We start from the raw sequence: 49,144 nt of genomic DNA on the forward strand, positions 1-49,144 counted from the left end.
CTGGCCATCGCGCGCAGCGCGCGGGAGTCCTTCGGAAAGCACGAGCCTCCGTACCCGAGCCCCGCCTTCAAAAAGTGCGGACCGAGACGGGGGTCCATGCCGATTCCCTTGGCCACAGTCTCGACATCGGCACCGGTCGCCTCACACACGGTCGCGATCTCATTGATGAAGGTGATCTTCGTCGCCAGGAGCGCGTTCGAGGCCAGCTTGACCATCTCGGCGGACGGGATGTCCATCACTTCCACCGGCCCGTCCACGCCCTCATGCAGAGCCGTCACGAGTCGGGCTGTCCTATCGTCCGCCGCGCCGATCACCACCCGGTCCGGATGCAGGAAGGTGCTCACGGCCCGGCCCTCAGCGGTGAACTCCGGGTTCGCCGCGTAACCGACGTGGGCAAGCCCGGCATCGTGCAGCACGGCGCGGACGCGCTCCCCCGTGCCGACCGGCACCGTGCTCTTCATGACCAGCGCGGCCAGGTGATCCGAGCGCACCTCCTTGAGCGCGTCGATGACCGCCCAGAGGTGGGACAGGTCCGCATCACCGGACGCCGTCGGAGGCGTGTCGACGCAGACGTACACGACCTCGGCGTCACGTACCGCCTCCTGAGCCTCCAGCGTGAACGACAGCCGCTCCTTGTTGCCGGCAAGGAGGTCGCCCAAGCCAGGCTCGAAGATCGGAACTTCACCGGCCTGCAACAGCCGGATCCTGTCTGGCTGGATGTCACACAAGACGACCCGGTGACCCAGCTCCGCGAAGCAGGCCCCTGCTACCAGACCGACGTAACCCGCGCCAAAGACCGCGACGCGACGTGGTTGGGGAGTCTTGCCCGGGAAACCGGCAATCTTCCTACGGGCCCTGGTGTAGGACTCGCCGGTCACGGCGACGCGGGCGCGGATCGCCTTCTTGCGGGCCTTGTCCTGTGTCATGACGTCATCCTGTTCAGCCGATGACCCACGCCCACCGGCTCAGATGACGGAGACAATCCCATGCGGCGCGCAGCACGCGAGTCGGTGACCCTTGTCCTCGTCACCGCAACCCAGCGTGGGTGGGGTGCGGCTCGGAGTCCGGCCAGCGTGATCGGCCGCGCAGCCACGATAGGGCACGCGACGCCGAACAGGGAACAGTGACGCTCTCTCGTCACGTACCCCTGCACAAGGTCGCGAGCGAACTGACCGTGGTTGGGACGCTAGCCTCGAGCCGTGGGATCAGAGCACGTCGACGACCTCGACCGACGAACAGCTCTGGCCAGGGCTGTCCGCGACCTGCTACTCCAGTCGCCACACGTGGTTGAGGTGCGTCCGTACGGAAGTCTCGGAGCCGGCAGCGACCATTCGGACCGGTACTCCGACATCGATCTCGTCGCTGTCGTCAACGGTCTGTCGGACCGTGCCTTCGCCACGAAACTTCCCGATCTACTCATCCCGCTCGGACGCCCTTTGATCGCAGGGTGGGGACTCGACAGGCTTCCCGACACCTACGTCCGGACCCTCTACCTGGAGAGCTACCCGCTCTTCTGGCACATCGACATCGGTTGTGAGAGCTCGAACCATGAACCCGGCGCGGACATCGCGCAGCACTATCACTGGCCCCAGATCTTCAAGATGTGGATCGCGGCGGTCAAACAACTGATCCGCCACCGGGACGACGGATCGGCATTCCTGCAACACATCTCCCGCTGGGCAGACATCTCATCGTTGCGAGGCTCGGCAGCCGACCGCCTCGGCCAGAGCCTCGAACTCTGCGTCGCACGCGCTCGCCGACGCGGCGCACCCTGCGAAGAGGTCTACCGCCGATGCGCTGCGCTTCGCTCCATCTACCTGACATCCCGACCAGCAGGGCCACGGCGGCCCGCGGGGGGGTCGGCGGGGTCTTCATGATCACGTCACTCGTGCCATGCTGGTGGCCGTTCCTGTGGAGAGGACGCCAGACCCCGATGCCCGGACGAATGACGCTGCTCGACCGCACCGTCGAGGCGATCCGCCCGCTCGACAGTGACGCCATGGCCGCCGCACAGATCCGCCAGGACGGGCTCGTCAAACCCCGTGGTGCGCTCGGCGACCTCGAACAGCTCGGCCGTCAGCTCGCCGGTCTCGCCGGCCAGTGTCCGCCGCCTGTGCCCGAACCCGCCGGGCTCGCACTCTTCGCCGGCGACCACGGCGTCCATGCCCAAGGCGTGTCGCCATGGCCGCAGGACATCACCGCAGCGATGGTGTCGACGTTCCTGTCCGGGCGCGCCGTCGTCAACACGCTCGCGCGCCAGGCCGGCGTCCGCGTCCAGGTCGTCGACGTCGGTATCGCGACTGACCTTCCCCCGGCGCCCGGGTTGGCGCAACGCCGGATCCGCGCCGGTACGCACGACCTCACCACCGGGCCCGCGATGACTCGGGACGAAGCCTCCCAGGCGATCGAGGTCGGCATCCACACCGCGACCGATCTCGTCGCCGAAGGGTGCCGCTGCCTGCTCACCGGCGACATGGGCATCGCCAACACGACGCCGGCCGCCGCGCTGATCGCGGCCTTCACCGGAGCTGCGCACGAGGACGTGACCGGACGCGGGACCGGAATCGACGATGCCACCTGGGCAGTCAAGGTCGATGTCGTACGCCGTGCACTTGACCGGCACCGCCTTGATCCCGCCGACCCGCTGGGGATCCTGGCGGCCGTGGGCGGGTTCGAGCACGCGGCGACAGTCGGGTTCCTGCTGGGCGCCGCGGCGGCACGCGTTCCGGTCGTTCTCGACGGGGTCGTCGCGGGAGCGGCGGCCTTGGCGGCTGCGGCGTTCGCTCCTGAGGTGACGGGGGCATTCGTCGCGGGCCACGTCTCGGCCGAGCCTGGCGCCCGCCTTGCCCTGTCGACGCTGGGGCTACGAGCCGTCCTCGATCTGGAGATGCGCCTGGGTGAGGGATCCGGTGCGGTTCTCGCGCTGCCGGTCGTCCAGGCCTCGGCCCGGGTACTGCACGAGGTCGCGACGCTGGCGGACCTGCAGGGCGGCGCCGACTCCGTGGCGCCCGGCATCCGGCGTCGGATCCTCGTCCTGGGCGGCGCGCGCTCAGGCAAGTCGGCGACCGCTGAACGCATGGTGGAGTCGGCTGCCGCGGTCACCTACGTCGCCACCGGACCGGCGCCCTCAGCGGACGACCCGGAATGGCGGGAACGCGTCCAGCTCCACCGCGACCGCCGGCCGGCCCACTGGACGACGGTCGAGGGCCGTGACCTGGTGGGATTGCTGGCCACCCGTACGAACGAACCGCTCGTCGTCGACTGCCTGGGCACCTGGCTCGCCGCCACGATGGATGACCACGACATGTGGCGAGATGACAGTGCTGACTCCGACCCGGACACGGCCGCGGCCGACGGTGCGGCGGACATGGCCGCCGACGATGCCGCGGCCAAGGTGACGGCAGAGGTCGATGCCCTGGTCGAGGCCTGGCGCAGCACCTCCCGGACGGCCGTCGCGATCAGCAACGAGGTCGGGTCGGGGATCGTCCCGGCGACCCGTTCGGGCCGGTTGTTCCGCGACCAGCTCGGCCTGCTCAACTCCAGGATCGCGGCAGAGTCCGACGAGGTGTGGCTGGTGACGGCCGGCATTCCCCAGCGGCTGCGATGACCGTCGACCAGCCAGCGGGCGGTACACCCACTGACCAACCAACGGCCGGCGCACCCAGGGACCAGTCTGAACGGCGGGATGGCTGGGGTTTTCGCACCGCGGTCGGCCTGTTCACGGCCATTCCAGTTCCCCGACATGCGGCGCGGCACCTTGACCGGCAGCTGGCCGCACGGGCGCTCCGCTGGTTGCCTGTCGTCGGCGCGGGGCTCGGCCTGGTCGCCGGCGTACCCCTGTTCGCGAGCACGGTCCTCGCCCCGTACGCAACCGGGGCGGTCCTGGGGTCCGCACTCGCCGTTGCTGTCCTGGCGCTCGCCACCCGTGGCCTTCACCTCGACGGTCTCGCCGACACCGTGGACGGACTCGGCAGTGCGGCTCCGCCGGCGCAGGCGCTGGCGATCATGCGCAAGCCCGACATCGGCGCGTTCGGTGTCCTGGCCATCGTCCTGGTCGTCCTGATCAAGGTGGCGGCACTTGCCACGGTCTCGACGGCGTACGGGGCGGGTGTCGGCGTACTCGCCCTGGTCGCCGCCGAGCACTCCGGACGAGTCGCTGTCGTCCTGGCCGCCCGCACCGGTGTTCCCTCGGCCAGACCCTCCGGCTTCGGCGCCCTCGTTGCCGGATCAGCCGACCGCACGGCGCTCCTCGGTGTCGCCGTGACGACCGCGCTGCTCGCCGCTGTCCCGCTCGTGTGGGGTGCGCCCGCGACATCCCTCCGCCTGCTGGCCGGGGCCGCCGTCGGGCTCGCCGTCGCGGAGGTGTGGCGGCACCGCGTCGTACGCCGGATCGGCGGCGTCACCGGCGACGTCTTCGGCTCGATCGTCGAACTCGCCTCCGTCGCCGTACTCCTCACGATCGCTCTGAGCGCAGGAGGCCGATAGATGACGACCCGAAACAGCACGGCTGTCATCACCCTGCGTCCGCGCTCGGTCCTGGCTCTCGCACTGGCGAGCGTGGTCGGGCTCATCGGCTTCGGCTGGCCGTTCGTGGTCGACGCCTCCAGTGCCATGGGTGAGCACAGCGACGATGCGCCGTACCTGTTCATCGGCGTACTCCTGCTGGTCGTCGCGATCGTCTACGCCGAACTCGCCGACGGTGGGATGGACGTCAAGGCGGTGGCGATGCTCGGGGTTCTCGCCGCCGTGGGCGCCGCCCTGCAGACCCTCAATCCCGGGGCGGGTGGGTTCGATCCGGCGTTCTTCCTCCTGATCCTCGCCGGACGGGTGTTCGGGCCGGGGTTCGGTTTCGCGCTGGGGGTCGTGGTCATGCTGGCGACCGCGCTCATCACCGGTGGCGTCGGTCCATGGATGCCGTTCCAGATGTTCGGGCTCGCGTGGGTGGGGTTGGGCGCCGGCTGCCTGCCCCGGGCGTCGGGATGGGCCGAGCGCTGGCTGCTCATGGTGTACGCCGGCGTGTGCGGGTTCGGCTACGGCGCCCTGCTCAACCTGTGGTTCTGGCCGGTCGCGAGCTTCCTGCCGGCCGGTGCGTCGTTCGTACCCGGCGGGGCGATCCTCACCAACCTCAGCCACTACGCCGTGTTCTACGCGACGACGTCGCTCGGCTGGGACGCCGCTCGCGCTGTCCTCAACGTCCTGCTGGTGCTGGTGGCCGCGCGGCCACTGCTCGTGTCGCTTCGTCGTGCGGCTCGCCGCGCCGCTCTCGACGCGCCCGTCACGCTGGAGGCAGAAGTCCGCTGACGGAGCCGGACGGTCCGATCCTGCGCGGGCGCTGGCGTTGGGATGAAGGTGGCCCTCACCCAACCGGCGTCCGCCGGTAGACAGCGCCCGATGTCACTGATCACGCAGGCGTGATCATTCCGGCGAGTGCGGCTGGTCGAGGGTTTCGTCAGACGGCAAGTGTCGCGGCTCGGCCGGTACCTGCGCGGCGAACTCCCAGCGCGACTTCTCCAAGCTCGTGAGTACGCCGAGGACGATGGTCTGGCTCACCGGGTCGATCGCTGCGAGCGGCCCCAGTGCGTTACGGGCTCGTGCGATGGCGGCGTCGGTCTGGTCGATGAGCGCACCCATGGTCTTGTCCTCGCCGACGAAACCGGGCGGGAAGTCCGGAAGGCCTGTCGTCGTCGCCACCGTCGCAGGGCGCACGTCCACGCAGGCGCCGAACACGACCATGCGCAGCGCCACGTCGTCGCTTCGCACCCGTATATCGGCAATGAGCCGCTCCAGAGGTTCCCGGATCGCGGGCACATGCCGGCCGTGGAGGTGCCACTGTGCCTGCTTGCCATACAACACAAGGGCGATCAGGTCGACCAGCAGCGGCTGGAGAAACGAGGTGACGACCTTGCCTGCCACGCTGCCCGACAGTCGGCCCGCCAGCGCGAGCGGAAATCGGTCGGGCGCCGCGGGAGACGATCGACGGGAGTGCATCATGACCTCCCCTCGCACGCTGCCCGTACCCCTACCCGCGCACCCCGATGACAACACCAGGAAGAGTGGGTCGGTGGTCGCGAACCTTCAACCAGGACGGGCGAAACGCACCGTTGGTCACTGCTGTCAAGCTAGCCTTGACAGCAGCGCCGGACGATGGTCGACGCTGGCTGTGACCGCGGGTCAGACGCCGATCCGTCGGCCGGTCAGACGGCAGCGAGGGCGGCCAGACAGGTGCCCGACACCTGGGGCGACGGCGCGCCGTTCGGGTACGCAGGGTCCGGGACCGCTGCCCGCGTCGCCCGCCCCAGGGTTGCTCTATAGCCTGTCCTCGGGTCTTACGCAGATGGTGGCAATGGAGGGAGAACCCGAACTCATGGTTCCGGCCGGGGGAACCACGGGGCGCCTGATCCGACACGCATGCCGCTGGACAGGGAGCGGAACGTGTCGGGGCCGATGAAGCCGCGCCCTTCCGCGCTTTCCGACATATCCGAACTGCTGATCCGGGCCCAGTCCGGAGAAGCCAGCCAGGTCCTGGACGACCTCGAGGTCCTCCTCGGGCAGGCCCAGGTCCAGCATGCCCACGACCGCGCCCAGTGGCTGAGATTCGTCCGGTTCGCGGCGTTCCACGAGCTGCGCCGCTACGACCGCGCCGACGAGGTGGCGGTCGAGATGATCCGGCTCGCCGAACCGTTCGACGACCGGATCTGGGAGTCGTTCGGCCACGGACTCCGGGCGATGGCGCTGCTGCTCCGCGGCAGCTTCGAGCCGGCCTACGACGAACTCGCCCGCTCGGTTGTTCTCCTCGAAGAGCTGACGACGCCGAGCTACGCGGTCGGACACGCCATCAACGCGGTCGTCCTCGTCCTGGTCCGCCTCGACCTCTACGAACTGGCCACCCAGTGGCTCGAACGACTGCACGACGTGGCGACAGCGCTCTCCGACGCCGTACTCCAGACGTTGTACGCCTACAACTCCGGCTGGCTCCAGCTCAACTGGGCAGCCGAGCTCGAACTCATCGGCCAGCTCGACGAGGCGCGCGAGCACTACCGGAGGACCTTGACGGCTTTCGAAGCGGCACCGGCGGGCGTCGACGTCATCGAACGTTCGTACTGGCCTCGTGAGGTCATCGTCCAGGCCTGCGCAGCGCGGGCGATGCTCGGCGAAGGCGAGTCTGTCCTCCCGGAGCTCCGCGCCAACATCGGCGCGGTCGCCGCCACGCAGCGCCAGGAAGCGATGCTGATCGGCTATCTCGCGATGGCGCGCGCGTACGCCAACGAAGGCGACTCGCGGCAGGCACTCGAGCAGGCGGAGATGGCCTGCGCGGTCGGCGACACCCTCCCCCGGCTGCAGGTGATGGCCGCCCGTGCCTACTGGGAGTACGCCCACCTGCTCCGCTCCCGCGACGGCACGACACCCACCGTCGACGCGTTCGCCCAGCTGACCTGGCGCCTCGTGCACGACCGCTGGGAGGAACGTCGGGCGCGGATGCAGTCGTTCTCCGAACGCCTCGACTCCGAACGGACCCGCGACGAGCTGCGTCGCCGGGCCGCGGCGTACCTCAGTGATCCGCTGACCGGCCTCGGCAACCGCCGGCTGATCGAGATCCGGCTTCCCGAACTCCTGGTGGAGTCGGCGGCGACGGGTCGACCGCTCGCGGTGGCATTCGTCGACATCGACGACTTCAAGAGCGTGAACGACGAGCTTTCCCATCTCGTGGGCGACGATCTGCTGCGTGAGCTCTCCCAGGAGATGCGGTCCACGCTGTCCTCCGACGACGCCATCGCCCGCTTCGGTGGCGAGGAGTTCGTGGTCGTGCTGCCCAACCGCACCGCCAGGCAGGCGTACGACCTGATCGACGGCCTGCGCCAGCGGATCGAACAACGGGTGTGGAACTGCCTGCCCGCCGGGCGACGGATCAGGATCACGGCGGGGCTCGCCCAGTCGTGGCACGGCGCCACCCGGACACAACTGCTGGCGGCCGCCGACGAGGCGTTGCTGCGCGCCAAACGCCAGGGGAAGAACCGCGTCGAGATCCGCGCTCACCCGCTGCCTGACGAGCCGTAGGCCCAGTCCTCGAATCTTGTCCTCGCGACCCATGGCGTCGGCCGGGCGCGGGTGAGTAGGGTGGCGCCCGCGTGGCTGCCGTTTTGTCGCAGAAAGACTCCTACGTCCGACTTGAGGCACCCCGCGTACCTTTCCACCGGCATGTCGTGCCTTCAGGAGCAGAGTTGGCCCTCGCATTCGTCGTCGCCGTGATCGTCGCCCTGGTCGTCGCGGCGCTCATCGGTGGGATTGTGCTGATCATCAGCAAGCGCAAGCAGGCGTCCGGGTCATCGGCGGTGACGTGGAACTACGGACAACCCGTCCGGCCGCCCGGCTGGGGGTTCTCGCAAGGACCACCCCAGAGCAACGCTTGGGGCGCACCAGCGCCCGCCCATCCAGGTCCCTCACCGGCCGGGCACACCACGCCCAAGGGGACGCTTGGCTGGGGCCCGCCTCCCAGCCAACCACTGGGCCAATCGCCGAGCCCTCCCATCGGCCCACCTCCCGGCCAACCCCAGGGCGGTCCAGGCTGGGGCCCACGAGGGGGCCAACCCCAGGGCCCTCCCACCGGCCGGCCGCCGGGGCCGCCACAGGCTTCGCCGGGACCCGGCGCGCCGCAGGGCTCGTTCTCCGGGCACTCGTCCTCCGGGCCACAGCAGGTCCCACCGAACGGACCCGTCTGGGGCTCACCGGCGGCCTACCCGGCGCCACCGCACAGCGGTCACCCGGTGCCACCGCACAGCACTCACCACCCGGCAGGGGATCCGTCGCCGGGCGCACCACCAGGACGGTCACCCCACGGTCAACCACTGCGCCCGCCCGGCTCCGACCCACAACCTGCACCTCACCAGCAGGGAAACGCGCACCCGCCGGAGTGGCAGAACCACCAGCAGGGGCAGACACCACCACCACGCCAGGCGCAGTACGACGGCCGGACCTCCTGACGCTGCTGATCATCGGTGGCCGAGAGCGGCGGTCGCACACCTGTCCGACCCGTTCCGACGGTCGCGAATTCCCGCGCCCGGAAATGGTTTACATGACAAGGCTCCCCCAAACCGCCTCCTCCGACGTACGGTCGATGGCGTGACTCGACCCTCGACGCTCGGTGGACTCCGTGCCACCGACCACGTTCAGCGCACTGTCAAGGAAGAGATCCGCGCCAATCTCACCGCCGCGCTCGCGGACGGGAGCAATGCGTTCCCCGGCATCGTCGGGTTCGACGACACGGTGTTGCCGCAGCTGGAGCGGGCCCTGCTCGCCGGACACGACCTCGTGCTCCTCGGCGAACGCGGCCAGGGCAAGACCCGGCTGATGCGCACGCTCGTCGGCCTGCTCGACGAGTGGACACCGGTGATCGACGGCTGCGAGATCAACGACCATCCGTACTCCCCCAGCTGTGTCCGGTGCCGCCGGCTCACCGCGGAAGCCGGTGACGACCTGCCGTTGGCCTGGAAGCACCGCGAGGACAGGTACGGCGAAAAGCTGGCGACGCCCGACACCAGCGTCGGCGACCTGGTGGGTGACGTCGACCCGGTACGCGTGGCGGAGGGTCGCACACTCGGTGACCCGGAGACGATCCACTACGGACTCGTCCCGCGCACCAACCGCGGCATCTTCGCCCTCAACGAGCTGCCCGACCTCGCCGAACGGATCCAGGTCGCGCTCTTCAACGTCCTGGAGGAGCGCGACATCCAGGTCCGTGGCTACACGCTGCGGCTGCCGCTCGACCTGTTGCTGGTCGCGTCGGCCAACCCCGAGGACTACACCAACCGGGGCAGGATCATCACGCCTTTGAAGGACCGGTTCGGCGCGGAGATCCGTACGCACTACCCGCTCGAGGTGGACGAGGAGATCGGCCTCATCGCCCAGGAGGCCCACCTCGCCGCGCCGGTTCCGGAGCACCTGATCGAGGTCGTGGCGCGGCTCGCCCGCGGACTGCGCGAGTCTCCGTCGATCGACCAGCGGTCGGGTGTCTCCGCACGCTTCGCCATCACCGCTGCCGAGACCGTCGCCGCTTCCGCGTTGCGGCGTTCGGCTCTCACCGGTGAGTCCACGGCGATCGCCCGGATCTGCGACCTGCCCGGCGTACTCCCCACCCTGCACGGCAAGGTGGAGTTCGAGATGGGTGAGGAGGGACGCGAGCACGAGATCTTCGCTCATCAGCTGCGTGTCGCCACGGCCGAAACCTTCCGCGACCGGCTGCGTGGCCTCGATCTCGCGGGCTTCACGGCGCGGTTCGAGGAGGGTACGACGGTCGAGACCGGCGAGCTGACCCGTGGCGACGAGCTGCTCGACCAGATGGGTACCGTCCCCGGCCTGGCGAAGGTCCTGGACCGGCTCGGACTCGGCGACGCCGCGTCACCGGGTGAGGTCGCGTCGGCAGTGGAGTTCGTCCTCGAGGGCCTGCACCTCACCCGCCGGCTTGCGAAGGAGACCGTCGACGGCATGACGGTGTATGGAGCGTGAAGTGACGACTGAGCGAAGTGGTCGGCCCAGCGAGGTACGAGCGACGCCGTCCGCGCAGCGAACGAGGAACCCGAACGCGACCATCGAGCATGGAGCTTGATGATGCCTGACCGGAGGTTCCGTTACGGGCCGTGGGACGGCGGGCCGGATCCGCTGACCTCGCCGTACGACGTCCGCGAGGCGCTCGACGAGCTCGGCCGCGAGGTGCTCTCCGGCGCAAGCCTGCGCGAGGCGCTGCGCGAACTGCTCCGCCGTGGGCCGGAAGGTCGACGCGGTCTCGACGACCTGCTCGCCCGTGCGCGCCAGCGCCGCGAGGAGGTACGCCGACGCGGTGACCTCGCTGGCACCCTCGACCGCGTACGCCAGATGCTCGACCAGGCCCTCGCCGCCGAGAAGGACACCCTCGCCCGTGACCCGGGTGACGACGCCCGGATGCACGAGATGGAGCTCGACACACTCCCCGACGACACGGCGCGGGCGGTGCGGGAGCTCTCGTCGTACGACTGGCAGTCCGACGAGGCGCGGCAGACGTACGAACAGATACAGCAGATGCTGCGCAGGGACGTCCTCGACGCCCAGTTCGCCGGGATGAAGCAGGCGCTCTCCGGCCAGGACCCGGCAGTCAGCGAGGCCGTCCGCGACATGCTGGCCGACCTCAACCACCTGCTCGCGGCGCACGCGCGGGGCGAGGACACGACCGACAAGTTCGCCGAGTTCATGGACAAGCACGGCGAGTTCTTCCCGGAGAACCCGCGCAACACCGACGAGCTCATCGACCTGCTCGCCCGCCGGGCGGCCGCTGCCGAACGCATGATGCGGTCGCTGTCGCCGCAGCAACGCGACGAACTGGCCCGGCTCATGCAGGAAGCGCTGGGTGATCCCAACCTGGCCTCGCAGCTGGGACAGCTCCGCGACAACCTTCGCGCCCTGCGTCCCGGACTCGAGTGGGACGCACGCGCCAGGATGCGCGGGCAGGAACCGCTTGGTTACGGCGAGGCGGTCGAGGCCGTCGCCGACCTCGCCGACGTCGAGGCCCTGATCGAGCAGCTCGCCCAGGAACACCCCGGTGCGACCCTGGACGACGTCGACGTCGAGGCGCTCGAACGCCAGCTCGGCCCGGGAGCCACGGTCGACATGCGGGCGTTGCGGCAGCTTGAGCAGGAGCTGGAACGCCAGGGCTACGTCGCCCGCGGACCCGACGGCCTGCGCCTCACCCCGAAGGCGCTGCGCCGGCTCGGTGAGGCCGCTCTCCGCCGGGTGTTCCAGCAGCTCGAGTCCACCGGCCGCGGCGACCACGACGACCACCGCACCGGTGCCGCCGACGAGCCGGTCGGGACCAGCCGCGAGTGGCGGTTCGGCGACGAGCATCCCATCGACGCGACACGTACGGTCCACAACGCCGTGCTGCGTTCGGCCGGCACCCGCTCGGGACCACCGGTGCACCTGAGTGTCGAGGACTTCGCGATCGCCGAGACCGAACGCCGTTCGTCCGCGGCCGTCGCGCTCTGCGTCGACCTGTCGTACTCCATGGTCCAGGAGGGCCGCTGGGGTCCGATGAAGCAGACCGCGCTCGCGCTGTCGCATCTCGTCGCGACGCGGTTCCGGCAGGACGCGCTGGAGATCATCGGCTTCGACCGGGTGGCGCGGCGGCTGTCTCCCGTCCAGCTCGCCGAGATCGAGCCGGACTGGATCCAGGGCACGAACCTCCAGCATGCGTTGATGCTCGCCGGCCGCCACGTACGCCGGCACCCCGACGCCGAGCCCGTCATCCTCGTCGTCACCGACGGCGAACCCACCGCGCACCTGCTGGCTGACGGCGAACCGTTCTTCTCCTGGCCGACCACGCACGAGACGCTGCGGGCGACGATCAACGAGGTCGACGCGGTCACCCGCTACGGCGCGACGCTGAACTTCTTCATGCTCGGCGAGGACCCGGGGCTGGCGCGCTTCGTCGACGCGGTGGCCCGGCGCAACGGTGGCCGAGTCTTCACCCCCGACCTCGACCGGCTCGGCGACTTCGTGGTGGCCGACTACCTCCGGGCCCGCCGCGGCTTCCGCCGGTCGGCCTGACTGCGCGCTGGCCTGACTGCGCGCTGGCCTGACTGCGCGCTGGCCTGACTGCGCGCTGGCCTGACTGCCGGCTCGACACGCCGGGGCCACCGCATAGGGTGGAGCGCTATGTATGACCGTCTGGTGTGGATCGACTGCGAGATGACCGGGCTCGACTTGCGGGCCGACGCTCTCGTCGAGGTGGCCGCGCTGGTCACCGACGGCAACCTCAACGTACTGGGTGAGGGTGTCGACCTGGTGGTCAAGCCGCCACAGCAGGCGGTCGACCAGATGCGCGACATCGTACGCACGATGCACACAGCGTCCGGCCTGCTCGACGAGCTCGCGGGCGGGGTCTCGCTCGCGGAGGCCGAGGAGCGCGTCCTGTCCTATGTCCGTACGTACGCGCCGGAATCCAACAAAGCTCCCCTCGCGGGCAACACGGTCGCCACCGACCGGGCGTTTCTCGCCCGGGACATGCCGGCACTGGAGAGCCATCTGCACTACCGGATCGTCGACGTCTCCTCGATCAAGGAACTTGTCCGCCGTTGGTATCCGCGGGTCTACTTCGCCAGCCCCGACAAGACGGGAAACCACCGGGCGCTCGCCGACATCCGCGAGTCGATCGACGAGCTGCGCTACTACCGCGCGGCGGTCTTCGTCCCGGCGCCTGGCCCCGACTCCGCCGCGGCCAAGACGATCGCCGAGGAGATCCTCGGCAAGCCGACCGGCGGTACCCAGCCCGCGCCGCCGGTGTCCGCCGCGACCGAACCCGTGCCCGCCGAGGCGCCGGACGAGCCGTCCACGGCGACCCCGGCGCGGCCGGACTCTCCTGGTCCGGAGACACGCGCCGAGGGCACCTGATCTCGGTGCGGGAGCCGGCGGGCGCCCGGCTACACTTGGCGGGTCGCGAAGCGCTGCTTCGCGGCAGTCGTCCGTACGGACCCCGGTTCGGTGTTGCTCGATCGGTGTGCATACGGCCGTGGTGGGTGTAGCTCAGTTGGTAGAGCACTGGGTTGTGGTCCCAGTTGTCGCGGGTTCGATCCCCGTCACTCACCCCAGAGGAAAGCCCAGGTCAGAGCCATGATGACCTGGGCTTTCCGGTCTTCCGGGGTGCTGAGGGGCGCCCTGCCGGCCGGTTTTGGGGGCGAAATGGGAGTGATCTTGAGCGGGAACCCGCTCAGGGCCGGGCGTTCGCGCTTCTCCAGCCTTGCCGGTTTGCGTCAGACCGACCTTCGAAGCAGGTATCTGTGGCCGCCTGTGATGGGCTTCGGCGTGCCGAACAGGTTGGTCGCGGACCACACGTCCTTACGCACGTAATGGAGCCCGAAGACGGGCGAACGAGGAGGACGGGACCCCGGCAGGGTCGGCTCGTGGTGGCCTGGCTGTGCTGAGTCGGCGTAGAGTGCCGCGCCTCCAACTGATCAGGTGGTGGTGACGATGTACCGACTCAGCACAGTCATACTCAACGTGCCAGACGTCGACCGGGCGGCCGAGTTCTGGAGCAAGGCCCTTGAGCCCACTGACAATCTGCGGTTCGCTTGGCGTACCGCCAACTCAGTGGCATTCCAGCCATCAGGTCCTGGTGGCGTAGGGCTGACGTTCAATGCCAATGATCAAACGCACTTCGACCTCAACACGCTGGGACCGGACGGCGACACCGAGGAGCGCGACGCTGACGTAGCTCGACTCCTCGGGCTCGGGGCCAGGCGCGTCGAGTGGCCCCACCGTGACGGCATCGTCGTCCTAGAAGACCCCAACGGGCTCAAGTTCTGCGTGATCTGCTGACCTGGGTGCAAAGTCGAACGTCGCTCGGCCGTGCCCGCACGAGGACGGCGCCCCGGCGCCGCCCGCTAGGTGCGCCGTAGGGAGCCCAACCGGGCGGTCCCAGGGTGATTGGACCCACCTCCGCAGACGGGTTGTGGTCCCAGTTGTCGCGGGTTCGATCCCCGTCACCCACCCCAGCAGACAGGGCGGCCGATCTCCGGATCGGCCGCCCTGTCGCGTGGAGTAGAGCAAAGATGTCGCGTCACCCAAGCTCGATTTCGATCATTGGTGAACTCTGAATAAGCTCCTCGAGTGGGGCTTGGCTGAGATACCACGAGGTCTGCACGTCGATGAAGACCTGGTGGCGCAGTCGGCGATCAGTGATCGGCCGCGCAGTGCCAGGCAGATCCCGATCTTCGATGTGGACGATCACCGCAGGGTTCGCGAGCACATTGGCGTACCAGTGCCGAGGGCCCGGTGTACCCGTGACGACGAGCCGCCCGTCCACATGGAACCACCAGATTTCGATGCGCACAGGTCGACCCGACCGGCGTCCCCAGGTCGTGAGGTCGATGGTCCGATTGGCCGCGAGCGCCGCGATGTCGATCACGTCCGTCAACCTAGGACCTCCACCGCGGTTCAGGTCAAGCGGCTGGCAGCCTGGCAGACAGTGGCCGCGTGCCGAGGAAGACCTCGTGAGGAGGATGTACGCAGGACAAGCACCTTCACAGCCGGAGGACCCATGAAGCCCTGGTATGCCGCGAGCCTCGTCCTCCTTGTGCTCGGCGTGCTCTTCGCGGGAGTGTCGTTCGTACGACTGCGCACGCTGGAACGGTTGCGCCGTCAGGGCGTCACGGCGACCGGCGTCGTGGTCGGGCAGGATGCGAGCTTCCAGTCCTCGTCGGCCGACTCGAGCGGCGGCTTGGTACACGCTCCGGTCGTGCGATTCACCACCCGGACCGGCCAGGTCGTCCAGGTGAGACCTCCGGCGCAGGCGACCCACACGAGCTACATCCCGGGGCGGCCGGTGGTCGTCCACTACGACCCGGCGGCGCCGGAGCGCGCGGTGGTCGCGGGCTTCGAACGCGGCATCTACCGGATCTTCCTCGCGATCGGGGTGACCGCGCTGGTGGTGGCCGCGGCGCTCGCGGTGCTGCCGGCGTCGGGTCGGGCGGCGGTGGTGGGACTGCTGCCGGTGCTTGCTCCGCTGGGTGTGGGGCTGGTCTTCGGCGGGATCGGGTGGGGCAGAGTCCGCAGGGTGGTCCGGATCCAGCGTTCCGGCGTGGAGGCGTCCGGCGTCGTCGTGGGAGAGACCACGAGTCGGACCCGCGACGGCATCGCCGTCCACCACCCTGTCGTCCGCTACGTACTGCCGGACGGCCAATGGGTGGACGTCCCGTCCTTCCGCGGCACTGTCTCCCGGCGGGCGCAGCAGGGCCAACAGGTGGTCGTCCGGTACGACCCCGCCGATCCCGGCAAGATGCTGCTTCGCGGCGACGGGCCGGAGCCGGTCTTCGTGATCTTCGCGATCGTCGGCGCCGTCGCGCTGGCCGCGAGCGTGGCGATCGCGTTCGTCCTCACCGGCCTGGGCGGCAGCACCTGAACTTGGGGCCTGGGGCCTGGGCCGTCAGCCCCAACAGCCCCGGATGCCCCGCTTCCGTCCCGTGATCATGATCGTGATCATGAGGGTTTTTGGGGCTTATCGTCCGCTTTTCCTTCATGATCATGGAACGGTGCCTCGACACCGCGTCGCTCAGGCACCGCCTAGGCTGCTGGCCGTGGAGCACTTCGATGTCGTCGTGGTCGGCGGCGGGCACAACGGCCTGGTGGCCGCCGCCTACCTTGCCCGGGCGGGCCGGTCGGTCCTGGTCCTCGAACGCCTGGACCACCTGGGCGGCGCCGCCGTGAGCGAACGAGCTTTCCCCGGCGTCGACGCCAGGCTGTCGCGCTACTCGTACCTGGTCAGCCTGCTGCCGGACCAGATCGCCAGCGATCTCGGGCTCGACGTACGTCTCGCCTCACGCGCGGTCGCGTCGTACACCCCGGTCGTCCGTGACGGCACGCCCACCGGCCTGCTGGTCGAGCGCGAGCCTGGTCCCGCGACCGCCGACTCGTTCCGGCGTCTCACCGGTGATGACAAGGAGTTCGACGCCTGGCAGAGCTTCTACGCCGACCTCGCGGAGGTGGCCCGCCGCCTCGCGCCCACGATGCTGGAACCACTGCGGTCGGCGGCAGACGTACGAGAGTTGGTCGGTACGAAGGCCTGGGAGCGGTTCCTCCAGCGGCCGCTCGGCGAGGTGGTCGAGGAGTCCTTCGCCGACGATGCCGTCCGAGGCGTGGTCCTCACCGACGCGCTGATCGGCACGTTCACCCACGCCCACGACTCGTCCCTGCTGCAGAACCGATGCTTTCTGTACCACCTCATCGGCAACGGCACCGGCGAATGGAAGGTGCCGGTCGGCGGGATGGGCGCGGTGACCGCCGCGCTGGAGTCCGCGGCGCGCACGGCCGGCGCCGACCTTCGCACTGGCGTCGAGGTGGTCCGGGTCGACGCCTTCGACGACGGCGCCGAGGTCGCGGCTGTCGTGGCCGGGGAGGAACGCGTGATCTCCGCGTCCTTCGTACTCTCCAATGTCGCGCCAGCCACACTCGACCGGCTGCGGGGCCGGCCACCGGCCGAGGCTCCTGAGGGTGCCCAGCTCAAACTCAACCTGCTCCTGACCCGGCTGCCACGGCTGCGGTCCGGCGCCGACCCGCGACACGCGTTCGCGGGAACGTTCCACGTGGGCGAGGGCTATGCCGACCTGCAGCGGGCGTACGACGATGCGGTGGCGGGACAGTTGCCCACCGCACAGCCGAGCGAGCTGTACTGCCACACGCTGACCGATCCGTCGATCCTCTCCCCCGAGTTGGCCGCCCGAGGGTGGCACACCGTGACGGCGTTCGCGCTTCACACTCCGGCCCGGCTCTTCGGCCACGACAACGCCAGTGCCCGCGACCAGGCGGCGCGGAACTGCCTCGCCGCGCTCAACGTCCACCTCGCCGAGCCGATCGAGGACTGCCTGGCCCGCGATGTGGACGGGCGGCCCTGTCTGGAGGTGAAGAGCCCGCTCGACGTCGAGGCCGATGTGGGCATGCCGGGCGGCCACATCTTCCACGGCGACCTCGCCTGGCCTTGGGCCGAGACGCCCGAAGAGTCCGGTAGGTGGGGGGTGGAGACGGACGTCCGCAGCCTGCTGACCTGCGGCGCCGGAGCCCGGCGGGCCGGAGGTGTGAGCGGCATCGGCGGACACAACGCCGCCAGGGCCGTCCTCGATGTGAGCGGCTGAGGGTCGGGCTGCTATCCTCTCCGAGGTTCACGCGCCGCTAGCTCAACTGGCAGAGCAGCGGACTCTTAATCCGCGGGTTCGGGGTTCGAGTCCCTGGCGGCGCACCCGTACTGACCTGGGCAAACGCCCAGGTCGTTTCATTTGGCCAGATGATCGTGACACCGATCGTGACACCAACCTGCTATTTTTCGGTGTCATGGCTAGGTCGAGCAGACCCCGCAAGCGGCAGCGCGGGTCCATCGACGTGCTCCCTAGCGGCGCCCTTCGGGTGCGCGTGTTCGCTGGCCGCGACCCGCTGACTGGGCGCCGGCACAGTCTCACCGAAATCATCGATCCGGGTCCGCGGGCGGCCGACCTCGCCGAGCGGGCGAGGACACGATTGCTCAACCAGGTCGACGAACGGCGGAATCCGAAGACGAACGCAACCCTGGATCAGCTCCTTGACAAGCACCTGGACCTGATCGATGTCGAGGGAACGACGTTGCGGACGTACCGCGGGTATGTCGACACGCACATCCGACCGCTCGTTGGTTCCATCAAGGTAGGTGCCTTCGACGCCGATCTGCTGGACTCCTTCTACGCCGAGCTCCGCCGGTGCCGGGCGCACTGCGACCGTCGCAGGTACGTCGAACACCGGACATCGCGCGAGCACGAGTGCGATGACCGCTGTCGACGTCACGTGTGCAAGCCGCTCGGCGATGCGACGATCCGGCAGATCCACTTCATCCTTAGTGGCGCCTTCAAGCGTGCCCTCCGATGGCGCTGGGTGTCGGTGAACCCGATGACGCAAGCGCAACCACCGGCCGCACCAAAGCCAAACCCTCGGCCTCCCTCGGCAACCGAAGCTGCGGCGATCCTCAACGAGGCATGGAAGGACCCTGACTGGGGCACTCTTGTCTGGCTGGCGATGACGACAGGCGCACGACGCGGCGAACTCTGCGCTTTGCGGTGGCGACACGTGAACCTCGACAACGGCGTCCTCGAGATCAGCTCGAGCGTCGCGCAGGACAGTTCACGGACCTGGGAGAAGGCCACCAAGACTCACCAGCAGCGGCGGATCGCCCTCGACCCCGACACAGTAACCGTGCTTCAGGAGCACAAGCTGCGTCGCTCATCTGAGGCGAAGACGCTCGGCCTTGACCTTGCGGAGGATGCATACGTGTTCTCCCTCGATCCTGGCAACCGAACCCACCTCCTTCCCGACTCGGTGAGCCAGCGCTACGGGAAGCTGGTCGCGCGGCTTGACATCGACACTCACCTGCACAACCTCCGCCACTACTCGGCGACCGAACTCATCGCGGCCGGTGTCGACGTCCGAACCGTCGCCGGGAGGCTTGGGCATGGTGGCGGTGGGACGACGACGTTACGTGTGTACTCAGCCTGGGTCTCCGAGTCGGATCAGCGCGCGTCGCACAGCCTGTTCGCCCGCCTGCCGGCACGCCCTGAGCCAACGACGCGGACCGAGCTGGCCAAGACTCAGCCGCAAGCGCCGTACGAAAAGGTTGCCGCATCACTGCGGGCGGACATCCTCGACGGCGCGCTAAAGCCAGGTGAGCCCTTGCCGACGCTAACTGAGATCGCCAGCAGTGCTGGAGTCTCGGTCGGCACCGCTCACCGGGCGACTACTCTCCTGCGGGACTGGGGTCTCGTCGAACCGGGCACCGCAAGGCGACCTGCGGTTGTCTCGTCTAATCCGAAATCCTGAAGCACCGAGCAAAGGCGTCACCGGGCGCAGGACCGATGTGGTCCCGGCCTCGAGCGAACCGAACTGGAGCCTCGAAACACCCGGTTGCGCCGTGTCTCAATCGCCTGGACCGGTGGGGCGCTGGCAGGTTCAAGCGCTACCGTCTGGTCATGACCGAGGATACGTCCCGTGTGATCGACTTGTCCTGACGCTGACAGGCTGAATCCGGTCTAGGTTCATGGGCTCCAGGAAGGGGTTGCGATGACGGCCGAGAACCTCGAGGTCCGCGTGAGGTGGCGGGAGAATGGCGGGCGTTCAGAGCCGTACCGCATCCACGCCGATCCCGACGACATGCCGACGCTTTTGCGGCATCTGGAGGAGCTCGCCCGCGGCTGGAGGGGGCTGGACTCCTCGCGGAGATGGCTGACCGACTACGAGCTTGAGGTGAAGTCGCTGGAGCGCGGCTGGGTCGAGTTCACAGTGTCGGGAGTGTCAGAGGATCCCTGGTGATCAGTCGGCCGACTCGAACAGTTGGAAGCCGTGGCACCGGGCGACGGTGTGCCCGGGCATCCAGGAACCACCGGCCCCTCCAGCACTGATCTTTCGCGTGGACGTATGTGAGTGGCGGCCGCGGCGGGGTCGGGTCACATCTGGGTAACACATCTACCGATCACGAGAACCGGTCGCCGATTCTGTCGGGCAGTTCATACCGCGCACCACACCTGGGTAGATCGTCTGATGGATCCTGGGCGGGCGGCGGGGCCCGACGACCAGGAGAACCACCCATGTGCCGGACCACACGACTTTCGTCTGCGTCGGCGCCGCGACAGCCTCATCGTCCGTTCAGCATTGTGGGTTGGCTCGCGACGGCACTGGCAGTTCTATTTGTCGTCGGTGGTTGTGACGACGTAGAACGCACCACCGTCAGCGCCGCCACTACGAGCGAGCCGGCGGCAACCACGTCGCCCACAGCGCCCGACCTCCCCGAGCAGGACCTCGGCGCCGCATGCGTGACGCCGGAACCCACACCGAAGGATCGGGAAATGGCCGTGGTCGCCGTTGTCGACGGTGACACCATCAAGGTTGACGACGACGGCACCGTCATCACTGTCCGCGTGATCGGTCTCGACACCCCCGAGACGAAAGATCCACGCACTGATGTCCAGTGTTACGGGCCACAGGCATCAGCGCGTGCTCATCGGCTACTCGATGGCGTCTTCGTACGGCTTGAGTCCGACCCCAGACAAGACTTGAAGGACAAATACGGCCGCACTCTTGCTTATGTGTGGCTGCCCGACGGCCAGCTCTTCGAAGAGCAGATGATCGCGGGCGGGTACGGCCAGGAGTGCACCTACGACACCCCGTACAAGTACCAGGCACGGTTCAGAGCCGCCGAACGTCACGCCAAGGCGGCGCGCGCCGGGCTGTGGAAAGCGTGCGAGCAATCTGCAGAACGGACGCCCAAGCCAGTCCCGAAGCCGACTCCAAATCCAGCACCGGAGCTCGACCCACGCTTTCGAACCTGCGCAGAGGCGAACGACGCAGGCTACGGACCCTACATCAGAGGCGTCGACCCGGAATACGACTGGTATCGCGACGCAGACGCTGTTATCTGCGGTCCTGACGGAACCGCTGAGCACCTGACCTGCGCACTTGCCTACGTGGACATGTATCTCTAACTGTCCATGCGGCACGGGCGCACGGGGCCGCAACGGTGTCACCGTGCGGAGTTGAGCATTGCCAACCCGTCACCGACGCCGAGTGGCGGGCGCGGCGTCCAGCCGGGAGTCGTGTCCGTCAGAGGATCCCTAGCCGTACGCGGGAGGCTCGTCAATCGGCTGCGGACGGACAGCTCTTCCACACTGTGGTGGACCAGCCCTCGAACGTGTATGGTCGCGCTGTCTAAGGCGTGGCGGCCACACAACTTTGCCGTCAAGCAGAGTCCGTCTATGCACCGCAAGTAGCGGAAGGATCTGCCTGACATGAGTAGTGACCGCGATCTGAACATCAACCCACCCCAGAATCCGCCCGACGTGCACAGCGTTCCGGCGTCGGTGACGCGACGCGAGCTCGACCACTTAGTCGCAACGGTTGGTGAGCGTGACGGCTGGGACTTCTCCCGGGTCAGGCTGGAGAACGAGCCGGGACCATGGGAGTACGAGGAAGTGGTCCGTCGCTTCCTTCGGCCCACAGATCGGGTGCTCGACGTCGGCACTGGCGGCGGGGAGCTATTCATCGAACTATCCGATGCGTACGCCGAAGGCGTTGGTGTCGATAACAACCCAGACATGGTGCGGACGGCGAGTCGCAACAGGCCGGGCTCATTGCGGGATCGGATCAGCTTCGACGTGATGGACGGACGGGCCCTGACGTTCGACACCGACGCATTCGACGTGGTGCTCACCCGGAACACGCGATTCTGGCCGGAGCAGATCGTCAGCGTCCTTCGCCGCGGCGGCTACTTCGTCTGCCAACAGGTCGGCGAGCACATGGGCCAGCCAATCTTTGACGCATTCGGGTGGGGCACCAGCGGTGCGTACTGGCGGCGGGTCTTCGCCGACCAAGGCGACCCGTTGCTCAGCCGAGACGAGATTTCCGCGACCTTCGCCGCCCTGGACTGCCACATCGTCGCGACCGGACACATCGACAACTGAGCCTGGTTCTGCGACCTGGAGTCCCTGGTTTTCTACATGAAGGCCGCTCCGTTCCCGGAGGCCTTCGACCCAGCAGCGCACCTTGAACCGTTCAACCGCTACCTCGCAGCAGCCGCGGGCCCGCGTGGGTACGAGACGACGGAGTCCTGGGACCTACTGGTCGTCCAACGCCGGTGAGAACCGGCAACCGGCTTTGGCTCGCGACACAGGTCCGCACCTGCCTGTCCGTTTGTGGATCCCTTGCGGACACCGCATCGTCGCCGTCGTGCTCGCGCAGGGATCGACGGTTGGCGTTCCTCTTTCGTACGGCATTGCCAGCGGGCGATGGCCAGGCCCTAGTGGCCTCGGCGCGGCACCCCTCGCTTCGCCGGCGGGCTTCTGCTCGCCCGGGACCCACTGACACCGCTACGGGTGATCCTGTTCTAGGCCTGCGGTTGTTTGGGCGGTTGTGGTTCGGGTGGTCGTTCGGCGCGGTCGATGGGATCGAATAGTGCACAGCCGAGCCGGTCGTTGCGGCGCAGCACCCAGTTCGACAAGGCGAGGACCTCGCAGCCGGCATGGCCGCGGACTGCGGCCACGAGCATGGAAGTGCCGAAAAACAGCAGGGCCGCGTCGCTGAGAAAGTCCGCTGGTGGGGCGTACCACCAGGTCAGGTAGAGCAGGAAGAACACTGCTGTGGTGGACAGGTGGCCGAGCGGCCCGGCTAGCACGACAAACGGCGCTGGACAGCGGCGGGCTCGCCAGGTTTGCCATCCCAGGAACAGGCCCGGCAGAACGATCAATCCGGCCAGCCATGCTTCCGGGCGGAACCCGGCCGGCCGGGTGACCGAGCCGTACACCACACTGCCCATCGCGATACCGCCGATCATGACTCGGGCTGTGGTCCCCCACGGTCCGAGCGCACGCGCTGGCGCCGCCGTTTTCCGGGTTTCGGTCACGGTGTTCACCTCCGGTCCCACAGCCACGGATGTGGCTCATCAGCGGCCTGGACTCCGCACGCCGTCTATCAGGGGTAGTGCAGGGAGTGGGTGAGTGCGGTGTGGATCTGGTCGTGGGTGGGCAGGTCAAGTCGGCAACACACGTTGTCGCTGGGTGCCGTGCCGGTGGCGACATCGATGCCGTTGATGACCAGGGTGGGCGAGGGGTACGGGCCGCGATGTTCTTGTACTGGTATGTCGATGCCGGTGTGGTCCAGGCATTCGCTCAGTACCGCACGGACGCCGTCGATCAACGGGCAGTCGGGCACGTGCCACAGTTCGATGGTGACTGTCACGGTCGGGCATCTCTGCTGGTGAGGGCGGCGTCGCTGCTGGGCCCGTGGCCGGTGTCGTGGATGGGGTCGAGGCTGTGCAGCAGAGGGCAGTCGCGGTCGTTGCGCGGCCTGGCGCAGGTGTCGACGAGCCGGGTGAGTGAGTCCCGCATCGCGATCAGGCTGGCGATCTTGGCGTCCAATTCGCTGATCTTCTCGGCGGCGAGCCGCCTGGTGGCCTCGCAGTTGTCCGGGCCACCGTCGGCCAGGCCGAGCATGGTCTGGATTTCAGTGAGGGTGAAGCCGAGCTGCTGGGCGCGTTTGACGAACCGTACGATCCGCACCGCCTCCGGCCCGTAGGTGCGGTAGCCGGCGCCGGTGCGGCCCGGGTCGGGCAGCAAGCCACGCCGTTCGTAGTAGCGCAGGGTCTGGGCGTTCACCCCGGCTCGGTCGGCGACTTGTGCGGTACGCATGAACCGACGGTAAACCCTGTACCCGGCTACATGGTCAACGATGGGCCGCTGGTATGCCTCGTGGACGTTCGTTGTCGGACGCAGCGATGCTCAAGGCTTAGCGCCACGCGGAGCCCCTGACGCTTGCCGGCTATGGCAGGTGTCGATCGAGGCGGCGAAGCAGCTTGCCGATGAGCGGTCGTTGGTGCCAGCCACGGTTGATGACCTGGCCTCGGATGGTTCGCACTGCTGCTCGCAGGCGGGCGCCGGTCGTGGGGTGTTGTTCGTCGTGGCGTTGGACGGCTCGCCGGTGTAGCCATTGGGCGCAGCCGGTGCAGACCGCTACCTCGGGATGTTCGCCGAGGCGGAATAACTCGCTTTCTGGGTTCGGCCTGCCGCAGCACCAGCATGTCGATGGTTCGATCGTGTCCTTTTGCGGGTTCTGGCGTGGGTGGGCGGTCATGACGTTGGCACTCCTCGCCGCCGGACGCTCCTCAACATGCCGAGCTGGTCGCGTAGAGCTGTTGTTTGGCTGTGTCACGCAGGCCGGTCAGGTTCGTGCCTGTCCGTTGGAGAAGCTGTCGGACGGGGCTGGGCCCCCGATAGGAAGGCCAAGGGTGCTGCGGCGACGCCGGTTCCAGGGGTTGTCGAAGGCGGCGTGGCCTGTCGAGCCGGTCCAGGGCGTCTTCGAGAATGCCGAGCAGGATGGTCTGTGGGCCGATGCTGGGATGGCCGAGGGCGACTGGTGGTCGTGGGCTAGCTGGAGGGCGCGTTTGAAGACGTGTGCCTTGCCGCACAGCGGGGACCAGCCGGTTCGGCGTGTCGCCTGGCGTGTCGCCCGCTCCACCATGTCGGTACCGAAGGTCTCCTCGATGCTGGTGCGCACAGCGGCCAGGTCAACGCCCAAGCTGTCCAAAAGGGCGGCGTGGTTACGCCACGCGGGCGGCAGGATTCCGTCGGCAACCAGCTCGCCTAGCCCACCGCGGAGGACGTCGAGGTCCAGGCCGTGGACGGCCAGGGTTTCCGCCGCAGGGCTGGGGTGGCGCACGAGTGCCGCAAGGACGTGTTCACAGCCGACATAGTTGTGCCGCAGTCGGTCAGACTCTTCGTCAGCGAGAACGAAAACCTGTCGGGCCGGCACGGGGAGCCGTTCGATCATCGCCGGGCCTACCGTCCCCGCCGAAACAGCCCACCGTGTGCGTACTTCTGGTGCACGGCCTGCTTGGTCACGCCGAGCCGCTCGGCGATCGTCTTCCAGGTCCACCCCTTGCTGCGGGCATTGTCGACCTGTACCGCCTCCAACGCCTCGACCAGGCCGCGCAGCGCCGCGACCGCGGCGAGGCCAATCTCGGGATCCTGGCTCTGGGTTGCGTCAGCCAACTTCGTCACCTCACCCGGGAGAACCACAGCCGCTGATGGGTTCAGGGAATCGAGGAAGTGCGCAGAGCACCGCCCCGAGGTGCTCCGCTTCGGTCTGGCCGAGAACTCGCAGGCCGTTCGGTTGGGGATCCCTTGCGGACACGGCAACCTCGCCGGCGAACCCGTCACCGGATACGCCTACCGCGACCAACGGCAGCTATTGCCTCAGCGACCAGCCGTTCCCCATGCTCGCCCATCCTGACGAAACCGAGGGCCGTCACAACAGCGCCATGATCACCCATCGTCGCGACATAGCAATGTTGTGTGCCCGCACCTGACATCCGTCCTCATCCTCAGGGACGGACGTACTCGGCAGTCAAGCCGTCTCCGGGCCTTCCAATATCAGAATCCACACCGTAGCTTACTTCTGATATTCGTGTGTACCGGAATCGGCTGGGAGCGTTCGGCGCGGCCTACCTCGTCTATCTCGGTGTGAAGGCGATCCGTGAACGCGGTTCGCTGAAGGCCGTTCTGGCCGACATCGATGTGGGCAAGGACCGCGGCTGGCGCACGCTGTGGGACGGGTTCGTGGTCGGTGTGGCCAACCCGAAGACAATCCTGTTCTTCGTCGCTGTGCTGCCGCAGTTTGTTGACCAGGGGCGCGGGCAGGCCGCGCTGCAGATGCTGGTGTTCGGGCTGGTTTTCTGCCTGATCGCGTTGATGTCCGACAGCGTGTGGGGCATGGCGGCGGCGACCGCGCGTGACTGGTTCGCCCGCTCCCCGCAGCGCCTGGCGGTGGTCGGCGGCGCCGGTGGACTGGCGATGATCGGCCCCGGCGTGGGCGTCGCGGTCTCCGGCCGGAAGGACTAGATGCGTCCGTCGGCGATGATGTCCTCCAGCGACAGACCGTCGAGTCGTACGCCGGATCGGGCTGCACGAAGCGCGGCGATCACCCGAGACGCGTGGTTCTTCGCCTCGTACGAGCCAAGGGAATCCACGACCTTAGACTGGCCTCCGACCAGTCCGGGACCAGGGCGGGAGTTCGTACACCGATGAGCATCGAGCAGCGAATCAGGGATCTCGGGATCGACCTTCCGCCGGCCACCGCACCGTGGGCCAACTACGCCAATGCCGTTCGTACGGGAGATCTGCTCTTCATCTCCGGCAAGGGGCCAACGCCGGTGAACGAGAGGCCGCCGAAAGGGCGACTGGGCGCTGAGTTCTCCGTCGAGGACGGCTACCGATTGGCCCGGTCGGCCGGGTTGGATCTCCTCGCGGTCATCCGCACGGAGTTGGGTTCCCTGGATCGCGTGGCGAAGGTGGTCGAGATCCAGGGCTTCGTCAATGCGACGCCGGAATTCGAGGAGCACCCGCAGGTCCTGGACGGCTGTTCCGATCTGCTGGTGGAGGTCTTCGGTGATCGAGGAATCCACGCCCGCTCGGTCTTCGGCGCGACCTCGCTGCGGGCCGGGTTTCCGGTCATCCTGAAGGGCGTCGTCGAGGTCTCCGCCTAGTGGTCTGCACCTACTCATCGCACGAGTATTCCCCGCCGCAGCCCTCCGCTCTGCTGCCACCGGAATGCTGGCTACACCAAGCGATCCCATCAGCTGTCCCGCTCCTGCAGGTGCCTTCGGTTGTTGACAGGCCCCTGGCCGAGCCCACCAGCCGTGTCCGACAACGATCGTTGTTGTCGATCGGCCGAGCACGTGTGGCACGAAGGGACGTCAGGTCGGCAGGTGGTCTGGCGCGGTTTGGAGAAGGCGTCCCGGCGCGCGCTAACCACGGCGGCGTCGAGCGGGTTCCCGTTCTCGGCGAAGCCGGGCCAGCCGTCCAGCACGGTGGGCGTATTGAGCGCCGCTACGGCGTCCCGGCACGCAACGTTGACGGCGGTTCGGCCAGCTTGGCGTTGCCACCCGTTCAGCACATGGGCGGGCGCATCTGGGCCGTACTGAAGGGCCATCTGCTTGCGCAGCTCCCCGAGATCCACACCCGGATCACCGGCGCCGGCCGTCTTCCAATCGATCAGCGCGACACAGATGTCTGCGGCCCACAGCATGTTGCCGCCCCACACGTCACCGTGGACGAACACCGACTCCTGCGAGGGCGTGCCGATCGCCCTGACCCGCTCATCGGCCAGCTGCAGCAACGCCGTAGTAGGTATACGGCCAGCTCGCCGGTCACCAGCGAAGTCGTCCACGGCGATCGGCCGCGGCCGATACGGCAGATGGTGCTCAGGCGTGAGGGGTATCGCGTGAACCTTGGCGATCGCGGCACCAGCTGCTTCAAGGCGTTCATCCGACACTGCCGGGGGAAGCGCTCTACTCCCGGGCAGCAGCGTCTCCAGTGTGGCCACCTGCCCGGTGTGCTCGCCGTCGAGATCACTGGCGATCAGCCGAGGCGCGTCAAGGCCGTACTTGTCTGCTAGCACCCCGTGACACGCTTCCGAGGTGTCCGGTAAACGATCGGTCGTATCGCCGAGGCCCTGCGCCAGAGCTTCCCGCACGAGCGAAGCGCTCACCCGTTGCTGTCGTTCCTGGCTGTCGGCACCCATGCGCGGCACTTGATCGGGGCTCAGCGGATGGACTGGCCTCTTGGCCCGATCCAAGCGCTTGCCGACCTGAACGGACATGTGCTCCAGCTCGGCGTCAGTCACACGTCGAACACCACCATCCACCTGGCCGAGCAACAGCTGGGCCGGTCGCTGTTCTACCGGTATGCCAAGGCTGCGCCGGGTGTATGGATGGAGCTGCCCAACATCTCAGGTGACAGCGACCGGTTCGACGACATAGAGCCAGAGTTGGCGCCCGTCACGACTGAGGTGCGCATCGGCAAATGCCGCGCCCGACTCATACCCGTACGAGAAGTCCTTGCATGCGCGACCCGGCTCATCCTCGCCGACCCGGACGCGTTGCTCTGTGAGAACCAAGATTGCCGCTGTAGCGCCGCGCTTGAACAACGATTGATCAACCTCAAGCTGTGATCCCTTGCCCGAACTCAACGACGGGGGTTCGTACGTGGAGGCCCGACTTGTCGCCGTGCATGGTGTCCGTGAGGGATCGCTTGGTGCGACGAACGGCGGTGCCTATAGCCGGGGCACGGTTCGTGCGGGGCCGCTCGGTATCTGTCACAGTTGCGGCGTGATGATCCCCGCGACGGGCCTTCTCATCGATCCTCGGCGGCGGGCGTGGAAGGGCGATGCGCCCAGGCCAATCACGACGTACCTGTGGCCGCCAGCCGGAACTCCGACCGGCGGCACCGTGGTGCTTTCGCATGGCACGGGTGGGTCCGGGCTGGATCTGGGTTGGCTGGCCGAGCAGCTGGCCGCCGCCGGTCTGCGGGTCATCGCCGTCGATCACCACGGCAACAATTATCCGAGCGGCTATCACGCCGAGGGCTTCGTGCGCTGGTGATATCGACCGCAGGACCTGTCGGTGGTGCTCGACATATTGGACGACGGCGGTCCGGTCGGCGTCGCCGGCTTCTCCCTGGGCGGCTACACCGCCGCGGCGGTACTGGGCGCTCGTATCGACGCGGACGTGTTCGGCTCGATTATGAACCGGCAGGTGGTGCTGCCACCTCCGCCTGAGTATCCGACCCTGGCCGACGAACTGGCTGCCCGGCTCACCGCCGACGATGTGGCGGAGTGGGTCGCCGACAGCGGCAGGGACTACGCCGACGAGCGGATCTGCGCCGGGTTCCTGATCTGCCCGGCACAGGCTGAGCTGATCACCGACGCCAGCCTGACAGCCATCACGGCGCCGGTGTCGATCTGGTGGGTCGGTGACGATGACCAGACGCCGGCCGAAACCAACGCCCTGCGGTACGCGTCGCTGATACCCGGAGCGACTGAGCACTGCGCGGACCCGGCCGCTGGCCACTACATGTTCGTCAAAGACCTGCCCGGCGCCGACCTGATCCGTACCCGGGTTGGGACAGCTGCAGCAGACTTCTTCCGGGACCGCCTTCGCAGGTCGCCGGCGTCCTAGTACGGAAACGCTGTCCGTTTGCGGATCCGCTTACGAGACAGGTGTTTCGAGTTCGCCGTCGCCGTTGAACACTGTCTGATCGTTCGGTCGAGGTTCGTAAGTGGGCATGGTCCAGCCAGTGTCGTGTGCCCATGCCTCGGCGAGGTCCATCAGGAGGTGCCAGGCCGGGTACTTGATTTGACCGTACTCCTGCAAGGTGGTGGTGTGCTGTGCGGCGCGGGTCTTGAGCTCGGACCACCACTCAGTCCGGGTCGGGATTGCCCGGAGGTGGTCGCGGAACAACAGCGCTATCCGGGCGGTCTCGCTGGCAATGACGCGGACGTGGATGTTGCAGGGCCGGGCTCCGATCGGTGGTGCGAAGACCAGCTTGGGCCAGTGACGTCCGATGGCTTCTTCGAGGTTGTTCCATGGTTCGAGGAGGCGGCGATAGCCGGCTGCGGTGAGTGCGGGGTCGGCGTTGGAGTCGTTTAGGTCGTTGACCAGGATCATCATGTCGAGGCAATCCTTGGCGGCCATGCCGGAGATCGCGGTGGACCCGATGTGCTCAACCGCGAGCGCGCGTGGCACGAGTGCGGCGAGTTCCGCGCCGAGCGTGGCAGCCTCCCCCGGCCAGGCCGGGTTGTAAGGGTGGACAGTGACGCCGGCGGGGTGAAGTTCGTCGGGAAACGGCACCGGATCAGTCTCCCCGCTGCGGCAATGGGCTGACCAGCCCATTGCGGCATCTCAGAGCCGCCCACTGAAGGATTGGCATACGAGACGGCGCGGTAGCCGCTACAGCACGGATTCGACCCGAGCCGGTTCGACAGTGGCGAGATCGAGGCGGCGGTCATGTCGAGGTGGAATCTGCCGTAGGGGTTGATGTTGGACCAGAACAGCCTGCTCACCGTGCGCGGTGCCGACGTCTCACGCGTCTGGACCATCCGGACCGTAGAGTGTGGCGATGTCTGGTGAGTCGAGCCATCCGCTGAACTTGGGGGACTGTGGCCAGCCTTCGGGCGAGTCCTGCCACTGCTCCCGTCGCCCGTAGGGCAGCAGATCGATCAGCGCGAAGGTGTGGCTGAGCTGCTCGGTGCCGCGGCCGTTGGTGTGCCAGGTGCGGTACACCGTGTCGCCGGAGCGGAGGAACACGTTGACCGCGAAGGTACCTCCGGGTGGAACCCCGACGTCGGCCCCGAACGTGCTGTTCGCCGTGGAGTACCAGGCCATCGTGTTCCCGACCCGCCGCTTGTACGCGAGCGCTTCGTCGATCGGCCCCTGGGTGACGATCACGAACCTCGCGTCGTAGTTGTCCAGGAACTCCAGCCGGGTGAACTGCGAGGTGAAGCCGGTGCAGCCCCCACACTGCCACTCCTGTCCGGGGAACCACATGTGGTGGTAGACGATCAACTGGGACTTGCCGCCGAAGACTTCCGCCAGCCGTACGGGACCTTCCTCGCCCTCGAGGGTGTAGTCGGGCATCTCGACCATCGGCATGCGGCGGCGTTGCGCGGCGATCGCGTCCAGATCACGGGTGGCGGCCTTCTCCCGGACACGCAGGGCGTGCAGCTCGCGCTGCCAGGTGTCGGCGTCGACAATGGGTGGTAGGGCGTTGGCGATCAAGAGTTCCTCCGACGTGTGTCCGACCGGGGTCTCCACGAATAGACCAGGTTGCGCGACGCTCGTCTAGGTCTGCTCTGCGAGGTACTTGGCGAGCTTGTCGATCTCTTCGCCCATGCCGGCTCTGGTGTCGTGGAGCCCGGCCTCGAGGGCGCCCCAGGTCCAGCCGACCTGCTTCATTCGCATCTCGGTCTTGCCTGCAAGGTCGGTGAAGGTGAGGGTGACGACCGACTCCTCGGGCAGGGGGTCGGTGAAGGTCCATACCCAGACCAGCCGCTCTGGTTCGACGACCTCGCGGTACACGCCTTCGCCCGGCGTCTCTGCGCCGGTGGTGTCGTTGACCATGACCCAACTGAAAGCTCCGCCGGGTCGAAGGTCCATCTTGATCGTGGACAGCGGGACGCTATGCCCGTCGCAGCCTGCCCAGCATGCGAACTGCTCGGGATCGGTCCATGCCTTCCACACCAGCTCACGTGGCGCGTCGAACACGCGCACGATCGTCAGAGACCGTTCGAAGACATCCGAGACCACTTCAGTTTCAGGCATCGGCACGCCCCTTCTGGATTTCCTTCAGGTGAGTGTCGAGGCGGTCGAAGCTGGTCTCCCAGTACCGCCGGTACCGGGAAACCCAATCGGCCACGTCTTCAAGTGGCTTGGCCTCCAGCCGGCACGGCCGCTGCTGCGCCATCCGTCCCCGGCTGATCAGCCCCGCCTTCTCCAGCACCTTCAGATGCTTGGACACCGCCTGCAAGGTCATCGAGAACGGCTCAGCCAACTCGTTGACCGTCGCCTCCCCGTCGGACAGCCGTGCCAGGATCGCCCGCCGCGTGGGGTCGGCCAGCGCGGCAAGAGTGCTGCTGAGTTGGTCCACAGGCATGTCAACCACCCAAACCATTCAGTTGATAAACCGATTGGTTGACTTTATCGGCTGCAGGGAGCATGTCAAGCCGCGCACGTTGGCGGGCGTTGGGGCTTGCGCCGGCTGGCGATCCCGATCCGGCGACAGGTCTGGTCGCGGAGTGTCCGGTGGGGATCCCTCAGCGGGCTGACTCCGCTCGATGTCACGCGCCCAGGACTTGACCTCAAGGGTGGTTGAGGTCGGAGAGTTGGAGTATGACTGCAACTGACACGGTTGCCGGGCCAACGGCAGCGGACGAGCAAGCGATTCGTGAACTGGTGGAGCGGGCGGACGAGGCGCAGAGTGATACCAGCGTGCTTCCTGGGCTGCACACCTCCGAGGCGGTGATCGTGAACATCGCCGGCCGGCGGTTGTTCGGGCGGGATGCGTTCAGCGCGGCGATGAGCGCCGCGCTGGGGTCTGCGCTCAAGGACGTTCAGACGAGCGTCGAGGTTGTCGACATTCGCGGTCTGACCCCTGACGTTGCTCTCGTCAGCTGCGTCAAGACGGTCCACGACAATCGGCCAGGCGCCGAGGCTGACGTCCCCGCAAGTGGAGCCCTCACGTACGCCGTCGTTAAGACACCGGCGGGGTGGCAGGTGGCGCTCGCCCAGACGACTCCGATTCGGTAGCAAGAAGGATTCCTGCCGAAAGCGAGTGCGGCCTGCGGCTGGCTCGCGACGTGACAACGAGGCTTCAACCGCCGGCCGCGGTAGACACGGCACTTAACCGCGGACAACGGACGTCGCTCGGGCTTCCTCGAGGGAACCTGATCCGAACGTGCCGATGCCGCAGGTCTCGCCGCGGTAAAGTCGATCATGTCCGCGCCGTACGTTTGGGGATCCGCTTACGAGACAGGTGTTTCGAGTTCACCGCCGCCGTTGAACACTGTCTGATCGTTCGGTCGAGGTTACCTGGGCGAGCACGACGCCGACCCTGCGGGTGTCCGCAAAGGGTCCCTTGCGGACACCCCGCACTGGGGTCGGCGTGGCCGCCTCAGGTATCCACGGTTGGCGTTCCCCTTGCGGACGTTATGGCCGTTCCCCGTGTCGGCGACGACAGTGGTCAGGTGTCCGCTGGTGCAGAGTCGTAGCAGGGTGTCGGCTGTGCCGGGGTGGTCCTCTGCCGGTCGGCTCGGTTGCCGTCCCGCCATTTTTAGGTGCTGGAGACGTGCGAGTTGGTGCGGACGGAGAAGGCGGGGCCCCAGCTCCTCCTGCTGATCCGGTAGGTACCCGCGTACGACGGAGACAACTCTGAACGCAGAAGCACGATCCTCTCTTCCACCGAACAGGCATACACAACCAGCCGGGAAGCCGACGAGTGGACGGTATCCAGTGTGACTGTTAGCTGGCGCAGTTGTGGACGTCGCTGGTGGCGGAGGCGAGCACGATGTCGGTTCCGCCGGTGGCAATGAGGTGGACGGCGTTGACGGTGAGGCCGTGGTCAGCTTTGGCTACGGGTACTTGTTCGTTGACCACAAGTTTCGCCACCCCGGGCAGGTCCACGACGGCGTTAGCTTCACCGGTGACCTCGACCAGGTTCCCGCCGATATGCAGCCTCAGATCGGTCGTACCGGTTGCCGATCCGCCGGAGCCGCAGCTGCTCGTCGAACGAGCGGTCGCACCATCGACCACTACCATGGGAAGGCCCGGCAACCCGATCGTGGCGTGTTCGACAGTCGTAGTGGCACGTGAGGTGCCAGGCGCCAGACTCGTTTCCACCTGTGGGCACACCGCCTCAGCCCCGAGCAGGAGCGCCGACAGCCTCGCTGTACACCCAGTCGTGGTTTCCATCGCGCGCGCGACCCGGACCTTGCCGGTGTCGGGAGTTGGGGGGACATCGGCGTCCACCACACCCGCCACCCCGGCTTGGGCAGCCAGGCCGTAGGAGCGGCCGGTGTAGAACTCAAGCAACACCGTGTCTGAGGTCGACGACGCCAGGTAGAACTGGTCGCCCGCGAACGCGACGGACGCTGGCACGGTGGCATCTTGGTTCAGCGGCTGGTCGACCGACCGGATGGTGCAGCGGGCCGTGCCAGAGGAGTCGGTCGTTCCGGTGCAGGTCCGCCGGTTGCTGCCCGTGCCCAACGCCAGTTGCAGTCTGCGGCCGCCGATCGGGGGCCCGCCCCGTTCTCGAAGCACACCGGACACGTGGGCGGGAGTACCGTTGGCGATCCGTTTCGGTCCGGTGTAGACGACCTCAGTGAATTGGTGGGTGACGGTAAACGCCACGAAGGAGTTACTCGCGGCATTACCGCCTCCGCCGAGGTAGCGGACGGTTAGCGTGGTCGGGCCGGCGTGCTGGCGGGGTGTGAGCACACAACTGGCGACACCGGAAGAGTTCGTGGTATCTCGGCACGTCTGCAAGCCACCACCGAGGCCGAGAGAGAACTGGATCGCCGCGTTCCCCACCGGCACGCTGGGCTCGTCGGCCTGCACCAGAGCTGCCGGTCTTGCACCAGTGGTCTGGGCTGTCCCCTCAGAAGTTGTGGTCAGTCGGGCGGAAGCGGTGAAGGGTTCGTTGAAGCGGATGTTCGTCGGGCCGGTATAATTGATCCGCGTCACCTGCCCACCGCCAAGAGACGGACCGTGCAAGCCAAGGATTCCGCTCGAAGCCGGGATCTGCAGGCCCGGGTCGGATTCGGGGGCAAAGTTCACCGTAAGCGGGCCAAATCCAGCGCCGACCGATACACCATTCCAGTCCCCGTCACCATCCTCGAAATGCGTGTAGAGGCCATGGGCACGAATCTCCTCGAAGTCCTCAGCGCACTTGGCTTCACGCCGCGCCTCCCCAATCCGGTGCGGAAGGGTGACCTCCACGTAGCCGACAAAGGTCTTCGGTGCGTTGGGGGTTTGATCGGCGGGGATGCCGCCTTCCAGGGACTCGTCCTTGACACGCCAAGCCGTGGCATTGGTTTCGGCGCTCACACCCGTTTGCGTCACCAAACGACTCGTGTCTTTGGCAGGCACGAGTCCGCCCCGCTTTCTCCCTGGGAAGTAGTCCCATGCCGCTTGAGACGTGAGAGGAACGCCGTAGCACTTTTCGTTGTAGTTGCCGAAATCGATGGCGGCGACGTCATCGGGCGGGCCACCCCGGTTGCCTTCACCGGCCCTGAGGCCGCCGTCACGGTCCTCGAACCGCCAGGTCAATACGGCGACGTCGGATTGAGAGGTGAGACCGGGAGAACTCTCGTGGAAGAACAGCAGCTCGCAGGTGAACTTTCCCGGGACTGCTACGTCGCACCTGCCGTTCCCCTCCGCCGGTGCGGCAGCGGCAGACGATCCGGTAGCGAACTGGCGCTGTGCCACATGAGCCTGGGTATCCGCCTCCGAGGGCCTACTGATCCGCAGGTCAGTAGCTCCGATACCGGACAGCTCACGCCGCAGGGCATCGTAGTCACGTGTACGTCCCACAAGGTGCCTGCGCAGGATATCGCGGCGGGAGGCAGCCAGCACAGCAGGCGTCGCCAACGAACGTCCGAACGCGTGGTTTGTGGCCAGCTCGTGCCGTTTCCCGGCAGCCGCGGAAACCTTGCCAGTGGCCGAATCTGCCTCAGACTGGGCCGAGCCCGCCGAGACAACCGACACCAACAGCAGGGCACCTACTGCCACAAGCATTCCGCCCCGCGACCGCAGGCCACATCGACCAACCACGAAAGCGCCTCCCGACTCGTGCTCCGAGACCAGATGGGCAACCAACCCTGCCGGCAGCCAGGATCGTCCTGCCCGCCTCTCAGAGCTCTGGGTCCGACATAGGTTACCTATCGGTCATATTCCATCGAGTACACGGACCAACCACACAGTCGGTTCACAGCAGACCGGAGTCTTCTGGCTGAGCACTCGCAGGCGCCGACCAGGGATACCAAGTGAGTGCGGCCTCGCTTGAAATAGTGCCTGGATGGCCGCCGCGCACGGAGCACTCCGAGTCCCCGCAGGAGATCGACGCGTGGCCGGAACGCCAGGCCTGGATAGCCGACCTCAAGGCACGTGCGGTGTACCACCCCGACGCACGGCTGCGGCCCACGGCGACGACGAAAGTGCAGGTCCGAGGTGGTGCGACGCTCGTCTCAGCGGCCCGTACGGGGAGACCAAGGACCTGATCGGCGGCTTCCTCATGATCGAGTGCGCACACCTCGACGAAGCGATCGAGATCGCTGCCGGCCATCCGTTCGCCGCGTTCGGCGCCCATCGAGGTCCGCCCAGTATGGGAGTGACCGACCTCCCGTAGCCATCATCGGCACCGCAGGCAACCCCCCGACGAGAGTCACCCGCGGCGATCAACGGCCCAAGGAGAGGACATAGGAACTCGCGTCGGGCGGACGTACGAGGTTCGAGCGACTCGATAGGTGTCCGATTGGGGAACGTCAGTCGACACCTGGGGCAACCACGACGGCGACTACGCGGGCGGTGTCCGGAAGGGATCCCTATCCGTACGTGCGGAGGTTCCTCAAACGGACACACCCGCTTGCCTGCACCGCCCAAGAAAACACGGTGCCGCAGGAAATCCCATGCGGCATGCTGCCCGGATGCACTATTGCAGCTCCTGCGAGAAGCCGGTTGCCATGGAGCCTCGTGATGGGCGGGCAGTCTGTCCCCAGTGCGGCAGCGCCAGTGACGCTGTTGTGCTCAGGCCGCTGTTCGTCGTCACCGGCGCCGGGCACCGCTTTGAAGGTCACCAGGTTGGGGGCCTGGCTCGGCACTGCTCGGCGGGACCAGCCATCCGAGCGGTGATCGGCCCTCCGAGCCGATGAGCCAGGGCACCCATCCCGACGAGCTGCCGGCCGAGGTCTTGGACGACGTGGCCAGCGTGGTCGGGGCAAAGGTCACTGTTCTCAGTCGCCTACCCGGAGGTCGCCATGTGGGTGCCACGCGCGTCCAGGTGGCCGGAAGGGCAAATGCAGTGCTCAAAGCAGTGCCCCGAGCACACCCCAGGGTCCTGGACGAGACATTGCGAGCCCATCGAGTGGTCGAGCACATGCGTAGGCGCGGCTATCCCACCCCGGCCTGGCTCGGAGTGGGGGCCACAGCCACTCATGTATGGCATCTGATGGACTTCGTTGACGCGGCTCCCGCGCCAGAGCTGACCCCATCCCTCGTTGAGCAGCTGATGGAGATCACCGAACTCCAGGCTGGCCAAGCCTCCGAGCCCTACGACCACTGGTCGTACTCGTGGCGGGTCGCCACTGGTCAGGAATCGGCTGTCGTCGGGCTGGAGTTCAACGAGACGCCCGAGCTCTCGCGTCTCCGCCAGTCCGTGGCCAGGGTCTCGGAGTATTCCCCCGTGGTGTCGGCCTTGGTCGAACGCTTGCGGGTCGCGTGTGCCGACGCCCCACCACCACGGGAGGCACCTGACATGGTCCATACCGATCTCACCGCCAGCAATGTCCTGGTGCGTGACGGAGCGGTGGTGGCGGTCGTGGATTGCTTGGGTGCAGGTAGCGGCACGCGGGCGTCTGATCTCACCTGCCTCGTGTGGTGGTCAACCTTCCAGGATCCGCTGGACGGTGTCCGAAGGCGGCTGTGGACGAGAATCCTCGAGCTGGTCGGCTGGGAGGGGGCGGCGGTGCTCGCAGCGAATCACGTCCTCCACATACTTGAGTTCCACATCAGCCAAGGGCGTCACGATGATGTTCCAGGGGTGGTCAAGGGCGGCCATCGCGCCCTCGACGAGCTGAACGCGCTTCGCTAAGTCCTGCTCCAAGATCAACGATGCGCTGCGCACGGTCGTCAAGATCAGCGAGATCGGCAAGCAGTTCGTGCACCTCAGTGCCGGACACTCGCAAAATCATGGAGCCCCGCACGATCCCGCGAGCCAGCTCCCGTCACCCGGGCACAACGTCTCGATGGCCGAACCACCCACGTACGGATAGGGATCGGCGGATTCTGGCGGTGGTCGCAACACGGCTGTTTGTTGGGGTGAGCGTAGCGAACGGAAACGGAATGGCCGGGTCGCAGTGGCGTGAAGGAGAAGGTCGTGGCCGCCCGATCGGGGAGGATGAGGGGAAGGTCTGGCCGTCAAGGGCGCCTTGCGGCGTCGCTGGCGCGATGGGGCTGCGCCCCACCCTTGACGGCGAGCCCTTGCCCCCTTTTTGATCGGCTGGCTATCGGGCGGCCACTCCCGGTGTGGCGCACCACCGCCCCCCGCCCGTTATGCCTGGAGCAGCGGGCCGATGAGTTCGTCGGGCTTGGCGTAGTCGTGTCTCTTGCGGGGCCGGTCGTTCAGTTCGGCGGCGACCCAGTCCAGGTCCGCCTGGCTGTGCACGGACAGGTCGGTCCCCTTGGGAAAGTACTGACGTAGCAGGCCGTTGACGCTTCTATGTCAAGCAGCCAGCTGGTGTTGGGTGATGTGGTGCTTCCAGGACGCTCGGTCTTGGGTCATGGCGCGGTGGATGACGTCGATCAGGTGGCGTTGGAGTATGCGTCGGGCGCCGCGGGCGCCCTTGGTGGGTTCGTGGCGGGCGAGTAGTTCGTGCGCGTCGGGATGGAAACGTTTCTGGACGATTGCTGCGGTGTAGAGCACGCTGTTCAACCGTCGGTTGCCGCCTCGGTGAAGGCGGTGGCGTTGGTTGTCGGAGGAGTAAACGGGGATCGGGGCGCATCCGGTGTAGCGGGCGAGCTTGGCCGAGGTTGTGAAGCGGGTGATGTCGCCGATCTCGGCGAGGAGGACCGCCGCGGAGATATGGCTGATCCCGGTGATCTCCAGCAGGGCGGGCGCCAGTGGGCTGACGAGGTCCCGGATCGTGGTCTCGAGGTCGCGGATGCGCTGGTTGAGACCGGCTGTCTCGCTGAGCATCTCGGCCAGCGCCCGACGGACGTGCCCGCTCATCTGCGATGCGCGCAAGAGTGTCGTCGCCGAGGCCAGGCCGGGAGCGCGGGTGAGGTCGCCCGGGGTGTGATCGAGCCAGAGATGGGTGCATGCCTTGACCTGGTTGATCACCATTGTGCGGCGCCTGACAAGGTCGGCCCGCAAGTCGACCAGGACGCGCAGCTCGCGCACCTGCACGTCGATGCGGTGCCGCTCCAGGCCGGGAGTGGCGATGGCGGCATGGGCGACTGCGGCGGCGTCGATGGGATCAGATTTCGAGCCGGTAGCGGCGTGCAGCTTGCGGTGGGCGGCCATCAGCCGGGTGGGAACCCAGAGCACTTCGTGGCCGGCCAGCAGCAGTCCGTCGGCCAGCCGGCGGGCGAAACCGCGGCCGTCCTCGATGGCCCAGGTGACCGGAGCGCCGTCGGCGACCGAGCGGATCCACTTGAGCAGCACGCCGATCATGGCCGCGTCGTTCTTGACGGTCAGCGGTCGGCTGACCCGCCTGCCATCTGCGCCGACCGCCACTGCGACGTGGACGTGCTTGTGCGGGTCGATCCCAACTGTCACCATCAAGTTGTCCTCTTGTCTGCTGCCGCGGATGACGGGACAGACGCGAGGGCCCTGGCCAGGGGACAGACCTATTGCGAGTTGACGGCTCAGCAGGCTTCTATCAAGTCACTCCCGGCCAGGGCTCTCGCCCTGTAGACCGCCGTGGACATATCAACGGAAAGCCTTCCGGCACGTGTTCTCCGAGTCACCCGGCGGTCCCGCCGAGTACCTCCCGTCGAACGAACCCGGCCCGCCAAGTTTGCACCAATAGGTGTTCTCGTTCGTACCGCGCTGCCACGGCTTGTACGGGTCACAGAAGAAAATCTGGATGTCAGCTGCGATGGCGACCTGTTTCCAATCCCGCATCTCCGCGCCCTGGTCCCAGGTCAGCGAACGACGCAGCAGCGCAGGAACGGTTTGGATCTTCGCGGCCAACGCCGGCGCGACCTGCTCAGGCTTGTACCCGTCGGGCAGGTGCAGTAGCAGCACGTACCCGGTGGTCCGCTCGACGAGGGTGCCGATCGCAGTGGCGTTGTTCTTGCCAATGATCAAATCCCCCTCCTTACGTTTCAGGGCAGCGATCTCGGGACGTCGTAGGGTCCTAATCGCTCTCCTTGGGCAGGCGGGTATGGCTGAGATCTCCCTGCCGCACCGGCGGTCGGATCGGTCGGTGACGGCTCACTGGGAATGGCCGCCCGCCTGTCCTGCTGGTGGCTCGACCGCTCATTGAGACTCGCGCGTACAGATCGTTGGGTAAGGACGTGCCGGCGTGGCTGCCGTTCAAGGAGATCCGTTCGATAGTCGCGACGTGAGGAGCCAGATGACACGGGTGTGGGCAGGGATCGACTCGGGCAAGCGGGCGCACCACTGCGTCGTGATCGACGGCGCGGGGCGTGTGCTGCTGTCCCAACGGGTCGCCAACGACGAGACGGCGCTGCTCGAACTGATCGCGGCAGTGCTGAAGGCGGCCGACGGGGAGGAGGTGGTCTGGGCAACCGACCTGAACAGCGGTGGCGCAGCACTGCTCATTGCGCTGCTCGCCGGGCACGGTCAGCAGCTGCTCTACATCCCGGGCCGGGTCGTTCACCACGCCGCAGCGACTTACCGGGGTGACGGCAAGACTGACGCCAAGGACGCACGCATCATCGCAGACCAGGCCCGCATGCGCACCGATCTGCAGCCGGTGCGCGGTGGCGACCAGATCAGCACAGATCTACGGCTGCTGACCGCTCGACGCACGGACCTGACCTTCGACCGCGTCCGCGCGATCAACCGGCTGCGGGCCACGATGCTGGAGTACTTCCCCGCGTTGGAAGCCGCCTTCGACTACTCCAAGAAAGCGCCGCTGATCCTCGTGGCCGGCCATCAGACCCCGGACGCGATCCGACGCATCGGCGCCGCACGGCTCGCGGCATGGCTCAAGAAGCGCGGCGCCCGCAACGCCGCCGCCATCGCGGCCAAGGCCGTGGAAGCCGCACGTGCCCAACACACAGTGCTGGCCACCCAAGCCACGGGTTCCCATCTCGTCGCACGACTGGCTGAGCAGATCATGGCGATCGACGCCGACATCGCCCAGCTGGACCAGGAAATCGAGGAGCGGTTCACCCAGCATCCCGACGCGCCGATCCTGTTGAGCGTGCCCGGCTTCGCCATCGTGCTGGCCGCCACGTTCCTGGCCAACACGGGTGGCGACCTGACCGCGTTCGAAACCGTCGACCGGCTCGCCAGCGTCGCCGGCCTCGCGCCAGCGCCACGAGACTCGGGCAGGATCAGCGGCAACCACCATCGGCCCCGACGCTTCAACCGGCGCCTGATGAGAACCTGCTACCTCGCTGCGCTCTCGAGTCTGAAGAGCAGTCCAGCGTCGCGGGCGTTCTACGAACGCAAACGTTCCGAAGGCAAGTCCCACAAGCAGGCCCTCATCGCCCTCGCCAGACGACGCATCAACACGATCTGGGCGATGCTCCGCGACCGCACCACCTACCAGGAACCCACCCAGCCTCCACTCACACCGGCCGCTTGACAACAGCATTGAGATTCCCAATGCCCCGGCACCGCACGATCGGCCGCCTCGGCAGGCCGTTCGGAGATGTTGACCATGTCTGGGATCCGGTTCTTACGCTATCGAAAGGACGACATCGTGGTTGGCGACAGCGATGAGGGCCTGGTCGCGTCGGCGCAGGACGAACGCCGCCGCCGGGCGTTGGATCGTTCGAGGTTGTTCGATCGGGAAGCAGAGCGCTACGACCGGTACCGGCCGACGTATCCCGACGCCCTGATCGATGACCTGCTCGGTTCGAAGCCGGAAGACCTGCACGTTCTCGACGTTGGCTGTGGCACGGGGATCGCTTCGAGGCTGATGGCCGGGCGGGGCGCCAAGGTCCTAGGCGTGGAAATGGCTCCGAGGATGGCGGAGATCGCTCGCGGCCACGGGATCGACGTAGAAGTCGGTCCCTTCGAGGATTGGGAGCCTGCTGGTCGCAGGTTCGACCGGGTTATCTCGGCGCAGGCGTGGCATTGGCTCGACCGCGCCGTTGCGACCGCCAAGGCAGCTTCGGTGCTGCGGCCCGGCGGGCGCCTCTGCCTGATCTGGAATGCCGGATCTCACCCCGACGACCTGGCTGATGCTCTCGCCGAGGTGTACGCCAGCGTGCTGCCGAGCCGCGTGCACACCGTCTTCAGGGGTTACGCGGCGAACCGGTCAACGGACCGGCGGTCCGGGTTGACCTCCGACGCGATCGCCGCGGTACCCGACTTCGATGTCCCGACGGAGAAGTGGTTCCCGTGGACGCAGACGTTCCAGAGGGACCACTGGCTGGAGCAGCTTCTCTCACGCAGCGACCACACCGCGCTCGACCCAGCCGTCCAAGAGCGGCTGTTCGAAGGCATCGGAGCGGCTATCGATGACTTCGGTGGCTCGTTCACGATGAACTTCGAAACCTTCCTCGTCACGGCGATCCGGCAGTAACCGCGTGAGCTTCGGTCGGCGACCGTGTTGTTGGAGTACTACACCGGCCGGGCATACGGGCTGACAGGGAAGGTCGGGTTGCCCTTGGTGCCGCTAGTGGAAGTCTCTCCGACACCTGATACCGGGTCGCTCCGGACGGCTCGTGCGTTCGCCAGCACTACCCCGTGTATTGCCGAAATTGAGGCAGGCGTCCTGCTGACTGCCGGCGTGGTGTGTCCGAAGGTCACGACAACGCTGGCACCGGGCACGTCAACGTCGACCGCGACAGTCGAGCGGACAAGGATCGGCCTCCCAGGGCTTCCCGTGATCGACGTGCGTGGGGCGACCGCCAGATCTACCAGCACCTGTGGATCTGGCGGATCCGCTACCGGTAGCGCAGACGTCGAGCTTTACATCGGCGGGCGACGAGTCCCGGTCGGGACCGAGGTGAATGCCGAGATCGACCTGCCCGGCCTCGCCCGACTCGTAATCAATGAGCAGAAACCCGTTGCGAAGGCCGACCACGGACTCACCGTCAACGCCCTGCACCTGACCGCAGCTGGTGGCGACACAGACATCGTCGTCGCCTCAGCCACCAGCGACGTTCACAACTGCGCGAGCTGAGCTTGGGCACGGTCTCTGTGTCGACAAACGACCGATAACCGACACACACCGGCCGGGGCGCATTGCCGCAGGTGGGCAGTGTCGGCAACACGCGTCAGAAATCAACGTCGACAAACCCCGCCGCACACTAGATTCCGGCACATGCTCATCGGATACGGACGGGTCTCCACCGCCGACCAGAACCCCGCCCACCAAATCGACGCCCTACAGCGGGCAGGAGTGGCCCCGGCCGACATCCACATCGACACCGCCAGCGGTGCCAAGTCGTCCCGCCCCATGCTGGATCTGGCCCTCAAGCTGCTGCGCGCCGGTGACACGTTGGTTGTGACCCGACTGGACCGGCTCGGCCGATCCGTCCTCCACCTGGTCACCCTCGGCGCCGAACTCCGCGACCGCGGTGTCGGACTGCACGTCGTCGAACAAGGCATCGACACCGCTACCGCCGAAGGCCGCGCCATGTTCGGCATGCTGTCGGTCCTCGCCGAACTCCAACGCGAACTCATCGTCGCCAACACCCGCGACGGCCTCGCCGCAGCCCGGGCCCGCGGCCGCAACGGCGGCCGCCGCCCAAAACTCACCACACAGCAGGCCGAGCTGGCCCAACAGCTCTACGACGGCGGCGAGAAAACCGTTCAACAGATCGCCGACATGTTCGCCGTCAAACGCGGCACCCTCTACGGCCACCTCGACAAGAACACCGTCGGCGTACGGCCCTGCGCCACTCAACGCACTTGACCTACCCGCCGGTTACTTCGCCCCGGGTGACGCGTTCCTTCCTTTACCAACACCAGCCCACCGCCACCGACACCTCATCGGGCCTCCTGCCCTCGGCGGCTGACAGCCGTCAGCGCCGGATCCCGGTCCGATGTTCCCCGCGGGCCGTGTTGAAGGTGGGACTCACCTTTTAGGGCTGCCGTTGTCTCAGATGGCGTACGGGTCGGTGGACTTTGCCGCTGCGGTTCGGCCCGACGAGTGCCGCGACCTGGCCGCTCCGCAAGCGGATCGACGCACCCTGAACGGGAACGCCGTGGTGGCCGAGGTGGAGCTCGACCCCACTCGGTGCCACGCTACTGGGCAGCTCGTCAGGGCTCGAGGTCGAGCAACGCTTTACCGTCCGCGAAATCGGTAGGAACCGAGACCTGATCGTGGACGATCAGCCACTGGCCGTCGATCTTGCGGAGGCCGCCGGTGTACCGGACCCACACGCCACTGATCGCCTGTCCGTTCTTCAGGTCCCGCTGAGCCGACTGAAGCTGTACGCGAACGCCACCTCATCGCCGACGGTGATCTCGAGGTCGCGAATCTCGTAATCGATGCTCTGGAAGGTCGCGAACGCGCCCTCCCAGTTCTTCAGCTTCGCCTCAACGCCAACGTGCTGGAGCGGCGGTTCGATGTCGAACGAGACGATGTCCGCTCCGTAGAGCGACTTCAGCGCCTCGAGATCCTTGGCGCGGAGCCCTTTGATCAGAGTGTCGTAATGCGCCCGAATCTCGGCTTCGTCCAGCTCGCGTCGTGTAGGCATGGTGAGACCGACCCTTTCGTCGACTGTCGATTTTCTTCTCACCAGTACGACGAGACAGCCGGCTGGAATGTATAGGCGTCGCGGCCGGGTACATCTACTTTGCGGGGCGGGCGCCGAGGTCGGCCTCGATCTTGCGGGCGGCGGCTTGGAGCGGAGGCAGCAGCTCCCGGCGGATAGCGTCGGCACTGCCGCAGCTCCCGCGGGCGGAGACGTTCATAGCCGCCACGACTTTCCCGTCCGGGTCGTGCGGCGGCACCGCCATCGAACGCAGGCCTTCCTCCAGCTCCTGGTCCACCACGGCGAAGCCCTGGTTGCGGATCCGGGCCAGGGTGTGCCGCAGCTTCACCGGGTCGGTGATGGTACGCCGGGTGATCGGCTTGAGCTCGGCGTTCTCGAGATAGTCGTCCGGCCACTCGGCCGGCTGGTGGGCGAGCAGCACGCGCACCATCGAGGTGGCGTACGCCGGAAATCGCGTGCCCACGCTGATCGCCACCGTCATGATCCGCTTGGTCGGCACCCGGGCGACGTAGACCACCTCGTCGCCGTCGAGCACCGACACAGAGCAGGACTCGTGCACCTCTGCGACGAGCTCCTCCATGTGCGGCTCGGCGACCTCCGGCAGCGACGGCGCCGACGGTGACGCGTCCTGCGACGAGCTGGAACCCGTTTGCGGTCGATTCGGGCGGTTCGCAGTCCAGGGTTGGCTGTTTCAGCCTCGACGGAGAGCTGCTGGCACGGAGCTTGATGACCAGCCCGTCGACGCCGGCGACAGCGGCCAGTCCTGGTACCAGCTCATCGCGACGTCTTCGTCGGTGGTCTGCATCCCGAGTGCCAGATGCGAATCGGGCGGGACGCGCGCGAGTAGCCGCTCGAGCTCCCGCCGGCGCACCCGCAACGGCCGGCGACGCAGATCTCCCGCGCTTTTCGACTCGAGGCAATCGAAGGCGATCATGTACGCCGGATGCGTGACGGCCGCCTTCACGTGCGGTCCTCCTCCCAGGGAGGGCCCAGCCTGATCAGTCTCGTCAAGCTCGCAAGGACAGATCTTGACTGCGACGTCATGGTGACGTCAACATGATGTCATGTTGACGCAGATGAGGTCAGTGGCCACGCCATATGCAGCGGTCCTCCGAGCGAAGGGCGCCTGGCGGTTCTATGTCTGGTCGGTGGCACCACGACTGGGCGGGGCAATGCTCGGCCTCGGCATGGTGTGGTTGATCCACTGGGCCACCGGCTCCTATGCCGCGGCCGGGGTTGTTGCCGGCGCCTACGCACTCGCTGGAGCCGTGATCGGCCCGCATGTTGCTCGACTCATTGACACCTTCGGTCAACCGCGGACAGTGCCACTGCTCCTGGCGCTCAACGGTGCCGCGACCGTGACGTTGGTTGCGGCGGCATCGGCTCACGCCTCGCTCGTCATCTTGGCTGGCATTGCCGCGGTCGCCGCGGCGTGCGGACCGCAATTCCCAGCACTGAGCCGGGCACGCTGGTCCTACGTCCATGCCGGATCGCCGCAACTATCCACGGCATTTGCTCTTGAGTCCTTGACCGACGAAGTTCCCTTCATCCTCGGCCCCGCTCTGGTCGGAACCCTCAGTGCGCTCGTGCACCCGACCGTCGGACCGCTCGCCGCAGTCGTTCTCCTCCTAGCCTCAGGCATCCCGTTCGCCCTCGAACGCTCGACAGCACCCCCACCATCATGCGCCGGGAGTGGGCCACGGCCGCAAGGTGTTCTCCGCATGCCCGGGCTCCTGCCGCTGCTCGGCGTCTTCGTCACGATCGGGCTGCTCTTCGGGGCCATGCAGGTAACGGTGACAGCCGCTGCCATCCAGTCCGGCGACGCCGCACTCGCCGGCCCGATGTACAGCGCGTTCAGCCTGCTCAGCATGCTCGCCGGAGTAGCCTACGGCGCCGTCACCTGGCGGGTAGGTGTACACACCCGACTCGTCTGCGCACTGGCAGCGCTGACCATCCTCTACCTCCCACTCCTCGTCGTCACAGGACAGCCAATGCAAGCCATAGCAGTCGCACTGCCAGGCCTTGCGATCGCACCAGCCCTCATCGCAGGTAACACCCTGGCCGAGCAACTGTCCGACCGCCGCACCCTCACCCAGACCTTCACTTGGCTCGCCTCAGCCATCGCATTGGGCCTCGCCGCAGGGCAAACCGCCGCCGGATACACAGCCGACACCCTCGGCGTCCACTGGGGATTCGCCATCCCGGCCCTCTCCTCAGCCGCCGGCGCAACCCTTGCCCTCCTGACCCGATCCGGAAAACCAATCCAACGCCAAAGACCCGACCAACCGCCGAGATGCCACAAAAAGCCGGACAAATGATCAGCAGAGCGTCCCTGCTCGACGTCCGCTCGCTAGAGGAACCCTCAGCGGACGGCTTGAGGATCACCGCAGTGGTCGCCGACTGATGATCGCCGGGGCGCGACCCTTCCTGATCTCGAGGATCCGCATCTTCAACGCGAGCAGCGCCAGTACCGAATCCGCGTTCCCTGGATCGACGGTGTACACCGACCGGTCCTCGCGCGTCATCTCGCTGTGACGGGCGACCGCGGCCAAGGGAACAGCTTCGCCGAAGACACCCGACGGTTTCGGCCCTTCCGGACCCGCGAACCGACGTCCCCGGTTGATGTCCGCGCCCAGTGGTACGGCGCCCCAGGCTCGATCAAGCTGATTGACCGGACGTGCGCGGGGGACGACGACCGATCACAATCCGGAACTGCCGAATTGAGGCCGAACGCCCGGGCCTGCCGGTCTCTCTTCCCGAGACGTTTGTCGCGAGTTGGCTGGCGGCTTGGCTGCGTGCGTGGGCGACTCCGGTCCGTGTTCGGCCAATTGACCATCGTCTTGGCGGCCGAGGGGAGCTTGCTCATGTCAAAGCCGTCGGTAGCGTCGGGGGTCATGTTCCCGATGACTGTTGTCGGGCCGCGCATCGAGCTTCGCGAGTGGCGCTTGGACGACGCGTCGGCGGTGTTCTGCTACGTATCGAACCCAGTCGTGTCGGCGTATGTCCCCTGGGACACCCAGGCCGATATTGAGGAGACGAAGGAGCGCCTGTCGGCGTTGGTGGTGTCGGCGAAGGCGGACGGGCGATCGACTTACGACCTTGCCGCCGTCACCTCCGACTCGACTAGTGAGGGAGGCCGGCTCGTTGGTGGTGGGCGGATCTCGGTACGGGATGCGCATCATCGGCGGGGTGACATCGGCTATGTCGTGAACCCTGACTGGTGGTCCAAGGGGCTGGGTACCGAGATCGCTGGTCTGTTGCTGGATTTCGGGTTCGGGTGCCTCGGCCTGCATCGAGTCGAGGCGACAGCGCATCCGGACAACATTGCCTCTCAGCGTGTGCTGGAGAAGGCTGGTATGAGCTACGAGGGACGTGTCAGGGACCACATGCTGGTCGACGGTACGTGGCGGGACACCCTCAGCTACGCGATCCTCGAAACCGATCCGCGACCTGTCACCCTGTAGTGACAGCCGAGCTGGGCGTTGGAATGGCTGGGTCAGGTGGCCGGTCGAGTTCATATGGACCTGTCGCTGCCTCGAGTGCATCGTCAATGGCACCAGCGTCGCGTCTGGCGAGTTCGAGACCGACAGGGCCATTCGGCAACGGCCGGGGTGTTCGGTAGGGGAACCGCTGCGAGACGGTTCATCGCCCGATCGCGGGCGTCACCACCGGTGATCAGGCTGTCTCAGATGCGGATCCTCTGGCGGACATACTCGGGTCGCCAAGTTTCGGGGGTTGTGTCGCTGGCTCAGCTGACACGCCGGGAGCTCGCCAAGGCCGTGACGAATGCCCGGTGTCGGTCGCTTACGGACGCCTCCGGACCTACCCGCCGGACTCACTCGACCGGGTATGCCACGTCACACACGTGGTCGTCGAGATCAGCATCGTTGATGTCCACGTCGGTGATGTAGACCTCGCGGCCGGGTCCTGTCCGGATCAGTTCATGGTCGTTGATCCATTGCTGGACGGATTCGTAGGCGGACAGGATCAGTGGCAGGTCGAACTGGGCTTTGGTGATGGTTGTGTACGCCTCGCGGTGGGCGGGTTCGCGACGAGTCACCACATCATCGTGGGCAGCGGGGGTGGAGAGGATCGGCACGCACACTTCAACGGGTCCGTCGCTGTCTTTGGTGACGGGCCCATGGAAGACCATGAACAGGTCCGCGCTCGGACCCCCGTACGCCCGTGCCGAGCTCGTCAGCCGCTGTTTCACCTCGTTCGCCCAGTCCTTAAGCTCCTCTCGCCGCACGCGGGTGCGCTCAGTGATTACGAGCTGGTCGGCCACGTCGCGCACGCGGACCTCGTACTGCGCGAAGCGTCTTTCGCCCCCGAGGAGGCTGGTCCGGAGGAGCTTCACGAGCTCGCGTTGACCCGCGATGCGCCGTTCGACCCGGTCCCAATAGGACTGGAGAATCTCCGCACCGCCGTCGCCTGGTGCGGACACGATCTCCGCGATGTCGGTGAGCGGCATGTCGAGCCAGCGCAACATCTCGATCAGCCGTGCCGTGAAAAGTTGGCTGGAGTGGTAGCGGCGGTACCCGTTGCTGGGGTCGACGTCGGCGGGCTTGAGAAGCCCGCACCGGTCATACAGCCGTAACGCCCTCATCGACAACCCTGACCGGCGGGCGAACGCTCCGATGGTGAGACGTTCGTCGGCAGACCTGTCAGCGGTCCAACTCGCCCGTTCGCTCACCCCGCTCATCTTCGCCGAGACCCCACAATCCCGTCCAACGCGGTGGTCATCCCGGCACATCCGGTCGGCGGGATCTGGCCCTCCGGATCGGACCGAGCACCGGTCGTCGCCACCGAGAGCACAGCGGTTGACCAGCGCGTACGCATCGACTGCTTGACCCTCCCCTTGGGGCAAGGGCGAGCTTTGGGCCCAACCGCTAGCCGCTCACGGAACGGAGACCACCCTGCTAACCACGGACCCAGCAACACTTGACTTCTACCGGAAACCGGGCGGAATGACCTCCCCCGGCCGCCACCAGGAGCTCTTCGACGGGCTGCCTAGCGACATCGGCGCCCTAGTACGGCGTGGCGTTAATGATTGGACGGTTGTTCCTGGGAGGATGCTGGTATGGCTCATCCTCCTGCTGCGGCGTTGGTGTTGCATGACGGTGATCGGGACGTTCTTGGTTCGTGGGTGCGATC

At 67.1% G+C, this 49,144-nt stretch carries 53 protein-coding genes, 2 tRNA genes and 2 pseudogenes (1 of these 57 running past the window's edge); 33 read left to right on the forward strand and 24 right to left on the reverse strand.

The genetic code is table 11. The annotated features are described in order from the left end of the window. On the reverse strand, window positions 1-926 hold the 5' portion of the coding sequence (locus ABN028_RS05690) for a UDP-glucose dehydrogenase family protein (RefSeq protein WP_349695859.1). 475 nt of this gene lie to the left of the window's left edge; only the first 926 of its 1,401 coding nucleotides appear in the window; the start codon lies at window positions 924-926; its stop codon lies beyond the left edge, outside the window. Window positions 927-1,199: 273 nt separating this feature from the next. Here ABN028_RS05690 and ABN028_RS05695 point away from each other — a divergent pair, with 273 nt between their 5' ends. Genes ABN028_RS05695 through ABN028_RS05710 form a run of 4 tightly spaced genes read left to right on the forward strand, consistent with a single transcriptional unit; the run spans window position 1,200 to window position 5,301 of the window. Then, window positions 1,200-1,877: a hypothetical protein gene (locus tag ABN028_RS05695; RefSeq protein ID WP_349327373.1), complete on the forward strand. Its 678-nt coding sequence runs from the start codon at window positions 1,200-1,202 to the stop codon at window positions 1,875-1,877. 56 nt (window positions 1,878-1,933) lie between these two features. Further along, on the forward strand, window positions 1,934-3,607 hold the full coding sequence (cobT, locus tag ABN028_RS05700) for a nicotinate-nucleotide--dimethylbenzimidazole phosphoribosyltransferase (RefSeq protein WP_349695860.1): 1,674 nt from the start codon (window positions 1,934-1,936) through the stop codon (window positions 3,605-3,607). Continuing rightward, entirely contained in the window at window positions 3,604-4,485 is an 882-nt protein-coding gene (locus ABN028_RS05705) for an adenosylcobinamide-GDP ribazoletransferase (RefSeq protein ID WP_349695861.1), read from the forward strand. The genes cobT and ABN028_RS05705 overlap by 4 nt, the downstream gene beginning before the upstream one ends. Next, window positions 4,486-5,301 (forward strand): ECF transporter S component, encoded by an 816-nt coding sequence (locus tag ABN028_RS05710; RefSeq protein WP_349695862.1) that lies wholly within the window; start codon window positions 4,486-4,488, stop codon window positions 5,299-5,301. A 114-nt stretch (window positions 5,302-5,415) separates the two neighbouring features. On the opposite strand, the gene ABN028_RS05715 is transcribed toward ABN028_RS05710, so the two are convergent. Continuing rightward, on the reverse strand, window positions 5,416-5,991 hold the full coding sequence (locus tag ABN028_RS05715; RefSeq protein WP_349695863.1) for a ferritin family protein: 576 nt from the start codon (window positions 5,989-5,991) through the stop codon (window positions 5,416-5,418). A gap of 441 nt (window positions 5,992-6,432) precedes the next feature. Here ABN028_RS05715 and ABN028_RS05720 point away from each other — a divergent pair, with 441 nt between their 5' ends. The 6 genes from ABN028_RS05720 (at window position 6,433) to ABN028_RS05745 (ending at window position 14,337) form a co-directional block, all read left to right on the forward strand. Continuing rightward, window positions 6,433-8,055: a GGDEF domain-containing protein gene (locus ABN028_RS05720; protein ID WP_349327364.1), complete on the forward strand. Its 1,623-nt coding sequence runs from the start codon at window positions 6,433-6,435 to the stop codon at window positions 8,053-8,055. A gap of 1,062 nt (window positions 8,056-9,117) precedes the next feature. Next, the gene (locus ABN028_RS05725; RefSeq protein ID WP_349327363.1) at window positions 9,118-10,500 is read left to right on the forward strand and encodes a sigma 54-interacting transcriptional regulator; all 1,383 of its coding nucleotides are present in this window, start codon (window positions 9,118-9,120) and stop codon (window positions 10,498-10,500) included. Window positions 10,501-10,602: 102 nt separating this feature from the next. Further along, window positions 10,603-12,570: a vWA domain-containing protein gene (locus tag ABN028_RS05730; protein WP_349695864.1), complete on the forward strand. Its 1,968-nt coding sequence runs from the start codon at window positions 10,603-10,605 to the stop codon at window positions 12,568-12,570. Window positions 12,571-12,678: 108 nt separating this feature from the next. Continuing rightward, window positions 12,679-13,413: an oligoribonuclease gene (orn, locus tag ABN028_RS05735; RefSeq protein WP_349327360.1), complete on the forward strand. Its 735-nt coding sequence runs from the start codon at window positions 12,679-12,681 to the stop codon at window positions 13,411-13,413. 121 nt (window positions 13,414-13,534) lie between these two features. Further along, window positions 13,535-13,610, forward strand: a tRNA-His gene (locus ABN028_RS05740). A 367-nt stretch (window positions 13,611-13,977) separates the two neighbouring features. Then, window positions 13,978-14,337 carry a VOC family protein gene (locus ABN028_RS05745; protein WP_349695865.1) on the forward strand — a complete coding sequence of 120 codons (360 nt, stop codon included), beginning with the start codon at window positions 13,978-13,980 and terminating at the stop codon, window positions 14,335-14,337. A 241-nt stretch (window positions 14,338-14,578) separates the two neighbouring features. Here ABN028_RS05745 and ABN028_RS05750 read toward each other — a convergent pair whose 3' ends face one another. Further along, on the reverse strand, window positions 14,579-14,926 hold the full coding sequence (locus ABN028_RS05750) for a nitroreductase family deazaflavin-dependent oxidoreductase (RefSeq protein ID WP_349327356.1): 348 nt from the start codon (window positions 14,924-14,926) through the stop codon (window positions 14,579-14,581). Window positions 14,927-15,058: 132 nt separating this feature from the next. On the opposite strand from ABN028_RS05750, the gene ABN028_RS05755 reads away from it, so the two are divergent. The 8 genes from ABN028_RS05755 (at window position 15,059) to ABN028_RS05790 (ending at window position 22,160) form a co-directional block, all read left to right on the forward strand. Further along, window positions 15,059-15,919 (forward strand): DUF3592 domain-containing protein, encoded by an 861-nt coding sequence (locus ABN028_RS05755; RefSeq protein ID WP_349327355.1) that lies wholly within the window; start codon window positions 15,059-15,061, stop codon window positions 15,917-15,919. 175 nt (window positions 15,920-16,094) lie between these two features. Beyond that, window positions 16,095-17,645: a phytoene desaturase family protein gene (locus ABN028_RS05760; RefSeq protein WP_349695866.1), complete on the forward strand. Its 1,551-nt coding sequence runs from the start codon at window positions 16,095-16,097 to the stop codon at window positions 17,643-17,645. 31 nt (window positions 17,646-17,676) lie between these two features. Next, window positions 17,677-17,749, forward strand: a tRNA-Lys gene (locus ABN028_RS05765). 92 nt (window positions 17,750-17,841) lie between these two features. Beyond that, window positions 17,842-19,350 (forward strand): tyrosine-type recombinase/integrase, encoded by a 1,509-nt coding sequence (locus tag ABN028_RS05770; protein WP_349695867.1) that lies wholly within the window; start codon window positions 17,842-17,844, stop codon window positions 19,348-19,350. 240 nt (window positions 19,351-19,590) lie between these two features. Next, complete coding sequence (locus tag ABN028_RS05775; protein ID WP_349695868.1) at window positions 19,591-19,839, forward strand: hypothetical protein; 249 nt, start codon at window positions 19,591-19,593, stop codon at window positions 19,837-19,839. Window positions 19,840-20,180: 341 nt separating this feature from the next. Further along, a complete protein-coding gene (locus tag ABN028_RS05780; RefSeq protein ID WP_349695869.1) occupies window positions 20,181-21,008 on the forward strand; it encodes a thermonuclease family protein in 828 nt (275 codons plus the stop codon). 303 nt (window positions 21,009-21,311) lie between these two features. Beyond that, window positions 21,312-21,983: a class I SAM-dependent methyltransferase gene (locus ABN028_RS05785; protein WP_349695870.1), complete on the forward strand. Its 672-nt coding sequence runs from the start codon at window positions 21,312-21,314 to the stop codon at window positions 21,981-21,983. 36 nt (window positions 21,984-22,019) lie between these two features. Further along, window positions 22,020-22,160 (forward strand): hypothetical protein, encoded by a 141-nt coding sequence (locus tag ABN028_RS05790; protein WP_349695871.1) that lies wholly within the window; start codon window positions 22,020-22,022, stop codon window positions 22,158-22,160. A gap of 245 nt (window positions 22,161-22,405) precedes the next feature. On the opposite strand, the gene ABN028_RS05795 is transcribed toward ABN028_RS05790, so the two are convergent. The 3 genes from ABN028_RS05795 to ABN028_RS05805 form a co-directional block, all read right to left on the reverse strand. Further along, a complete protein-coding gene (locus ABN028_RS05795) occupies window positions 22,406-22,921 on the reverse strand; it encodes a hypothetical protein (protein ID WP_349695872.1) in 516 nt (171 codons plus the stop codon). A gap of 68 nt (window positions 22,922-22,989) precedes the next feature. Further along, a complete protein-coding gene (locus ABN028_RS05800) occupies window positions 22,990-23,256 on the reverse strand; it encodes an alkylmercury lyase (RefSeq protein WP_349695873.1) in 267 nt (88 codons plus the stop codon). Next, a complete protein-coding gene (locus ABN028_RS05805) occupies window positions 23,253-23,705 on the reverse strand; it encodes a MerR family transcriptional regulator (RefSeq protein WP_349695874.1) in 453 nt (150 codons plus the stop codon). Before ABN028_RS05805 ends, ABN028_RS05800 begins: the two co-directional genes overlap by 4 nt. 139 nt (window positions 23,706-23,844) lie before the next feature. On the opposite strand from ABN028_RS05805, the gene ABN028_RS05810 reads away from it, so the two are divergent. After that, a complete protein-coding gene (locus ABN028_RS05810; RefSeq protein WP_349695875.1) occupies window positions 23,845-24,000 on the forward strand; it encodes a hypothetical protein in 156 nt (51 codons plus the stop codon). Window positions 24,001-24,234: 234 nt separating this feature from the next. On the opposite strand, the gene ABN028_RS05815 is transcribed toward ABN028_RS05810, so the two are convergent. Together ABN028_RS05815 and ABN028_RS05820 are read right to left on the reverse strand one after the other, a co-directional pair. Then, a complete protein-coding gene (locus tag ABN028_RS05815) occupies window positions 24,235-24,843 on the reverse strand; it encodes a Clp protease N-terminal domain-containing protein (RefSeq protein WP_349695876.1) in 609 nt (202 codons plus the stop codon). Between the two features lie 8 nt (window positions 24,844-24,851). Next, window positions 24,852-25,073 (reverse strand): RNA polymerase subunit sigma-70, encoded by a 222-nt coding sequence (locus tag ABN028_RS05820; protein WP_349695877.1) that lies wholly within the window; start codon window positions 25,071-25,073, stop codon window positions 24,852-24,854. 408 nt (window positions 25,074-25,481) lie between these two features. Here ABN028_RS05820 and ABN028_RS05825 point away from each other — a divergent pair, with 408 nt between their 5' ends. Next, a complete protein-coding gene (locus ABN028_RS05825; protein ID WP_349695878.1) occupies window positions 25,482-25,913 on the forward strand; it encodes a LysE family translocator in 432 nt (143 codons plus the stop codon). On the opposite strand, the gene ABN028_RS05830 is transcribed toward ABN028_RS05825, so the two are convergent. Then, complete coding sequence (locus ABN028_RS05830) at window positions 25,910-26,041, reverse strand: hypothetical protein (RefSeq protein ID WP_349695879.1); 132 nt, start codon at window positions 26,039-26,041, stop codon at window positions 25,910-25,912. The genes ABN028_RS05825 and ABN028_RS05830 overlap by 4 nt on opposite strands. A gap of 54 nt (window positions 26,042-26,095) precedes the next feature. Here ABN028_RS05830 and ABN028_RS05835 point away from each other — a divergent pair, with 54 nt between their 5' ends. Continuing rightward, entirely contained in the window at window positions 26,096-26,557 is a 462-nt protein-coding gene (locus tag ABN028_RS05835) for a RidA family protein (RefSeq protein WP_349695880.1), read from the forward strand. Window positions 26,558-26,646: 89 nt separating this feature from the next. On the opposite strand, the gene ABN028_RS05840 is transcribed toward ABN028_RS05835, so the two are convergent. Then, on the reverse strand, window positions 26,647-27,594 hold the full coding sequence (locus ABN028_RS05840; protein ID WP_349695881.1) for an aminoglycoside phosphotransferase family protein: 948 nt from the start codon (window positions 27,592-27,594) through the stop codon (window positions 26,647-26,649). On the opposite strand from ABN028_RS05840, the gene ABN028_RS05845 reads away from it, so the two are divergent. The 3 genes from ABN028_RS05845 to ABN028_RS05855 all read left to right on the forward strand — a co-directional run bounded on the left by ABN028_RS05845 (window position 27,565) and on the right by ABN028_RS05855 (window position 29,029). Beyond that, the gene (locus ABN028_RS05845; protein ID WP_349695882.1) at window positions 27,565-28,023 is read left to right on the forward strand and encodes an AAC(3) family N-acetyltransferase; all 459 of its coding nucleotides are present in this window, start codon (window positions 27,565-27,567) and stop codon (window positions 28,021-28,023) included. The two genes, ABN028_RS05840 and ABN028_RS05845, sit on opposite strands and share 30 nt — an antisense overlap. Before the next feature lie 157 nt (window positions 28,024-28,180). Then, the gene (locus ABN028_RS05850) at window positions 28,181-28,453 is read left to right on the forward strand and encodes an alpha/beta hydrolase (protein WP_349695883.1); all 273 of its coding nucleotides are present in this window, start codon (window positions 28,181-28,183) and stop codon (window positions 28,451-28,453) included. A 21-nt stretch (window positions 28,454-28,474) separates the two neighbouring features. Continuing rightward, a complete protein-coding gene (locus ABN028_RS05855) occupies window positions 28,475-29,029 on the forward strand; it encodes an alpha/beta hydrolase (RefSeq protein WP_349695884.1) in 555 nt (184 codons plus the stop codon). Window positions 29,030-29,059: 30 nt separating this feature from the next. Here the strand turns inward: ABN028_RS05855 and ABN028_RS05860 are convergent, their stop codons facing one another. From ABN028_RS05860 to ABN028_RS05875, 4 genes are all read right to left on the reverse strand, one after another. Then, window positions 29,060-29,701, reverse strand: coding sequence for a GrpB family protein (locus ABN028_RS05860; RefSeq protein WP_349695885.1), 642 nt, complete (start codon window positions 29,699-29,701; stop codon window positions 29,060-29,062). A 231-nt stretch (window positions 29,702-29,932) separates the two neighbouring features. Next, window positions 29,933-30,664: a DUF899 domain-containing protein gene (locus ABN028_RS05865; protein ID WP_349695886.1), complete on the reverse strand. Its 732-nt coding sequence runs from the start codon at window positions 30,662-30,664 to the stop codon at window positions 29,933-29,935. 27 nt (window positions 30,665-30,691) lie between these two features. Further along, window positions 30,692-31,171 (reverse strand): SRPBCC family protein, encoded by a 480-nt coding sequence (locus tag ABN028_RS05870; protein ID WP_349695887.1) that lies wholly within the window; start codon window positions 31,169-31,171, stop codon window positions 30,692-30,694. Continuing rightward, window positions 31,164-31,502, reverse strand: coding sequence for an ArsR/SmtB family transcription factor (locus ABN028_RS05875; RefSeq protein WP_349695888.1), 339 nt, complete (start codon window positions 31,500-31,502; stop codon window positions 31,164-31,166). The genes ABN028_RS05870 and ABN028_RS05875 overlap by 8 nt, the downstream gene beginning before the upstream one ends. A 236-nt stretch (window positions 31,503-31,738) precedes the next feature. On the opposite strand from ABN028_RS05875, the gene ABN028_RS05880 reads away from it, so the two are divergent. Further along, window positions 31,739-32,155, forward strand: coding sequence for an SgcJ/EcaC family oxidoreductase (locus ABN028_RS05880; RefSeq protein ID WP_349695071.1), 417 nt, complete (start codon window positions 31,739-31,741; stop codon window positions 32,153-32,155). A 711-nt stretch (window positions 32,156-32,866) separates the two neighbouring features. On the opposite strand, the gene ABN028_RS05885 is transcribed toward ABN028_RS05880, so the two are convergent. Beyond that, complete coding sequence (locus ABN028_RS05885; RefSeq protein ID WP_349695889.1) at window positions 32,867-34,831, reverse strand: choice-of-anchor P family protein; 1,965 nt, start codon at window positions 34,829-34,831, stop codon at window positions 32,867-32,869. An 805-nt stretch (window positions 34,832-35,636) separates the two neighbouring features. Here ABN028_RS05885 and ABN028_RS05890 point away from each other — a divergent pair. Together ABN028_RS05890 and ABN028_RS05895 are read left to right on the forward strand one after the other, a co-directional pair. Beyond that, window positions 35,637-35,750 carry a YciI family protein gene (locus ABN028_RS05890; RefSeq protein ID WP_349695890.1) on the forward strand — a complete coding sequence of 38 codons (114 nt, stop codon included), beginning with the start codon at window positions 35,637-35,639 and terminating at the stop codon, window positions 35,748-35,750. Between the two features lie 519 nt (window positions 35,751-36,269). Next, window positions 36,270-37,211, forward strand: a complete 942-nt coding sequence (locus ABN028_RS05895; RefSeq protein WP_349695891.1) for a phosphotransferase family protein — start codon at window positions 36,270-36,272, stop codon at window positions 37,209-37,211. A gap of 459 nt (window positions 37,212-37,670) precedes the next feature. Here ABN028_RS05895 and ABN028_RS05900 read toward each other — a convergent pair. The 3 genes and pseudogenes from ABN028_RS05900 to ABN028_RS05910 form a co-directional block, all read right to left on the reverse strand. Beyond that, window positions 37,671-37,841 (reverse strand): annotated as a pseudogene (locus tag ABN028_RS05900) (IS30 family transposase); the annotation flags it as partial. After that, window positions 37,842-38,900, reverse strand: a complete 1,059-nt coding sequence (locus ABN028_RS05905; protein WP_349695892.1) for an IS110 family RNA-guided transposase — start codon at window positions 38,898-38,900, stop codon at window positions 37,842-37,844. It lies immediately after the preceding pseudogene. A gap of 249 nt (window positions 38,901-39,149) precedes the next feature. Next, window positions 39,150-39,440, reverse strand: a pseudogene (locus ABN028_RS05910) (IS30 family transposase); the annotation flags it as partial. A gap of 259 nt (window positions 39,441-39,699) precedes the next feature. Between ABN028_RS05910 and ABN028_RS05915 the strand changes: the two are divergent. From ABN028_RS05915 to ABN028_RS05930, 4 genes are all read left to right on the forward strand, one after another. Then, on the forward strand, window positions 39,700-40,902 hold the full coding sequence (locus ABN028_RS05915) for an IS110 family RNA-guided transposase (RefSeq protein ID WP_349695894.1): 1,203 nt from the start codon (window positions 39,700-39,702) through the stop codon (window positions 40,900-40,902). A 117-nt stretch (window positions 40,903-41,019) separates the two neighbouring features. Further along, window positions 41,020-41,847, forward strand: coding sequence for a class I SAM-dependent methyltransferase (locus ABN028_RS05920; protein WP_349695895.1), 828 nt, complete (start codon window positions 41,020-41,022; stop codon window positions 41,845-41,847). Window positions 41,848-41,871: 24 nt separating this feature from the next. Beyond that, window positions 41,872-42,450 carry a choice-of-anchor P family protein gene (locus ABN028_RS05925; RefSeq protein WP_349695896.1) on the forward strand — a complete coding sequence of 193 codons (579 nt, stop codon included), beginning with the start codon at window positions 41,872-41,874 and terminating at the stop codon, window positions 42,448-42,450. A gap of 141 nt (window positions 42,451-42,591) precedes the next feature. Next, window positions 42,592-43,185, forward strand: coding sequence for a recombinase family protein (locus ABN028_RS05930; protein ID WP_349695897.1), 594 nt, complete (start codon window positions 42,592-42,594; stop codon window positions 43,183-43,185). Window positions 43,186-43,532: 347 nt separating this feature from the next. Here the strand turns inward: ABN028_RS05930 and ABN028_RS05935 are convergent, their stop codons facing one another. From ABN028_RS05935 to ABN028_RS05950, 4 genes are all read right to left on the reverse strand, one after another. Next, window positions 43,533-43,655: a nuclear transport factor 2 family protein gene (locus tag ABN028_RS05935; protein WP_349695898.1), complete on the reverse strand. Its 123-nt coding sequence runs from the start codon at window positions 43,653-43,655 to the stop codon at window positions 43,533-43,535. Between the two features lie 23 nt (window positions 43,656-43,678). After that, window positions 43,679-43,972: a YybH family protein gene (locus ABN028_RS05940; protein ID WP_349695899.1), complete on the reverse strand. Its 294-nt coding sequence runs from the start codon at window positions 43,970-43,972 to the stop codon at window positions 43,679-43,681. 94 nt (window positions 43,973-44,066) lie between these two features. Beyond that, the gene (locus ABN028_RS05945) at window positions 44,067-44,594 is read right to left on the reverse strand and encodes an IclR family transcriptional regulator domain-containing protein (protein ID WP_502879166.1); all 528 of its coding nucleotides are present in this window, start codon (window positions 44,592-44,594) and stop codon (window positions 44,067-44,069) included. 87 nt (window positions 44,595-44,681) lie between these two features. Then, on the reverse strand, window positions 44,682-44,954 hold the full coding sequence (locus tag ABN028_RS05950; protein ID WP_349695901.1) for a hypothetical protein: 273 nt from the start codon (window positions 44,952-44,954) through the stop codon (window positions 44,682-44,684). Window positions 44,955-45,066: 112 nt separating this feature from the next. On the opposite strand from ABN028_RS05950, the gene ABN028_RS05955 reads away from it, so the two are divergent. After that, window positions 45,067-46,308: an MFS transporter gene (locus ABN028_RS05955; protein WP_349695902.1), complete on the forward strand. Its 1,242-nt coding sequence runs from the start codon at window positions 45,067-45,069 to the stop codon at window positions 46,306-46,308. 63 nt (window positions 46,309-46,371) lie between these two features. On the opposite strand, the gene ABN028_RS05960 is transcribed toward ABN028_RS05955, so the two are convergent. Then, window positions 46,372-46,494, reverse strand: coding sequence for a hypothetical protein (locus tag ABN028_RS05960; protein ID WP_349695903.1), 123 nt, complete (start codon window positions 46,492-46,494; stop codon window positions 46,372-46,374). Between the two features lie 390 nt (window positions 46,495-46,884). Here ABN028_RS05960 and ABN028_RS05965 point away from each other — a divergent pair, with 390 nt between their 5' ends. Next, window positions 46,885-47,454 (forward strand): GNAT family N-acetyltransferase, encoded by a 570-nt coding sequence (locus tag ABN028_RS05965; protein ID WP_349695904.1) that lies wholly within the window; start codon window positions 46,885-46,887, stop codon window positions 47,452-47,454. A gap of 371 nt (window positions 47,455-47,825) precedes the next feature. On the opposite strand, the gene ABN028_RS05970 is transcribed toward ABN028_RS05965, so the two are convergent. Then, window positions 47,826-48,683, reverse strand: a complete 858-nt coding sequence (locus ABN028_RS05970) for a MerR family transcriptional regulator (protein WP_349695905.1) — start codon at window positions 48,681-48,683, stop codon at window positions 47,826-47,828. Between the last annotated feature and the right edge of the window lie 461 nt (window positions 48,684-49,144).

The sequence above is a fragment of the Actinopolymorpha sp. B17G11 genome (genome assembly GCF_040196095.1).
Classification (GTDB): domain Bacteria; phylum Actinomycetota; class Actinomycetes; order Propionibacteriales; family Actinopolymorphaceae; genus Thermasporomyces.

What these genes read in the sequence shown, in the direction of transcription:
- ABN028_RS05890 (WP_349695890.1), top strand. Translation starts at nt 35,637, where the DNA reads ATGATCGAGTGCGCACACCTCGACGAAGCGATCGAGATCGCTGCCGGC.
- ABN028_RS05785 (WP_349695870.1), top strand. Translation starts at nt 21,312, where the DNA reads ATGAGTAGTGACCGCGATCTGAACATCAACCCACCCCAGAATCCGCCC.
- ABN028_RS05770 (WP_349695867.1), top strand. Translation starts at nt 17,842, where the DNA reads ATGGCTAGGTCGAGCAGACCCCGCAAGCGGCAGCGCGGGTCCATCGAC.
- ABN028_RS05870 (WP_349695887.1), bottom strand. Translation starts at nt 31,171, where the DNA reads ATGCCTGAAACTGAAGTGGTCTCGGATGTCTTCGAACGGTCTCTGACG.
- ABN028_RS05790 (WP_349695871.1), top strand. Translation starts at nt 22,020, where the DNA reads ATGAAGGCCGCTCCGTTCCCGGAGGCCTTCGACCCAGCAGCGCACCTT.
- ABN028_RS05915 (WP_349695894.1), top strand. Translation starts at nt 39,700, where the DNA reads ATGACACGGGTGTGGGCAGGGATCGACTCGGGCAAGCGGGCGCACCAC.
- ABN028_RS05715 (WP_349695863.1), bottom strand. Translation starts at nt 5,991, where the DNA reads ATGATGCACTCCCGTCGATCGTCTCCCGCGGCGCCCGACCGATTTCCG.
- ABN028_RS05710 (WP_349695862.1), top strand. Translation starts at nt 4,486, where the DNA reads ATGACGACCCGAAACAGCACGGCTGTCATCACCCTGCGTCCGCGCTCG.
- ABN028_RS05840 (WP_349695881.1), bottom strand. Translation starts at nt 27,594, where the DNA reads ATGGGTGCCGACAGCCAGGAACGACAGCAACGGGTGAGCGCTTCGCTC.
- ABN028_RS05775 (WP_349695868.1), top strand. Translation starts at nt 19,591, where the DNA reads ATGACGGCCGAGAACCTCGAGGTCCGCGTGAGGTGGCGGGAGAATGGC.
- ABN028_RS05940 (WP_349695899.1), bottom strand. Translation starts at nt 43,972, where the DNA reads ATGCCTACACGACGCGAGCTGGACGAAGCCGAGATTCGGGCGCATTAC.
- ABN028_RS05755 (WP_349327355.1), top strand. Translation starts at nt 15,059, where the DNA reads ATGAAGCCCTGGTATGCCGCGAGCCTCGTCCTCCTTGTGCTCGGCGTG.
- ABN028_RS05905 (WP_349695892.1), bottom strand. Translation starts at nt 38,900, where the DNA reads ATGGTGACAGTTGGGATCGACCCGCACAAGCACGTCCACGTCGCAGTG.
- cobT (WP_349695860.1), top strand. Translation starts at nt 1,934, where the DNA reads ATGCCCGGACGAATGACGCTGCTCGACCGCACCGTCGAGGCGATCCGC.
- ABN028_RS05805 (WP_349695874.1), bottom strand. Translation starts at nt 23,705, where the DNA reads ATGCGTACCGCACAAGTCGCCGACCGAGCCGGGGTGAACGCCCAGACC.
- ABN028_RS05705 (WP_349695861.1), top strand. Translation starts at nt 3,604, where the DNA reads ATGACCGTCGACCAGCCAGCGGGCGGTACACCCACTGACCAACCAACG.
- orn (WP_349327360.1), top strand. Translation starts at nt 12,679, where the DNA reads ATGTATGACCGTCTGGTGTGGATCGACTGCGAGATGACCGGGCTCGAC.
- ABN028_RS05895 (WP_349695891.1), top strand. Translation starts at nt 36,270, where the DNA reads ATGAGCCAGGGCACCCATCCCGACGAGCTGCCGGCCGAGGTCTTGGAC.
- ABN028_RS05835 (WP_349695880.1), top strand. Translation starts at nt 26,096, where the DNA reads ATGAGCATCGAGCAGCGAATCAGGGATCTCGGGATCGACCTTCCGCCG.
- ABN028_RS05875 (WP_349695888.1), bottom strand. Translation starts at nt 31,502, where the DNA reads ATGCCTGTGGACCAACTCAGCAGCACTCTTGCCGCGCTGGCCGACCCC.
- ABN028_RS05880 (WP_349695071.1), top strand. Translation starts at nt 31,739, where the DNA reads ATGACTGCAACTGACACGGTTGCCGGGCCAACGGCAGCGGACGAGCAA.
- ABN028_RS05730 (WP_349695864.1), top strand. Translation starts at nt 10,603, where the DNA reads ATGCCTGACCGGAGGTTCCGTTACGGGCCGTGGGACGGCGGGCCGGAT.
- ABN028_RS05965 (WP_349695904.1), top strand. Translation starts at nt 46,885, where the DNA reads ATGTTCCCGATGACTGTTGTCGGGCCGCGCATCGAGCTTCGCGAGTGG.
- ABN028_RS05955 (WP_349695902.1), top strand. Translation starts at nt 45,067, where the DNA reads ATGAGGTCAGTGGCCACGCCATATGCAGCGGTCCTCCGAGCGAAGGGC.
- ABN028_RS05930 (WP_349695897.1), top strand. Translation starts at nt 42,592, where the DNA reads ATGCTCATCGGATACGGACGGGTCTCCACCGCCGACCAGAACCCCGCC.
- ABN028_RS05815 (WP_349695876.1), bottom strand. Translation starts at nt 24,843, where the DNA reads ATGATCGAACGGCTCCCCGTGCCGGCCCGACAGGTTTTCGTTCTCGCT.